This is a genomic window from Paenibacillus dendritiformis, assembly GCF_015845845.1.
Taxonomy (GTDB): Bacteria; Bacillota; Bacilli; order Paenibacillales; family Paenibacillaceae; genus Paenibacillus_B; species Paenibacillus_B dendritiformis_C.
Window position 1 is genome coordinate 1 of the sequence record NZ_LDIG01000130.1, and the last position, 55,140, is coordinate 55,140.

Annotated in this window: 47 protein-coding genes, 1 tRNA gene and 1 other annotated feature; of the genes, 9 read left to right on the forward strand and 39 right to left on the reverse strand. The window is 57.2% G+C overall.

Annotated elements, in window-relative coordinates; translation table 11 throughout:
* The 4 genes from tnpA to ABD76_RS11455 all read right to left on the reverse strand — a co-directional run.
* The coding region (tnpA, locus tag ABD76_RS11440; protein ID WP_197256799.1) for an IS200/IS605 family transposase at nucleotides 1-283 on the reverse strand (283 nt) is incomplete at its 3' end.
* A gap of 191 nt (nucleotides 284-474) precedes the next feature.
* Nucleotides 475-1,851 (reverse strand): UDP-N-acetylmuramate--L-alanine ligase, encoded by a 1,377-nt coding sequence (murC, locus tag ABD76_RS11445; protein ID WP_197256967.1) that lies wholly within the window; start codon nucleotides 1,849-1,851, stop codon nucleotides 475-477.
* Nucleotides 1,852-1,857: 6 nt separating this feature from the next.
* Nucleotides 1,858-3,243: a bifunctional folylpolyglutamate synthase/dihydrofolate synthase gene (locus ABD76_RS11450; RefSeq protein ID WP_197256969.1), complete on the reverse strand. Its 1,386-nt coding sequence runs from the start codon at nucleotides 3,241-3,243 to the stop codon at nucleotides 1,858-1,860.
* A 91-nt stretch (nucleotides 3,244-3,334) separates the two neighbouring features.
* The gene (locus tag ABD76_RS11455; protein ID WP_420901940.1) at nucleotides 3,335-6,004 is read right to left on the reverse strand and encodes a valine--tRNA ligase; all 2,670 of its coding nucleotides are present in this window, start codon (nucleotides 6,002-6,004) and stop codon (nucleotides 3,335-3,337) included.
* Between the two features lie 35 nt (nucleotides 6,005-6,039).
* Nucleotides 6,040-6,321 (reverse strand) — a binding site (T-box leader).
* A gap of 158 nt (nucleotides 6,322-6,479) precedes the next feature.
* On the opposite strand from ABD76_RS11455, the gene ABD76_RS11460 reads away from it, so the two are divergent.
* Complete coding sequence (locus tag ABD76_RS11460) at nucleotides 6,480-6,644, forward strand: hypothetical protein (protein WP_197256973.1); 165 nt, start codon at nucleotides 6,480-6,482, stop codon at nucleotides 6,642-6,644.
* A gap of 84 nt (nucleotides 6,645-6,728) precedes the next feature.
* On the opposite strand, the gene ABD76_RS30415 is transcribed toward ABD76_RS11460, so the two are convergent.
* From ABD76_RS30415 to hemL, 3 genes are all read right to left on the reverse strand, one after another.
* A complete protein-coding gene (locus tag ABD76_RS30415) occupies nucleotides 6,729-8,369 on the reverse strand; it encodes a LysM peptidoglycan-binding domain-containing protein (protein WP_197256975.1) in 1,641 nt (546 codons plus the stop codon).
* Between the two features lie 143 nt (nucleotides 8,370-8,512).
* A complete protein-coding gene (locus tag ABD76_RS11470; protein WP_197257042.1) occupies nucleotides 8,513-9,400 on the reverse strand; it encodes an RluA family pseudouridine synthase in 888 nt (295 codons plus the stop codon).
* Nucleotides 9,401-9,570: 170 nt separating this feature from the next.
* The gene (gene hemL, locus ABD76_RS11475; RefSeq protein ID WP_197256977.1) at nucleotides 9,571-10,872 is read right to left on the reverse strand and encodes a glutamate-1-semialdehyde 2,1-aminomutase; all 1,302 of its coding nucleotides are present in this window, start codon (nucleotides 10,870-10,872) and stop codon (nucleotides 9,571-9,573) included.
* Between the two features lie 81 nt (nucleotides 10,873-10,953).
* Here hemL and ABD76_RS11480 point away from each other — a divergent pair, with 81 nt between their 5' ends.
* Nucleotides 10,954-11,631 carry a Crp/Fnr family transcriptional regulator gene (locus ABD76_RS11480; RefSeq protein WP_197256979.1) on the forward strand — a complete coding sequence of 226 codons (678 nt, stop codon included), beginning with the start codon at nucleotides 10,954-10,956 and terminating at the stop codon, nucleotides 11,629-11,631.
* Between the two features lie 85 nt (nucleotides 11,632-11,716).
* Here the strand turns inward: ABD76_RS11480 and hemB are convergent, their stop codons facing one another.
* The 16 genes from hemB to yihA all read right to left on the reverse strand — a co-directional run bounded on the left by hemB (nucleotide 11,717) and on the right by yihA (nucleotide 32,240).
* Nucleotides 11,717-12,721, reverse strand: a complete 1,005-nt coding sequence (gene hemB / locus ABD76_RS11485) for a porphobilinogen synthase (protein WP_197256981.1) — start codon at nucleotides 12,719-12,721, stop codon at nucleotides 11,717-11,719.
* 105 nt (nucleotides 12,722-12,826) lie between these two features.
* On the reverse strand, nucleotides 12,827-14,392 hold the full coding sequence (cobA, locus tag ABD76_RS11490; protein ID WP_197256983.1) for a uroporphyrinogen-III C-methyltransferase: 1,566 nt from the start codon (nucleotides 14,390-14,392) through the stop codon (nucleotides 12,827-12,829).
* A gap of 15 nt (nucleotides 14,393-14,407) precedes the next feature.
* Entirely contained in the window at nucleotides 14,408-15,328 is a 921-nt protein-coding gene (gene hemC, locus ABD76_RS11495; RefSeq protein WP_197256985.1) for a hydroxymethylbilane synthase, read from the reverse strand.
* A 59-nt stretch (nucleotides 15,329-15,387) separates the two neighbouring features.
* Nucleotides 15,388-16,164: a precorrin-2 dehydrogenase/sirohydrochlorin ferrochelatase family protein gene (locus tag ABD76_RS11500; RefSeq protein ID WP_197256987.1), complete on the reverse strand. Its 777-nt coding sequence runs from the start codon at nucleotides 16,162-16,164 to the stop codon at nucleotides 15,388-15,390.
* A gap of 15 nt (nucleotides 16,165-16,179) precedes the next feature.
* Nucleotides 16,180-16,995, reverse strand: coding sequence for a cytochrome c biogenesis protein CcsA (gene ccsA, locus ABD76_RS11505; RefSeq protein ID WP_197256996.1), 816 nt, complete (start codon nucleotides 16,993-16,995; stop codon nucleotides 16,180-16,182).
* Nucleotides 16,996-17,022: 27 nt separating this feature from the next.
* A complete protein-coding gene (gene hemA, locus ABD76_RS11510) occupies nucleotides 17,023-18,408 on the reverse strand; it encodes a glutamyl-tRNA reductase (RefSeq protein WP_197256998.1) in 1,386 nt (461 codons plus the stop codon).
* 187 nt (nucleotides 18,409-18,595) lie between these two features.
* Nucleotides 18,596-19,135 carry an S-adenosylmethionine decarboxylase gene (locus tag ABD76_RS11515; protein WP_197257000.1) on the reverse strand — a complete coding sequence of 180 codons (540 nt, stop codon included), beginning with the start codon at nucleotides 19,133-19,135 and terminating at the stop codon, nucleotides 18,596-18,598.
* A 133-nt stretch (nucleotides 19,136-19,268) separates the two neighbouring features.
* Nucleotides 19,269-20,630: a hypothetical protein gene (locus tag ABD76_RS11520; protein WP_242069522.1), complete on the reverse strand. Its 1,362-nt coding sequence runs from the start codon at nucleotides 20,628-20,630 to the stop codon at nucleotides 19,269-19,271.
* An 8-nt stretch (nucleotides 20,631-20,638) separates the two neighbouring features.
* Entirely contained in the window at nucleotides 20,639-23,785 is a 3,147-nt protein-coding gene (locus ABD76_RS11525) for a heparinase II/III domain-containing protein (protein WP_197257002.1), read from the reverse strand.
* Between the two features lie 10 nt (nucleotides 23,786-23,795).
* Nucleotides 23,796-24,692 carry a carbohydrate ABC transporter permease gene (locus ABD76_RS11530; protein ID WP_197257004.1) on the reverse strand — a complete coding sequence of 299 codons (897 nt, stop codon included), beginning with the start codon at nucleotides 24,690-24,692 and terminating at the stop codon, nucleotides 23,796-23,798.
* A gap of 11 nt (nucleotides 24,693-24,703) precedes the next feature.
* On the reverse strand, nucleotides 24,704-25,645 hold the full coding sequence (locus ABD76_RS11535) for an ABC transporter permease (protein ID WP_197257006.1): 942 nt from the start codon (nucleotides 25,643-25,645) through the stop codon (nucleotides 24,704-24,706).
* A gap of 92 nt (nucleotides 25,646-25,737) precedes the next feature.
* Nucleotides 25,738-27,339 (reverse strand): type 2 periplasmic-binding domain-containing protein, encoded by a 1,602-nt coding sequence (locus ABD76_RS11540; protein WP_197257008.1) that lies wholly within the window; start codon nucleotides 27,337-27,339, stop codon nucleotides 25,738-25,740.
* A gap of 31 nt (nucleotides 27,340-27,370) precedes the next feature.
* The gene (locus ABD76_RS11545; RefSeq protein WP_197257010.1) at nucleotides 27,371-29,701 is read right to left on the reverse strand and encodes a DUF4855 domain-containing protein; all 2,331 of its coding nucleotides are present in this window, start codon (nucleotides 29,699-29,701) and stop codon (nucleotides 27,371-27,373) included.
* 392 nt (nucleotides 29,702-30,093) lie between these two features.
* Nucleotides 30,094-30,492, reverse strand: a complete 399-nt coding sequence (gene speD / locus ABD76_RS11550; protein WP_168182098.1) for an adenosylmethionine decarboxylase — start codon at nucleotides 30,490-30,492, stop codon at nucleotides 30,094-30,096.
* Between the two features lie 302 nt (nucleotides 30,493-30,794).
* A complete protein-coding gene (locus ABD76_RS11555) occupies nucleotides 30,795-31,376 on the reverse strand; it encodes a non-ribosomal peptide synthetase module (RefSeq protein ID WP_197257012.1) in 582 nt (193 codons plus the stop codon).
* Nucleotides 31,377-31,616: 240 nt separating this feature from the next.
* Nucleotides 31,617-32,240, reverse strand: coding sequence for a ribosome biogenesis GTP-binding protein YihA/YsxC (gene yihA / locus ABD76_RS11560; RefSeq protein WP_197257013.1), 624 nt, complete (start codon nucleotides 32,238-32,240; stop codon nucleotides 31,617-31,619).
* 303 nt (nucleotides 32,241-32,543) lie between these two features.
* Here yihA and ABD76_RS11565 point away from each other — a divergent pair, with 303 nt between their 5' ends.
* A complete protein-coding gene (locus tag ABD76_RS11565) occupies nucleotides 32,544-32,921 on the forward strand; it encodes a hypothetical protein (RefSeq protein ID WP_197257014.1) in 378 nt (125 codons plus the stop codon).
* A gap of 84 nt (nucleotides 32,922-33,005) precedes the next feature.
* Here the strand turns inward: ABD76_RS11565 and lon are convergent, their stop codons facing one another.
* The gene (lon, locus tag ABD76_RS11570) at nucleotides 33,006-35,339 is read right to left on the reverse strand and encodes an endopeptidase La (RefSeq protein WP_197257015.1); all 2,334 of its coding nucleotides are present in this window, start codon (nucleotides 35,337-35,339) and stop codon (nucleotides 33,006-33,008) included.
* Between the two features lie 89 nt (nucleotides 35,340-35,428).
* Complete coding sequence (gene lonB / locus ABD76_RS11575) at nucleotides 35,429-37,159, reverse strand: ATP-dependent protease LonB (RefSeq protein ID WP_197257016.1); 1,731 nt, start codon at nucleotides 37,157-37,159, stop codon at nucleotides 35,429-35,431.
* 275 nt (nucleotides 37,160-37,434) lie between these two features.
* Between lonB and ABD76_RS11580 the strand changes: the two genes are divergently transcribed.
* Nucleotides 37,435-38,451 carry a M23 family metallopeptidase gene (locus ABD76_RS11580; protein ID WP_197257017.1) on the forward strand — a complete coding sequence of 339 codons (1,017 nt, stop codon included), beginning with the start codon at nucleotides 37,435-37,437 and terminating at the stop codon, nucleotides 38,449-38,451.
* Nucleotides 38,452-38,483: 32 nt separating this feature from the next.
* Nucleotides 38,484-38,897 carry a bactofilin family protein gene (locus ABD76_RS11585; protein WP_197257018.1) on the forward strand — a complete coding sequence of 138 codons (414 nt, stop codon included), beginning with the start codon at nucleotides 38,484-38,486 and terminating at the stop codon, nucleotides 38,895-38,897.
* A 58-nt stretch (nucleotides 38,898-38,955) separates the two neighbouring features.
* Here the strand turns inward: ABD76_RS11585 and ispG are convergent, their stop codons facing one another.
* The 5 genes from ispG to ABD76_RS11610 form a co-directional block, all read right to left on the reverse strand.
* Nucleotides 38,956-40,053 carry a flavodoxin-dependent (E)-4-hydroxy-3-methylbut-2-enyl-diphosphate synthase gene (gene ispG, locus ABD76_RS11590; protein ID WP_197257019.1) on the reverse strand — a complete coding sequence of 366 codons (1,098 nt, stop codon included), beginning with the start codon at nucleotides 40,051-40,053 and terminating at the stop codon, nucleotides 38,956-38,958.
* A gap of 43 nt (nucleotides 40,054-40,096) precedes the next feature.
* Nucleotides 40,097-41,344, reverse strand: a complete 1,248-nt coding sequence (gene clpX, locus ABD76_RS11595) for an ATP-dependent protease ATP-binding subunit ClpX (RefSeq protein WP_197257020.1) — start codon at nucleotides 41,342-41,344, stop codon at nucleotides 40,097-40,099.
* Between the two features lie 12 nt (nucleotides 41,345-41,356).
* Nucleotides 41,357-41,953 carry an ATP-dependent Clp endopeptidase proteolytic subunit ClpP gene (clpP, locus tag ABD76_RS11600; protein ID WP_168179674.1) on the reverse strand — a complete coding sequence of 199 codons (597 nt, stop codon included), beginning with the start codon at nucleotides 41,951-41,953 and terminating at the stop codon, nucleotides 41,357-41,359.
* Between the two features lie 334 nt (nucleotides 41,954-42,287).
* The gene (tig, locus tag ABD76_RS11605; protein WP_197257022.1) at nucleotides 42,288-43,571 is read right to left on the reverse strand and encodes a trigger factor; all 1,284 of its coding nucleotides are present in this window, start codon (nucleotides 43,569-43,571) and stop codon (nucleotides 42,288-42,290) included.
* 198 nt (nucleotides 43,572-43,769) lie between these two features.
* On the reverse strand, nucleotides 43,770-44,717 hold the full coding sequence (locus tag ABD76_RS11610) for a hypothetical protein (RefSeq protein ID WP_197257024.1): 948 nt from the start codon (nucleotides 44,715-44,717) through the stop codon (nucleotides 43,770-43,772).
* Nucleotides 44,718-45,301: 584 nt separating this feature from the next.
* Between ABD76_RS11610 and ABD76_RS11615 the strand changes: the two genes are divergently transcribed.
* Nucleotides 45,302-45,378: transfer RNA gene (locus tag ABD76_RS11615), tRNA-Arg, on the forward strand.
* Nucleotides 45,379-45,457: 79 nt separating this feature from the next.
* Here the strand turns inward: ABD76_RS11615 and ABD76_RS11620 are convergent.
* A complete protein-coding gene (locus ABD76_RS11620; protein WP_197257026.1) occupies nucleotides 45,458-45,799 on the reverse strand; it encodes a hypothetical protein in 342 nt (113 codons plus the stop codon).
* Nucleotides 45,787-46,032 (reverse strand): hypothetical protein, encoded by a 246-nt coding sequence (locus ABD76_RS11625; protein WP_197257028.1) that lies wholly within the window; start codon nucleotides 46,030-46,032, stop codon nucleotides 45,787-45,789. The genes ABD76_RS11620 and ABD76_RS11625 overlap by 13 nt, the downstream gene beginning before the upstream one ends.
* Before the next feature lie 229 nt (nucleotides 46,033-46,261).
* Between ABD76_RS11625 and ABD76_RS11630 the strand changes: the two genes are divergently transcribed.
* Nucleotides 46,262-46,564: a magnetosome magnetite crystal formation protein family gene (locus ABD76_RS11630; protein ID WP_197257029.1), complete on the forward strand. Its 303-nt coding sequence runs from the start codon at nucleotides 46,262-46,264 to the stop codon at nucleotides 46,562-46,564.
* A gap of 69 nt (nucleotides 46,565-46,633) precedes the next feature.
* Here the strand turns inward: ABD76_RS11630 and ABD76_RS11635 are convergent, their stop codons facing one another.
* The 3 genes from ABD76_RS11635 to ABD76_RS11645 all read right to left on the reverse strand — a co-directional run bounded on the left by ABD76_RS11635 (nucleotide 46,634) and on the right by ABD76_RS11645 (nucleotide 47,525).
* Nucleotides 46,634-46,774 (reverse strand): hypothetical protein, encoded by a 141-nt coding sequence (locus ABD76_RS11635; protein WP_197257030.1) that lies wholly within the window; start codon nucleotides 46,772-46,774, stop codon nucleotides 46,634-46,636.
* Nucleotides 46,775-46,840: 66 nt separating this feature from the next.
* The gene (locus tag ABD76_RS11640) at nucleotides 46,841-47,188 is read right to left on the reverse strand and encodes a carboxypeptidase (RefSeq protein WP_197257031.1); all 348 of its coding nucleotides are present in this window, start codon (nucleotides 47,186-47,188) and stop codon (nucleotides 46,841-46,843) included.
* 28 nt (nucleotides 47,189-47,216) lie between these two features.
* Complete coding sequence (locus ABD76_RS11645; RefSeq protein WP_206765614.1) at nucleotides 47,217-47,525, reverse strand: hypothetical protein; 309 nt, start codon at nucleotides 47,523-47,525, stop codon at nucleotides 47,217-47,219.
* A gap of 194 nt (nucleotides 47,526-47,719) precedes the next feature.
* On the opposite strand from ABD76_RS11645, the gene asnB reads away from it, so the two are divergent.
* Entirely contained in the window at nucleotides 47,720-49,567 is a 1,848-nt protein-coding gene (gene asnB / locus ABD76_RS11650) for an asparagine synthase (glutamine-hydrolyzing) (RefSeq protein WP_197257033.1), read from the forward strand.
* Nucleotides 49,568-49,704: 137 nt separating this feature from the next.
* On the opposite strand, the gene ABD76_RS11655 is transcribed toward asnB, so the two are convergent.
* From ABD76_RS11655 to ABD76_RS11670, 4 genes are all read right to left on the reverse strand, one after another.
* Complete coding sequence (locus ABD76_RS11655; protein ID WP_197257034.1) at nucleotides 49,705-51,000, reverse strand: homocysteine synthase; 1,296 nt, start codon at nucleotides 50,998-51,000, stop codon at nucleotides 49,705-49,707.
* A 179-nt stretch (nucleotides 51,001-51,179) separates the two neighbouring features.
* The gene (locus ABD76_RS11660) at nucleotides 51,180-51,845 is read right to left on the reverse strand and encodes an XTP/dITP diphosphatase (protein WP_197257036.1); all 666 of its coding nucleotides are present in this window, start codon (nucleotides 51,843-51,845) and stop codon (nucleotides 51,180-51,182) included.
* The gene (rph, locus tag ABD76_RS11665; protein WP_197257038.1) at nucleotides 51,842-52,615 is read right to left on the reverse strand and encodes a ribonuclease PH; all 774 of its coding nucleotides are present in this window, start codon (nucleotides 52,613-52,615) and stop codon (nucleotides 51,842-51,844) included. The genes ABD76_RS11660 and rph overlap by 4 nt, the downstream gene beginning before the upstream one ends.
* Nucleotides 52,616-52,700: 85 nt before the next feature.
* Nucleotides 52,701-53,771 carry a GerMN domain-containing protein gene (locus ABD76_RS11670; protein ID WP_242069523.1) on the reverse strand — a complete coding sequence of 357 codons (1,071 nt, stop codon included), beginning with the start codon at nucleotides 53,769-53,771 and terminating at the stop codon, nucleotides 52,701-52,703.
* A gap of 239 nt (nucleotides 53,772-54,010) precedes the next feature.
* On the opposite strand from ABD76_RS11670, the gene ABD76_RS11675 reads away from it, so the two are divergent.
* Entirely contained in the window at nucleotides 54,011-54,580 is a 570-nt protein-coding gene (locus tag ABD76_RS11675; RefSeq protein ID WP_197257040.1) for a phosphatidylglycerophosphatase A family protein, read from the forward strand.
* Nucleotides 54,581-55,140: the final 560 nt, after the last annotated feature.

A 55,140-nucleotide genomic window follows, 5' to 3' on the forward strand; every position in this document is an offset into this window, starting at 1 on the left:
CATGCTTCTCGAATATCATCAGTGAGCTTTTTCCCTTCAGATATCCCATGAATGATGATACTGAGATTTTTGGAGGAATCGCTACTAGCATATGTACATGATCTGGCATCATGTGACCTTCTAAGATCTCCACTCCCTTGTATTTACATAAACGCTTGAAGATTTCAATCAAGTCTTTTCTCACTTGATTATAAATCTCTTTCCGTCTATACTTCGGGGTGAACACAATGTGGTATTTGCACATCCACTTCGTGTGAGCTAGACTATAGTTCTTGTTTGCCATCTAAGACCATTCCTTTCATTGAGCCTGAACATCTCAATTTTATCGGGATGGTCTTGTTGGTCAAACCCTCGATCCCTCCACCCGCATAGCGGGTGGTTTTTTGTTTCGTGCGTTTCACGCACTCAACGGGCTAAAGCCCAAAGAAAAAAAGGAGGCCATTCCGCCGGAATGGTCTCCTTCTGTCGTTTCAGCTACATCCGCTCTTTTACAGCCGCAGTCAATGCGTATGCGGTCTTCCATATATCGCCCGCGCCCATTGTCAGCACCAGATCCCCTGGCTGCACAAGCGCCTTCAGCCGCTCCAAGGCGTCGTCCTTGCTGGCGATATATTGCGCCTGCCCGTTGCTGTTCTCCCGAATCCGGTTCACGAGCGCGGCGGCCGTAACGCCTTCAATCGGCTTCTCTCCTGCCGGCGAATAAATATCGGTCACAATCAGTTCATCCGCCTCCCTGAAGGCGCGGCTGAACTGCTCGAACAGGAAATAGGTCCGCGAATACCGCTGCGGCTGAAATACGGCCACGAGCCGGCGCCCAGTCGCCTTGGCCGCCGCCAGGGTCGCTTCAATCTCTGTCGGATGATGAGCATAATCATCGACGACCAAAATGCCGCCCTCTTCCCCGACAACTTGAAAGCGGCGCTTCGCGCCGATAAATTCGCTAATCGCGCCGGCGGCTCTCTCGAAGGAGATTCCCGCCTGCATCGCGACGATCAGCGTAGCCATCGCATTCAGCACATTGTGCCGTCCCGGGATGGACAGACGGACGCTGCCCAGCGTCTCGCCGCGATGGCGCATCCGGAACGTCATGCCGCGACCCGCGGAGTAGATCTCGTCTGCCGTATAGTCTGCAGCCTCGTCGATGCCGTAGGTGACCCCCCCTTGCCCAAGCCGCTCCGCCATGCTGCGCAGGATCGGATCATCGGCGCACAGCACGGCGATCCCGTCTGGATTGCGCTGGGACAGGAACTGGACATACGCCGCTTTGAGCCGCTCAAAATCGCCCTCATAGTTCTCCAAATGATCGGCTTCAATATTCGTAATAACCGGAATATAAGGCTGGTAAGCGAGGAACGAGCCATCGCTCTCATCGGCCTCGGCGACGACGAATTCGCCGCTGCCCGCCCGGGCGTTCGTGCCCAGGTTCGTCACCTCTCCTCCGATGATATAAGTCGGATCGGCCCCGCAGCGCTCGAGCACGAACGCAATCATCGACGATGTCGTCGTCTTGCCGTGCGCCCCGGCGACCGCCACGCCCTTCTTCGCGTTCAGCAGCTTCGCCAGCATCTGTGAGCGGTGCAGGACGGGAATGCCCCGCCGCTCCGCCGCGACACGCTCCACATTATCGACCGGGCAAGCCGTAGAGTATACGGCAATGTCGGCATCTCCGACATAATCGGCATCATGCCCGATATGTACCGTCGCTCCTTGGGCCTGCAGCTTCTCCGTCGCCTCGGATGCGGCCACGTCGGACCCGGAGACGGCGTATCCCATTTGCAGCATGACGCGGGCGATGGCGCTCATCCCATAGCCCCCGATGCCGATAAAATGAATATGTTCCGTCGTCTTCACACGAACTCACCAACCTTTTTCCGATTCGGTCCGATGCAAGACGTACGAGCGAACGTCCGCAATCAAATATAATGTGCCGGTGACCACAGCCAGATCGCCTGGTTCGGTCATCGCCTTGAGCCGTTCTAGGGACTCGCGCCAGTTCGGCTCTACTGCAATCTGTGGGCGGCGCGAGGCTGTTGCCAGCAATTCTTCTGCAATATGACTCAAGTTCTCCGCACTCATCTTCTTGCGGAAATCCGGTTCCGTAAAAATGAGAGTATCCGCTAAAGGAAGTATATGACGCAGCACATCATGATGATTCTTGGTGGACAGCATCCCCATCATCACATGCAGCCGCTTGTAACGGTACGTGTCGCGCAGCGCCTGAGCCAGCGTCTCGGCCCCTTCCGGATTATGAGCTCCGTCCAGCAGGATGCGGGGCCGCTCGCTTACCATTTCCAGTCTTCCCGGCCAGGCCGCGCTGCGGAGGCCCGCCCGGAGCTCCTCGTCATCCACCCGGAAGGCCATATACTGTCTCAGCACCTCGAGCGCCATAAGCGCCACGGCGGCATTCTTCATCTGATGCGCGCCGTTCAGCGTAATCGTCAAATTCTCCAGCTCCCGGAACGGCCCATAGAAATGGAAGGTCTGTTCGTTCTCCACGGAATGAAGCGCCTCGAAGCGGAACTGTTCGCCCATCAAGTACAGCGTGGAGCGGCGCTCCGCAGCCGTACGGCGAATGACCTCGATCGCCTCCGGCTGCTCCACCGTGCTGACAATCGGGACGCCGGGCTTGATAATGCCGGCCTTCTCCGCCGCCACCTGCTCGATCGTGTCGCCCAAAATATCCATATGATCATGCCCGATATTCGTAATAACCGAGACGATGGGCGTAACGATATTGGTAACGTCCAGCCGGCCGCCCAATCCGGTCTCCAGCACGACAACGTCAGGGAAAGCCACCTTTGCATAGTAGCAAATGGCCAGCACCGTCGAGACCTCGAACATCGTCGGCGAGCCGAGCGGCGTCGCCGCGATCTCGTCCACCAGCGGCTTCAATTCATTGGCCAGGCGGAGCAGCGTCTCCTCCGGAATATCTTCATTATTGTATTTGAAGCGGTTCGTAAATTTCTCAATATACGGCGAAGTAAAGGTGCCGACATCGTAGCCGTTGGCCATCAGCACGCTGGTCAGCAGCGCGCAGGTGGAGCCTTTCCCATTCGTTCCGGCCACATGGATGAACTTCAGGCGGCGATGCGGATGGCCGAGCTTCTCCATCATGAGCTCGACCCGCTCCAATCCGGGACGGATGCCAAAAGGAATCAAAGAATTAATCCAATCAATGGCAGCTTCCGCCGTCGCGAAGGAGTCCGTGGCAGCAGACAGGTTCGTTCGTTGGTTGTCCGACATAAGCAATTCATCCTTACCTATGAACTCATCGACGGCCGAACCGTCATGGAGACAAATCCCCAGCGGTTCGGCCGTTCAATGGCAGTCTCGATTACACTTCTCTCAATTCCGCAATGCGCGCCATCACCTTGTCGCGCTTGCCGCTGTAATCCTGCAGCTTCGCGCGTTCTTCCGCCACGACCTTTTCCGGCGCCTTCGCCATAAAGCCCTCGTTGGACAGCTTTTTCTCGACGCGTTCCACTTCCTTGTTCAGATGCTCGACCTCTTTCTCCAGCCGCGCGATCTCTTGCTCGATGTCGATGAGGCCCGCCAGCGGCAGGTACAGCTCGGCTCCCGTCACGACGGCCGTCATCGCCTTGCCCGGGGCGGACGCATTCAGGTCGACGGACAGCTTGGACGTGCCGCAGAAGCGTTCCACGTACTCGAGATTGTCGTTAATGTTCCGCTCATATTCCGCATTCGCCGGCTTGACGAGCAGCTCGATTTTTTTGCTCATCGGCACATTCACTTCCGCCCGAATATTCCGCACCGCCCGGATCATATCCATAAGGAGCGACATCTCGCGCACGGCATCCGGCGCTTCGAAAGCGGCGTCGTATTCCGGCCAGGCCGCCAGCGTAATCGTCTCGCCCTCATGCGGCAGATGCTGCCATATCTCCTCGGAGATGAATGGCATGAACGGATGAATCATGCGCAGCGTCCGATCAAGAACGTAGGCCAGCACCGATTGCGTCGTCTTCTTGGCCGCCGCATCGCCGTTATACAGGCTGAGCTTGGCGAATTCGATATACCAGTCGCACAGATCGTCCCAGATGAAGTTGTACAGGACGCGGCCGGTCTCCCCGAATTCATAGGCGTCCATCAGACGCGTAATGTCGCGTGCCGTCTCGTTCAGACGGTGGAGAATCCAGCGATCCGCGGTGCCAAGCTTGCCGGACAGATCAATGTCTTCATAAGTGAAGCCTTCCAGGTTCATCAAAGCGAAGCGGGACGCGTTCCAGATCTTGTTCGCGAAATTGCGCGCCTGCTCCACCCGTTCCCAACGGAAGCGCAGATCCTGTCCCGGCGTGCTGCTCGTCGAGATCATGAAGCGCATCGCATCCGCACCGTATTTCTCGATAACTTCAAGCGGATCGACGCCGTTGCCGAGCGACTTCGACATTTTGCGTCCGTCGGCATCGCGCACCAAGCCGTGCATAAGCACATCCTTGAACGGAATCTCGCCCGTGAATTCAAGAGCGGTGAAAATCATGCGCGCTACCCAGAAATAAATGATGTCATAGCCCGTCACCAGCACGCTCGTCGGATAATAACGCTTCAGGTCGTCCGTCTGCTCCGGCCAGCCGAGCGTAGAGAAAGGCCACAAGGCCGAGCTGAACCAGGTGTCCAGCACATCCTCGTCCTGTCTCAGCTTCGCGCTGCCGCAGGAGGAACAGGAAGCGGCATCTTCGCGCGCGACGGTCATATGTCCGCAGTCCTCGCAGTACCAAGCCGGAATGCGGTGACCCCACCAGAGCTGACGGGAAATGCACCAGTCGCGCACATTTTCGATCCACTGCAGATACGTTTTCTCGAAGCGCTCCGGAACGAAGCGGACACCTTGGCCGTTCTTCTGCGCCTCGATAGCGGCCTCGGCCAGCGGCTTCATCTTGACGAACCACTGCGTCGACAAGTACGGCTCGACGACCGCGCCCGTCCGCTCGCTGTGCCCGACCTGATGGACATGGTCCTCGATCTTGATAAGCACGCCTAGCGCCTGCAGATCCTTGACGATCTGCTTGCGGCACTCCGCGCGATCCAGTCCTTGATAGGAGCCGGCCGCTTCATTCATCGTGCCGCTCTCATCCATGACATTAATCTGCGGCAGGTCGTGGCGCAGCCCCATCTCGAAGTCGTTCGGGTCGTGCGCCGGCGTAATCTTCACCGCGCCGCTGCCGAATTCCATGTCGACGTACTCGTCGGCGATAATCGGGATCTCCCGGCCGACAATCGGCAGCACCAGCATCTTGCCGATCATATGCTTGTAACGCTCGTCCTCCGGATGAACGGCTACCGCGGTGTCGCCCAGCATCGTCTCCGGACGGGTCGTCGCGACCGTAATCGAACCGCTGCCGTCCTTCAGCGGATACTTCAAATGATAGAGGTGGCCCTGCACTTCTTTATATTCAACCTCGATATCGGACAGCGCCGTGCGGGCTGCCGGATCCCAGTTAATAATGTACTTGCCGCGGTAAATGAGCCCTTTTTCGTACAGTTTCACGAATACTTCCCGAACCGCGCGGGACAGCCCTTCATCGAGCGTGAAGCGCTCGCGGGAATAGTCGAGCGAGAAGCCCATCTTCGCCCACTGCTCGCGAATCGTTGCGGCATAGGAGTCTTTCCACTCCCAGACGCGCTCCAGGAACTTCTCGCGGCCCAGATCGTAACGGGTAACCCCCTCTTCCCGCAGCTTCTGCTCCACCTTCGTCTGCGTCGCGATGCCGGCATGGTCGGAACCGGGCAGCCAGAGGGCATCATAGCCCTGCATCCGCTTGGAGCGGATAATGATATCCTGCAGCGTAAAATCGAGCGCATGCCCGATATGCAGCATCCCGGTTACGTTCGGCGGCGGGATCACGATCGTGTAGGGTTCAGCATCCGGCCGGCGGCCGGCTTTGAAATATTCGCCCTCCTGCCAATAAGCGTACCATTTCTGTTCCGCCGCCTTCGGATCATATGTGGTCGGCATGGACAACTGTTCCTGACTTTCTGACATAAGCATTCCCTCCGTTATGACAAATAAAAAAACCTTCCGCCGCAAAGGACGAAAGGTTCAACTTCCGTGGTACCACCTTTAATTCCGCCAAGCGTCTCATGATGGGCATGAACGCGGCGGCACTCCACTGCATGTAACGGTTGCGGCCGTCCCCTTCTAGCGCGGCGGAACATGTCGAGCACCGGGCTCATACACTACCGTGACGCGTTCAAACGGGCAACTCCCAGGTGACTTCAGCGGGACGCTCCTGCAGGCGTTACACCTCATCGCTCTGCTCTCTGTAAGGGGCCTTGACGCTTACTCTTCCTGTTCGACGTCTTTGCTTCGCGGCATCAGCGACACGCGCTGACAACCACATATTTACGATATATTTTACCTTCGCTCTCCACATGAGTCAATAGACGGCTTCAAATCGTTCTTCGTATTAGTCATATCCCGATTTTCCACTTTCATAACATGTACTATAGGAGGTGGTCCTCGTATGGAACGTTGGTGGTGGCGTATTCGTCATTCGGTAAAAGGAGTCCTTTTTCCGCTTATCTGCCTGCAGTTTGTCCGGACTCTGCTTCTCCCAACCGGGCTCGATGTGTTTTTGCTGTTCGCGCTGTTCCTCGTGTTTATCGCATTTGTCATTGATGTATTCTGAGCTCGCGGCCAGCCCTTCCGGATGCGCATACCACATACAAGACCCGTCAGCGAGGTTCGCCGGACGGGTCTATTGTGTCCCGGTTCAGGAGGTCACCGGAATATACAGCACCTGGCCTTCCGTCACGTTCTGGTCGGGCAGGCGGTTATACAGCACGATTTCATTCGTATTCATCTGATAGCGATCCGCGATCGTATCCAGCGTCTCTTCCCGCTGGACGATGCACATGCGGACTTTTTTGAAGCTGTGCTCATCGTTCACCCGCTGCAGGAACAGGGACTGCCACTTCACATCGTCGCCGGTCGTCACCTTGGCCGCTTCCAGCGCCGCTTCTTCCTCGGCCTGCTTCATCTCGGCTTCCCGCTGCTCCCGCTCCTTCGTCTGCCGGCTTGATTGCAGCAGGGAGCTGAAGCCGACTCCGCTCGCGGCCGGCGCGTCTGCCGGCTTGGAGCTGTTGATCGCGATCTTCATCTCCGGCTTGGCGTCCGCAGCGCTGGCGGATGCGGGGGCATCCCCAACCGGCTCGGCCTCCGGCTCCTCGCGCGGAATCGCCTCCGCCGCCGTCTGCTCTTCGGATACGTCCGCCTCTGCAACGGAGGCTTCAGAGACAGAAGTTTGGGAGACAGAGGCGTCGGACACATCGGCAGCGGAGCCGGCCGATACCGACGCTTCGGCCGGCTTCTCTTCCGCCCGGGGCTCCGTCTGCGCCTCGAGTGCAGGCTCCGGCGCTGACGCAGGCTTCGCCTCCGGCTCAGGCGCAGTTGCAGCCGCGGTCTGCGGCTCCGGCAGATTCCACTTCGCCGCCTCCTCACCGGTGCGGCCCGCAGGCGCTTCGGCCGTCTTCTCCTCCGCTTCCGGTTCGGCTTCCTCCTCGTCGAGCCCGCGGTGCTCCGGCTCGCCCTGTTCGCCGCTGTCCGCGCCGGATGTCTCCCCGGATGCCTCCGCTTCAGCCACGGCCTTCGGCGCCGCAGGCGGCAAATCCGTTACGCTTGGAAAGGCCCATGGCGCATGATCCCAGGTAAGCTCGGTTCGGCCCGGGTCCTGCTCCGGTTCGGCCTCTTCCGCTTCCGGTGTCGCCTCAGCCTTCTTCGATTCTCCTATCTGATCGATATAATCGGAATACGTCTTCTCGCGCACAGCCTCGGCTGCCGGTTCGGGGACAGCTTGCCCTTCTTCTTCGCGCTGCTCGGCGCCGTCGGCCAACGAACGGATGCGGGCCATGGCATCAAGCGCCTCCGGACTCGGCGCCGGTTCTTCTCCATAATCCCGAAGCCACTCCGGTTCATCCTCCCCGCGCTCCTCCTCCGTCTGATGGACGACCGTGAACTGCTCCGGCTCCCAGCTTGACGGTTCCGCCGGCTCCATCGCGATGCCCTTGAGCGACAATATGCCCGTAATGTTAAGAGATCGGGCAGACAACAGATCGACATCGAAGTGCTCAATGTCGACGGAAATATCCTCCAAGCTCCGAATCCGGTTGAGCGGCAGCGTAATCTCCACCGGAATCCAATGCTCCAGCGACTGGCTGACCCGGCCTTCGTCGTCTCCCTCATAGACGCCCGCCAGCAGCAGGCTGCCCCGCACCGTCACTTGATCTCCGGCCGGGATCACCTGAATGTGGGGCGTGAGTTCAACCTCTTCCAATTGGACGATACCGACACACTCGTCGGATAAATGAACCCGTTCATAAATATCAAATCTTAAGCCATATGCTTCCTCATACACGGACTGCTCCTCCTCCCGCAGTACTTCTGATCTCCGCCGTGATCGCGAATCTTCCCCTGACCCGGATGCATGTCTTCTTGGCCGGCGCGACATCAGACTCGGTTCACTACTTCATGTATATGGACGGAAAAGGAGGAGCATGACTATATTTTTTGGCGCAGGCGCGCCATGTCTTCGGGCCACGGCGCCTGAATCTCCAGCCATTCGCCCGACAGCGGATGGCGGAAGGTCAGCGCTTCCCCGTGAAGCGCCTGCCGCCCGAACAGCCGGCCATCTCCGCCGTACAGCGTGTCTCCGGCCAGCGGATGGCCGATATGGCTCATATGGACGCGAATCTGATGCGTCCTCCCGGTCTCCAGCCGGAGCCTGACCAGCGTTAGCTCCCGGCCGGCCTGCTCCACGGCGTAATGGGTTATGGCAGGAGATCCGGTCGGGCTCACCCGGCGGCGGGACGGATGATGCCGATCTTTGCCGATCGGCGCATCGATCGTCCCGGCGCGCGTGCGCGGGCACCCGTGAACGATCGCCGCGTAGCTGCGGCGAATCGCCTTGCTGCGCATGTCGGCATCCAATACCGCATGCGGCAGCGCATGCTTCGCGATCAGCACCGGACCTGTCGTATCCGTATCCAGGCGGTGAATATGGCGGACGCGCAGCGATTGGCCCGTCCATGCGTAATGGCATGCGACCGCATGCGCCAGACTGTTCCGCCTTCTCTCCTGCTCTGTTGTCGTGGCATGCACCGCCATCCCGGCAGGCTTGTAAGCGACCAGCACGGCATCGTCTTCATATAGAATCTCGGCGGGCTCATCCGCCGGCTCTGTCGTCATCGCTTCCTCCGGGAACAGATGCAGCCGCAGCCGATCACCGGCTGTGCGGATTTTATCCTCCGCCAGCATCTGCCGCAGCATGTTCGGCGGCATGCGAAGCGTCTCCAGCAGCCATGCGCGCAAGGCATCCTCCGACGCCAGTATGCGCCGCTCCGGCATGAACTCCGCCCATTCGCCCCGCCGCCTCCATCCGATCGCCATCATCAAAGACCTCCTTTTCATTCGAATTCGCGGACTTCCCGCGCTTGCCGACTGTACTGTCCGCTGTACTGTCCCCTATACCGACCAGCCACGGGATCCGCCGTGCTTCCTCTTCATAAAAAACCGGCCGCCGTGTCAACTTCGGCTGACACCCGGGGCCGGATATGCTCCTACAGACGTTTTAACGCTTCATAATGCGCCTCGATCGTCGCATCCAGATCCTGATCGGTATGCGCCGTCGAGACGAACATGCCTTCGAACTGAGATGGCGCGATGTTGACGCCCCGATTAAGCAGCTCGGCAAAATAGCGGCGGAAACGCTCCAGATCGGAGGTGCGCGCGGAATCGAAATTGGTGACCGGTTGATCGGTGAAGAAAGGGCAGACCATCGAACCGACCCGGTTAATCGTGCAGGCGATGCCGGTATCGCGGGCGTTCCGCAGGAAGCCTTCCTCAAGCTTGGCCGCCTTGCGCTCCAGCTCCTCGTACACTTCCGGCGTCAACAGCGACAGCGTCGTATAGCCGGCCGCCATCGCCAACGGGTTGCCGCTCAGCGTGCCCGCCTGATAAATCGGTCCGCTCGGCGCCACCTGCTCCATATATTCCCGCTTGCCGCCGTAAGCGCCGACCGGCAAGCCTCCGCCGATGACCTTGCCGAAGCAGGTCAGATCCGGCGTAACGCCGAAGCGGCCTTGCGCGCAGTGGTAGCCAACGCGGAAGCCGGTCATGACTTCATCGAAGATAAGCAGGCTGCCGTATTGCTCCGTCAATGCGCGAAGCCCTTCCAGGAAGCCCGGCTGCGGCGGCACGACGCCCATATTTCCCGCGACCGGCTCGACAATGACGCACGCCAGCTCCTCGCCGAAGCGTTCGAAGGCGAGCTTGACGCCTTCCAGATCGTTGTACGGCACCGTAATCGTATTGCTGGCCACGCCTTCCGGCACGCCCGGACTGTCGGGGAGGCCCAACGTCGCCACGCCGGAGCCCGCCTTGATGAGCAGGCTGTCCGCATGCCCGTGATAGGAGCCTTCGAATTTCAAGATTTTGCTTCGCTTCGTAATGCCGCGGGCGAGGCGAAGCGCGCTCATCGTCGCTTCCGTGCCGGAATTGACCATGCGCACGATATCGACGGAAGGCACCCGCTCCACCACCGTCTTGGCCATCATCGTCTCCAGCTCGGTCGGAGCGCCGAAGCTCGTCCCCTTGGCCGCCGTCTCCTGAATCGCCTGCACGACCTGCGGATGGGCATGCCCGACGATAAGCGGTCCCCAGGAGCAGACATAATCGATAAATTCGTTGCCGTCGATATCAAAAATGCGGGAGCCGCTGCCGCGCTCCACATAGACCGGGGTCAGGCCGACCGATTTGAAGGCCCGGACCGGACTGTTCACGCCGCCGGGTATGTACTGCTTGGCTTCCTCAAATGCGGCGCGGGAACGGGCATCGCGGCGCGTAGATAATTTTTCCGTCATGGGTATTGCTCCTCCTATATTTATTCCTCAGATGTATGATACACTAGTACAAAATGCTTACGGACAAAAGAGGGAGTAGACATGATAGAGTTACTGAAAAGGGTTCCATTATTCACTGATCTCAGCGATGAACAGCTCGATATCGTCGCTTCCATCACCTCTCGCCGCGAATATCACCCGCATACGACGCTCTTCCAGCAAGGCGAGCCGGGCGATACCTTCTGTATCGTCATGCGGGGGACGGTCAAAATCTACACTTCCAGCCGGCAAGGCCTGCAAAAGACGCTCGCCGTCTTCCAGGCGGGAGACAGCTTCGGCGAGCTGGCCCTCATCGACGGCAAGCCCCGCTCCGCGACGGCCGAGACACTGGAAGACACCGTGCTGCTCACCGTCAATTCCGAGAGCTTCCATCTGATGATGCGTGCGCACTACGACATCGCCAAGCAGATTATGATTCAGCTCTGCAGCCGTCTGCGCTCGACGAACGGCCATGTCTCGGAGCTGACATTCCTTGACGCGCCGAGCCGGGTCGTCAAGAACATTGTCCGCATCGCCCAGCATGAAGGCAAGCGGCAGGGCGACAAAATCCACATTCCCCACGCATTCGATCCGGACGCGATGGCCGGACTGGCCGGCGTGCACCGCACCGTGCTGGAACAGGTGATCCGCGATTTGGAACAGCAGCGCATCTTGTCGCTGGGCCATTCGCAATACACGATCGATGTGTCCAAGCTGTTCCAGAGCCCATATATCAACTGACGCTCTATCCGATAATTCATACCCCCAGATGACCGCCAAGGCGGATCGTCCGGGGGTTATTGTCATGCCGGGAGAACCCGGTGCCTTACTCCGCTTCCTTCAGCCAGCGGGCCGCGTCCTTCGCATGGTAAGTAATGATTGTATCCGCTCCCGATCTTTTGAGGCCGACCAGCAGCTCCATCGTCACGGCTTTCTCATCGATCCAGCCCATGCGGGCAGCCGCCTTGACCATGGAATATTCGCCGCTGACGTTATACGCGACGACCGGCAGATCGAATTGTTCCTTCAGCGTGCGGATAATATCCATATAGGCCATCGCCGGCTTCACCATCAGCATGTCCGCCCCTTCGGCGACATCCGCTTCCGCTTCACGCAGCGCTTCGCGCGCATTGGCCGGATCCATCTGGTACGTCTTGCGGTCGCCGAACTGCGGCGCGGAATGAGCCGCATCCCGGAACGGGCCATAAAAAGCGGAGGCGTATTTGACCGAATAGGACATGATCGGAACCGATTCGAAGCCCGCCTCGTCCAAGCCGGCCCGAATGGCGTGCACAAAGCCGTCCATCATATTGGAAGGCGCGATAATGTCGGCGCCTGCCGCGGCTTGGGAGACCGCCGTGCGGACCAAATAAGCGAGCGACTCGTCATTGTCCACGATTCCGGTCTTCACGCCGTTGGCCTCATGCACATGAATCATCCCGCAATGGCCATGATCCGTATATTGGCACAGGCATGTATCCGCGATAACGAGCAGCTCCGGATGGCGGGCCTTGATCTGGCGCGTCGCCCGCTGCACGATTCCATCCTCTGCAAACGCGGAGCTTCCTGCCGCATCCTTCGTCTCCGGCACGCCGAAGAGCACGATCGCCGGAATGCCCAGCGCCGCGATCTCATCGATTTCGGCATCGAGCAGATCGAGCGAGAAATGATAGATGCCCGGCATCGATGCAATCTCTTCCTTGATTCCGGTGCCGCAGGTTACAAATACAGGCATGATGAGATCATGCGGGGTAATCACCGTCTCTCTCACCATATTGCGAATGGCCGCCGTCCCCCGCAGGCGGCGGAGCCGTGTTGTCGGATATGCCATATTGATTGCCTCCTTGCAAAAATTATCGAGGTTCTTCGGAAAAACCTGCCCGTCGAGCTCAAGCCGCCTTGGCGGTGAGGCCAAGCGGCCTTTTTGAACTCGCCCTTATACTGTCTTCTTCACCTTGCCTAACTCCAACATGGCCTCCATCAGCCCATCGATCGTCGAGGAAGCCGCGGTCGCGTCGACATGCAGTCCGGCTTCCCGGGCCGTCCGCGCCGTAATCTCTCCGATGCAGGCAATCTGCGCGCCGCGCAGCGCCTGGGCCGGATCGTCCATCCCCATCCGGCGCAGCGCCGCCAGCAGATTGGTCACGGTCGAGGAACTGGTGAACGTCACGATATGAATCATTTGCTGCTCCAGCATCTCGACCAGCTCCGGGTCGTCTTCCTCCGGGAGCGCCGTCTCGTACAGATCCACCTCGTCCGCATGCAGCCCATGCGCTTCCATCGTCTCTCTGAGCCAGGGCCGGGACAAGTCTCCGCGCGCGAGCAGCACCCGCTGCCCGGTTGTCGCGTGAGGACGCAACGCTTCCCAGACGCCCTCCTGGCTGAATTGGGCTGCGGCAATATCCGGTTGGATTCCGTATTCCCGCAGCGCCTCCGTCGTCTTCGGCCCGACCGAGACGATGCGCACATGGGCCCACTGGCGAATATCCGCCCCATGCTCCCGGAGATGGCGGAACCAGAAGCGAACGCCGTTGACGCTCGTCAGCACGAGCCAGTCATACGCTTCCGGCCGGGCGAGCGCATGGCTAAGCGCTTCGCGGGCGACCGGCGATTCCGGCATGCGGAGCTCGATAACCGGATACTCATACGCTTCCCCGCCGGCATCCTCAATCCGGCGCGTCAGCTCGCTCGCCTGGTCCCGGGCGCGCGTCACCAGCACGCGCCGGCCGAACAGCGGGCGGCTCTCCGCCCATTGCAGGCGCTCCCGCTCCAGCACGACCTCGCCGACGACGATGACGGCCGGCGAAGCGAAGCCGGCCCGCTCCACCTCATCGGCAATCGTGGCCAGCGTGCCGGTGATCGTCTCCTGCTCCGCCCGCGTTCCCCAGCGGACGAGCGCCACCGGCGTATCCGGTGCCCGCCCGTGGTCCATCAGCCGCTCCGCGATATAGCGAAGCTTCGCTACGCCCATCAGAAAGAGCAGCGTCCCTGTCGCTTGTGTCAGCTTGTCCCATTCGATCATCTCGTCCAGCTTGTCCGGACTCTCATGTCCGGTAACGACGCAGAAGGACGACGCGCGATTCCGGTGGGTCACCGGAATGCCGGCATACGCCGGCGCCGCCACGGCGGAGGTTACGCCAGGGACGATCTCATAGCGAATCCCATGCTCCGCCAGCAAGGCCGCCTCCTCGCCCACGCGTCCGAATACGCATGGGTCACCGCCCTTCAGGCGGGTCACGGCATGCCCCTCCAAGGCCAGATCGACGAGCAGCCGGTTAATGTCTTCCTGCTTCATCGCATGGCGATCCGGCAGCTTCCCTACATAAATTTTCCGGGCTCCGCGCTTGGCGTACTGCATCAGACGCGGACCTGCCAAGCGGTCATAGACGACGACATCCGCTTCCTGCAGACAGCGAAGGCCTTTTACCGTAATCAATCCGGCATCTCCGGGCCCGGCGCCGACCAAATAGACGACGCCCTTCGGGCGGGGGTGCTGCTCCATCCGATATCTCCCCTTTTAAGGCAGCATCCGGTCCGCGCCGCGATCCAGCAGCCGCTGAGCGGCCGCAACACCGAGCGATTCGGGATGTTCCCCTTCCATCGTTTCTCTCAATATCGTTCCATCTTCGGCGGAACCGACCAATCCGGTCAGCCGCACCGTACCTCCGGCTCCGACCAGCACCGCATGCGCGCCGATCGGCACCTGGCAGCCGCCGTTGAGCCGGCCGAGAAAAGCCCGCTCCGCCTGCACCGTGCGGGCGGTATCCGCATCATGATAGCACTCCAGCAGCTTGCGGAGGTCTTCATCTTCCTCGCGGCATTCAATGCCGAGGGCGCCTTGCCCTACCGCGGGCACGCACTCCTCCTCGGACAAATAGGAGGTGATGCGATCCTGCCATCCCATGCGGTGAAGCCCCGCGGCCGCCAGCACGATGGCATCCAGCCCCTCCGTCTCCAGCTTGCGCAGGCGGGTGTCGATATTGCCGCGCAGGGGCACAATCTTCAAGTCAGGCCGCAGCGCCTGGAGCTGACAAGAGCGGCGCAGACTGCTCGTGCCGACCGTTGCCCCCTGCGGCAGATCGTCCAAGGAGCTTCCCGACTTCATGATCAAGCCGTCGCGCGGATCCTCCCGCTTCGGAACGGCTCCGACCATCAGTCCTTCCTGAAGCTGCCACGGCATGTCCTTCATGCTGTGGACCGCCATATCTATCTCGCGATCCGCCAGAGCCTGCTCGATCTCCTTGACGAACAATCCCTTGCCGCCGACCTTCGACAGCGTAACGTCCAGGATGCGGTCCCCTTTGGTCACGATTTTTCGAATCTCGAACCGGTAGGGCAAGCCCTCCCGCGCGCAGATCGCTTCCAGCGCGGAGATGACATGGCCGGTCTGGGTAAGCGCCAAGGCGCTCTGCCGGGTTCCCACGATAATTGTACGCATATGAATCCTCCTTATTGCCTGCCTGATAGCCTGCTAATGCTGTTCCGCCGTGTGCTGCCTCACCCGCGCGGCACCTTGCCGTCCGCCTCCGCTTCCGCGTGAGACGGTCCTTGCCCGCCAGGCGCTCTGCTCGTGCCAGGCGATTCATCCCTCTCAGACACCCCATTCGTGCCAGGCGAGGTCAGCTCACCCGGATACCGGCATTCGAGCCATTCGTGCCAAACGGGTGCTTCCTTGCCCTGCTCGTAGGCCTGCCAGCAATCGCTGGCATACCGGCGCAACAGCTCATGACGGCGTTCCGGCGCCTCGATGCGGGCTCGCGTATCCCGGCGGGCCGAAGAGAGACGGGCCGCCAGATCGGCCAGCCCGTCATCCACCTGCCCGGCCAGCTTCGCCGTAAGCCGGCGGGTCAACGTCGGGCTCGCTCCGCCCGCGTAGACCGCCACCTGAACCATCCCTCTCCGCGCGGAACCGGGATTGGCGAAGTCGCTGCCCTCCGGATCATGCGCCATATTGATTAGCGCCCCGGCCCGGCGGGCATCCTCCGCCACCCGTTCATTCACGGCCGGACGATCCGTGGCCGCGAATACGAGCAGGGCTCCCTCGACGTCGGCCGGCTCGTATTCGCGTTCCCGGCAAGCAATCCGCCCCTCATGCGCCAAGCGCCCAAGCTCCGGCGTCAGCCTCGGGCTGACTACCGTGACTTCGGCGCCGCTGGCCAGCAATGACGTTACTTTGCGTGCGGCAACGGACCCGCCACCAATCACGACGCAACGGCGCCCGGCCAGTCGAAGCATCAGCGGATACAGCGGGCAGGGATCGTCCGTATGCTCCATGTTCTCCACTCCCATTTAGCGATGAAATGCCGATAAGGAATTCAAGCTGAAATTCAATACCATAAACGCATAACATCCTACATTCCACAAAGCGAGCCGAAATCCTGTCAATAAGGCGCGGGTCCGGACCCAAAAATAGGAAAAATAAAGAGCAAGCGCGATCAAAGTGAACCAAATCTTGAAATCGGTCAAAAGCTCAATCCGGTTGCCCAGCAGCACCACGCCGATGGCCACCGCCAAGGAGAGCAGGAAGAACGGAATCCCGACGATGACGGCGAAATAAGCCATTCGCTCGATCCGCTCCAGGCTGGGCAAGCGCCGCACGGCTTCCGACCATTGCCTTCTCTTCAGACGGTGATGCAAAAAGACGTACATCCCCGAAAAGATCGCCCCCACGGTCAAGGCCGCGAAGCCGCAGGCGGCAAGCGTGATGTGAAAGACAAGCAGATTGTGCATCATCTCCCACTCCGCCATGACGGAAGAAGATGTCGGATCATTCAGCATATTGATAATGAGCAGCGCAAACCCGACCAGATTGACAAAAAATACGACATACTCAATCGAAAAAAAACGGTTGATCGCCAAGGACGCCGTGACGAGCAGCCAAGAGAACAGAAACATAAACTCAAAGCTGCTGATGATCGGGACATCCTGGTGACGGATAATGCGCACAACGAGAAAAATCGTCTGCAGCACCCATACAAAAACAAGAAGCCCTGTGCCCATCCGCTTCGCTTTCCGATTCCTCCCAACGGTATCGGAAAAATAAAACAGAAGGCTCAGGGCATATGTGTAAATAATCGCATCGTAAATCCAGCTATTCGTCAACATATGAACCTGCCGCCTCCTGAACGCCGTCTACCAAGTAACCGCGGCCCATGACAGAACCGGCTTGGTCCGTTCCGGCTCTTCATCGCGCCGGGAGGAGACCGCAGCGGCTTCCCGCTTCGTTCCTTTGTCCGGCTCGGAAGCAGCCATCGTCTCTTCCAGAGCGAACAGTTGGGTAAACAGTTGAAGCGCCTCTTCCCCGTTCTTCTCCGCAGCAAGCTCCTTGATCTGCAGGATCGGATCATGCATCATCTGGTTCAGCATGCTCTTCGTGAGGCGGCGAATCAGCTTCACCTCCCGCTCGGACATATCCGGAAGCTTGTTGAACAGGCTCTCCAGCGTATCCTGATGGATACGCTCCGCCTTCGTCTGCAGAGCGCGGATGACCGGCGTAACGCCAAGCATCTTCAGCCATTGGCGGTATTCATCGAGCTCTTTCGCGATCATCGCTTCAATCTTGGCGGCTTCCTTGCGGCGCTGCTCCAGATTGCTCTCTACGATGCCTTCGAGATCGTCGATGTCGTACAGGAACACATTCGATACGCTGCCGATCTCGGGATCGAGATCCCGCGGCACGGCGATGTCAATCAGGAAAAGCGGACGCGATTTGCGCTGCTTCATCACGCGCTCGACATCCTGCGCCGTCATGATGTACTGCCGGGCTCCGGTCGAGCTGATCACAATATCCGCTTCGCGCAGAAATTGCCCGGCATCCTCCAGCGTCCCGGCCCGGCCGTGGAACTGCTCGGCCAGTTCCCGGGCGCGCGAGAACGTGCGGTTCAAGACCATGACCTCGGCCGCGCCGTTCGAGTACAGATGCTTGACCGTCAGCTCGCTCATCTTGCCCGCTCCGAGAATCAGCACCTTCTTGCCCTGGAAAGAGCCGAAGATGCGCTTGCCCAGTTCGACCGCGGCGTAGCTGACCGAGACCGCATTGTCATTGATGTTCGTCTCGGCATGGGCGCGCTTGGCCATCGTAATCGCCTGCTTGAACAGCGTATTGAACCAGGTGCCGGTCGTTCCTTCCTGCTGCGCGAACAAAAAGGCCGAACGAATCTGTCCCAGGATCTGCGTCTCGCCGATAACCATCGAATCGAGACCCGAGGTGACCCGGAACAAATGCTCCACCGCCCGATCATCTTCATATATATATAAGTAAGGCGTGAATTCCTGCCTTGGAATTCCGAACCATTGCTCCATGAAGCTGCGGATGAAATAACCGCACATATGCAGACGATCGACGACAACGTACATTTCCGTGCGGTTGCATGTCGACACAATCACGCATTCCATGACGCTCTTCGTATTCCGCAGTTGCCGGATAGCCTCTTGCCAATCCTTCTCCTGCAGCGCGAACTTCTCCCGTATCTCCACAGGCGCCGTACGATAATTCATGCCGACGACCACGATGTGCATTGCTCATTCACCTGCTTTTGATAAATTTTGAACATTATCAATTGATAATCATTATAACATAGTTGAACATGCCCGTCGGAACGTAATTTGAAGATATTATGAAATGCATGTCAAAATTAGTCTGTACTTGCCGTGCGAACCTTATACTATCATTACTTGCGAAGGTTGTCACGCAAATGATTGATTGCTATTCGGGATGAAAGTAACGCTCCAGCGTCTCGGAAAGGCGCTGATCGGCCGCTTGCACCGCTTCGTTCTTCGAGCCGATAATTTTGCCCGACGAAGAGAACAGCCCGGCATAGCTGTCCGACAGCTGAGGCGCGATGGCCGCGGCCTGCTCGAGCACCTCCCGCTCCAGATCGGTCAATTGCCGATCACCGCTAATCTGCAGGACCGTGATGAATTCAACGAACCGGCTCAGACCGGGAAGCGGAGCGAGACGATCTTCTCCTACCGCCCGGACGAGCCGCTCATGCGTGTAGCCGGCCGAATAGGCGACGAGCTTCACTTTGTTCAGCGGAGCGGTTGACTCATACCGCTTCGCTTCCTGCATCGTTCCCTGCCACAAGCTAATCTGGAACTGGGCAACCTCATACAGCATCGATAGCGGATCGGATGAAGTGTGGGAAGACTTCAACATTCCGTACAGCTGCATGGCAGGCCACAGCACAAGCAAAAACAGTAATACGGCCATGACGGGGCCGGTCCGAAATTGGCGTGGTCTCATCGAATTCTCCTATCCATAGTGGTTTACTATAATCGTATGGGAACGCAGAAGGACAAATAACCATGGATAGGGACATCCATGGTTATTTGTTGGATTCGATGACGGAAGCGAACACGGCCCGGCCCGCCGAATGTCAGCGCACCAGCTCTTCCAGGAACGGAAAGCGGTATATCTGCTTCGGCCGCCCCTTGGACGGAGCCTTGACCTCGCGGGCAATCTCGATCAGGCCGGCATCCAGCCAGAGGGAGAGCAGACGATGCGTGCTCCGCACCGTAATGTTCAAAATGATGGCCAGCTCGAAGGCGCTGTATTCCGTCCTTCCCGTACGGGCGACCTGAGCGACGAGCTTGCTCAGATGCATCGGGGACAAGCCGGCGGCTTCCGCTTCCTTCACCAGTTTGAAATCGATCAGCGACATATCGCACTCGTTCGCTTCGGCCATCTCCAGCGGCCCGATAATGCTCCTGTCTTCGCGCACGATGAAACAAATATTGCCGCCGGCGTCCATGGCGTGGCGCAGCGCAAGCTCGGCATGCACGCCCGCATCGCTCGCGCTCGTTCCGAAGCCCGCGCCGATGCTCATCGTCACGCCGTACGCCGCTCCGATTTCCTTCGCGAGCTGAATCGATTTATAGCCTCCGGTCACCGCCTCGAAGGCTCCTCGTGTTGTCACGAACAAATATTCACCGGCATTGATTTGAGCGGCATGCCCGTTCAGCGATTCGACGAAGCCCAGAACCGTCCGGTGTATTCCCTCCTTCGTCCGGCCAGCGCCCTGCCGCGAGGCTTCGATGGCCGGACCTTCCATATGAATGAGTCCAATGACGAACTGCGCTTCCTTGCTGCGCCGGGTTTCCGTCGAGAGCAGCGCCCGCTCGAGGCTGACCGTGATGTCATGCTCGGTGGGCATAACCCATTCGTTCGGAACGCCGTAAATGCTGAGCATCTCCGACACTTCCCGGCTCCCTGTCAGCGCCGCGCTGCTCTTCCCCTGTTCGTAGTGCTGCACATGAAATTGCAGAACGTCATCCCGCGCGAGCAGCGGGTCGCCTTCACAATAATACATATCGATCCCGCGCATGCCCAGCTCGGTGAACACCCGTTCCACGGCCAGCTTCGAGAGCGAATCAACCGTGCAGGCCTGCATGTCGCATTTATGATCCAGATGGAACAAGGCCCGGTACAACCCGGTCCCGCTCTTCGGCACATAGAGCGCAGGCACGGGCAGGGTGAGCCGCTGCCGAGCCAGCCGGTACGGCTCGGGCCCGGAGAACAGCAGCACCTCCACGTTGTTCATCAGCTCCCGCGTATGTTCAACCGCTTCCGATTCATGCCGGTAGACCCTGACCTCAGGAATAAAGGAAGGAAACGCTTTGAGCGTCTGCAAAATAAGAGGGAGCAGTTCCAGCGGTCCGATGACGCCGATTCGAATCTCGGTAGGCAATTGATGCAGCAGCTTGGTCAAGGCCATCCACGTCCTTTCCTGTATGTTCATGATCGACCTCATCCCATCAAGCGGATGAACATCACATCATCCAGATCTACGATGTCAAAGGCTTCACCGGCTTGGAAAGGATGGATCGGCTCGATGCGGAGCGTCGTCAGATCGGGAACATCCCGTATAACCGCCTGTCCGCCGCAAGCGCCGACGACTCTCATGCCGCAAAATGCGCTCCTGCCCGTTCCGGGCGCGGCGAAGGGGAGCGGTATCTTGGTCGCGATCCGGTCTCCCTCCGCTTCGGCGACGATGCCCGTCGACACGATCATATCGTCCAGCAGATGAACGATGTGCTCATCCGGCCCGCTTTCCTCCAGCCTTGCCGGATACACCATGGCCGCCGCTCGCCGAGCTCCCCGGAGAGCGATGAACCGCGGCTCCCGTCCGGCAGCCAGCCTCAAGCCGCGGACGATCAACTGCCCCTTCGGCCCATCGATTCGCGCGGCCTCATATTCCTCCTCGCCATACCCGTACGCGGTGCATGGTTCGGCCCGTCCGGGAGCTCTGCCGGGAGCCGGGGTGAACCGAAGTTCTTCCGCCCGAATCGGATGCAGCCGCGATTGTTCCTGCTCCGGGCTCCGCAGACGGAAGCATCCGCACCGGCCGGCCACGGCAGCCATGCCATCCTCCGCTTGCCACTCATACACATCGCTGTCCGGGCTGTACAGCCACAGGTCTTGGGTGCCGTCCGACCAGACCAGCGTCAGCACGGACGCCGTGCCGCCTCGGAGACCGGACACCGCCGCCTTCTGCACGGAGACGAGCGCGACATCGTTCCCCGCATAAGAGACCGAGATGAACCGCTTCGCTTCTTTCCCGCTGTGAATGATGAAAAACGGATGGACCGCGCTTCCGTCCAGATTCGGGCCTGTGCCCGTATAGAGCGTTTCCTCCCCGTCCAGCATGATATGCCAATGCGCCTCGGCGTCCGCCGTCTTCCAGCAGGCGTGGACGACCGGGTTTTCGGCTCGATCCCTGCTCTCGTCCGGCCGCAGCTTCCGGATACCGTAAATATAGCCGTAGCCATTGTTGGGCGCGGCCGTCCACAGCCTCTCCTCTTCCCCCGGCTGCAGCGAGTTGAAGGTCTCCCCTGTCGTCAGACGCTCTCCGAAGCTTAGCCCCGGGCGGTCATAATAGAGGTCGCCGCCGGACCGCTCCCGATTCAGCGCCCCAGCCAGCGTCCAGGCGGCGGTCTCTGTCTCCTCCCAGCCGGCTATCTCCAAGCGGCTCGCTTCGTGGAAGGCATGAAGCGCCAAATCTTTGTCCCCCGCCGCCACGACATCGAAGATATCGAGCACATAGGAGCGCCCCCGGCTGAGCGGGACTGCAGCCAGCAGCCGCTGGTACCGCTCCGCCTCATAGAGCTCGGGCGCGGCGCATTCGGCCGCCGCCCAGCCGTCCCGCTCGTAAATAAACGCCGCCTCGCCTCCGGCGAACGGCTTATAGATCTGGCCGCGGTCGATCTGTTCATCCTGGCGGAGAACGACCGTCGGGTGAGCGATCGCCTTGGAGGCCCAGCCGAAATGGCTGTTCGTCCCATAAATGCCGTAGCCCAAATCGGCCGTAATCTCTCTGCCGTCGGCATACCATTGATAGCTCAGCACATCGTCGTGGGCATGCGTCAAGTTCGGGCCATAACGTGTCAGCAGCGTCATGTCATGCTTGTCGCGCAGCACAATATACCCGCCCTGGCCGGCCACCGTCACCCCTCCGGACTTCGGAGCGGCTGCCGGGCCTCCCGGCTCGTCTCCGACCTCATGGGGCAGGAACAGCTCCAGGCCCGACGAGCCGAGCAGCGGTTCCGCCTGCGAGCGCCAGGCGGCCAGCATGGCGCGGGCCTCCGCCCGGATATCCGCATCCGTCGCGAAATAGGCGAAGTGAAGGGCGGCTCGGTAGGCCGCAGACAGCACCTCGGGCCGAATTTCCGTGCTTGCCGTCTCATCTCGGCCCCAATCTCCGTAGCTGGGAAGATGCCCCTGACAGCACATCGCGAGCGGATTCTGGACCGCGAAACGGAAGAAGCGCCGGCTGTTGAACGGCTGGAATGATTCGCCCATTCCCTTCGCCTCAGCCGTCCGCTGCGCGAGCAGGGCCATATCCAGCAGCACCCCGATCGTGAACAGGAAATAGCCGAAAGAGCCTTCGAAATACATGCCGTCGCGTCCGATCGCATTGTAGAAAAATCCCTTCACCGCCTGAATGCCCCATTCGCCATACGACGGAACATCCAGGGCGAGACCGACCGCCAGCATGGCCCGCACGCCGTCCGCCTCATGATTGTTGAGCAGCGTCAGCCGGCCTCCGCGCAGATCATAGACCGGACCGCCGGGCTCATCCAGCAAGTATTCATCCAGCATGCGCTCGATATTGTCCCGCACCGACATCCCCTCCCCGGTACCGGCAAGCCGGCATCCGAGCGAAGGCTCGTCCATCTCCGGCAGACGGGACAGCCAATCATAGTCATGCGCGAGGAACACTTTGATGCGGAAGACGATGCTTGTCAGCAGATGCAGCCTGCCGATCTCGCAAGAGCTTCCGAACGGCGTGAAATCGCGGGGCCCGATTGTGCCCTCCCAGATGGCGCTGAACGCGTCGAGCAGCACAATCGCCCTGCGCGCATACCGTTCCTCGCCGGTCAGCATATACAGATAAGTCAGCTTCGTGACCAGGCCCTCATGATTGCGCACGCCGCCCAGCCATTCCCCGGCAATGGCGAAATTCCACATGCCGATCGGATAGCAGGCCTTGCCTTCCTGCTCGAAGCCGCTGCCGCCGTCCGGATAACGCTCGTTCGGTACCGTGACCCGGCAGGCCGGGCAGGTCACCTTTTTGGCCGGAAACGCTTCCCACCCCGACAGCCATGGCTTCAGCTCTTCCGGACGCGCAGGATAGGCGGAGCCGCATGACGGACAGCCCGTAATGCCGTAGGCGAAGGTCTGCCCTCGCATGCTGAGGACCACGTCGTAGACGAAGGCGTCCTCCAGCTCCAAAAAATCATCGCATTCCCGCTTCATCTCCTCTACCATCCGCTCTGCCCAGGCGAAGCGGCTGATCTGCTCCATCGCGATCTTTACTTGCTCGGTCCCGATATAGAAGCCTTGCGGTTCGCGCCGGCGGCGGGATCGGCCCGGTCGTGTCTGCTCCTTGTTCATACTCCATCACCTATCCTTTCAATGAACCGACGATTACGCCTTTTACGAAATATTTTTGGACAAAGGGATATACGCAAATGATCGGAACGGTCGCAACCATGATTGTCGCGGCCTTAATAATGTCCGGCGTGACGGCGGTCTGCCCGTTCTGATTGAAGCCCTGGTCGAATTGCTGGAATTGGGACGAGCCTTCGATGACGATTTTGCGCAGCACATTGCCGAGCACCGCCTTGTTCGGGTCGGAAATATAGAGCAGCGAATCGAACCAGGCATTCCAATGGGCGACCGCATACCAGAGCGAAATAGTCGCGATAATCGGCATGGACATCGGCAGCACGATCGAGAACAGAATGCGCATGTCGTTGGCGCCGTCGATGCGCGCCGATTCTTCTACCTCTTCCGGAAGAGACATGAAGTAGTTGCGCACGATAATCATCGTAAATGCGGCAATCAGTCCGGGCAGAATCAGCGACCAGCGGCTGTCGAGAAGCCCCAGTTCCTTAATCAGCAAATAATTCGGAATCAGGCCGCCGCTGAAAAACATCGTGAATACGATGAAGGCCGTAAACAGATTGCGGTGAGGCAAATATTTTTTGGAGAGCGGATACGCGCACATCACCGAGAAAATCACGTTCAAAAACGTGCCGAGGACCGTACGGAAAATCGTATTATAATAGCCGGTCCAGATGAGCTTGTTCGCAAAGACGGCCCGGTATCCGTCCAGCGACACCTCCTGCGGCCACAGCTTCAAGCCGTAGGCATTGGCTGCGGATGATGTGCTGAACGATATCGACATCACATTAAGAAACGGATATACCGCCGTGATCGAAAACAGAATGAGAAACGCCACATTGACGGTGTCGAACACTTTCTCGCCGATTGATTTTTTGCCGATCGTTAATGACATGGATGTCCCTCCTACCAAATTCCATAATCGCTGAAGCGCTTGACGACACGATTCGTGACCAAGATGAGCACGAGCGCGATCACGTTAGTGAACAGCCCGGCGGCCGTCGAGAGGCCATATTCCATCTGGCTGATGCCGATCCGGTATGTATACGTGCTCAGCACATCGCCTACCTCGTACACGTTCGCATTGTAGAAATTGAACACCTGATCGAAGTCATCGTTGATAATGCCGCCTACCGCGAAAATGAACATGATGGTAATGACCGGCGCCAAGGCGGGAACGGTTATGTGGACCATCTGCCGCCAGCGGCTCGCGCCGTCGACGATCGCGGCCTCATACAGCGTCGGATCGATCGAGGACAAGGCGGCCAGATAAATGATGGATCCCCAGCCGACGCTCTTCCATACTTCCGTGCTGACCAGCAGCGTACGGAACCATTCCTTGTCGCCAAAGAAAAAGATCGACTCGCCCCCGAACAGATTGATAATGTAGTTGACGACCCCGCGCGTCGGCGAGAATACTTCCATAAAAATGCCGGCCAAAATGACCCAGGACAGAAAATGCGGCAAATAACTCAGCGTCTGCACAAAACGTTTGAAGAAGACGACACGCAGCTCATTCAGCAGCAGCGCCAAAATAATCGGCGCCGGGAAGTTGAAGACGAGCTTATATACGCTGATAAGGAGCGTGTTGCGGAGGGCCCGCGGGAAATCGCGCCCTTCGAACAGCACCCGGAAATTGTCCAGCCCGTTCCACGGACTGCCGAGAATGCCGTCCAGGAACTGATAGTTTTTGAAGGCCAGCACCATGCCGTACATCGGAAAATATTTAAAAACGAGAAAATACAGTACGCAGGGGAGCAGCATCAGCAGCAAATACCGATGCCGGCAGTATGCTTTCCACTGGGTGCGGAAGCGGCTGTCTGCTGTGCCGGAACCCGGTTGTCTCATAGCGTCCACCCTTTCTATCCCATGATGCGGGATGGAAGAAAGGCGGCGCTCCCCGAACAGGAGACGACCGCCAATCCTCATCTTCTTGTCGCTTATTTTAGGCTGTCATACCACTGGTTCGCTTCTTCGGTAAGCTTGTCGCCCCCGTTCTGCTTCCAGGCTTCGACAAAGGCATCGAACTCGTCGATCGGCTTTTCTCCGTTAATGATCGAGGCGAATGTTTCTTTTTGCAGTTGAATCAGGTTGTTCATATACTGGCTCTCGGAAGGAAGAGCTGTCTTGACGGCGTTCTCATAGCCTGCGCCCTCGAATTTGTACAGCTTCGCATTGACTTCCTTCAACTTCGGATTGTTCACCCGGGCTCGGAACTCCGGCTGGTCAAACGGCGCAAACGTAATATTGGCGCCGATTTTGGCCTGCATCTCGTTCTTCCCTGCATATTCTTCCTTCCATACGATCGTGATGCCGTCGTCCGCCTTCTCCGAATGAACGCCCAGCTCTCCATACTTCATCCGCTGCCATACGTCGAAGTTGCCGTAGACCTCGTCCCAAATGCGCATGATGGTATGCTTCAGCTCCGGATCGTCGCCCGCCCTTTTACCGAAAGCCATATAAGTCCCTCCGACGAAGCCCGGCGTAATGTTGCCGAATTTGCCCTCGGGACCGGCCGGGGGCTTGCCGAAGCCGATCTCGGCCTGCGGGTTCACCTTCTTCAGCTCCACCCAGTTCACGCCGCCTTCGGATTTGATCTCGGGGATCGGAGGCGTCCAGTGATAGTTGCTGCCATGGTTGGAGACGCCGATTTTGCCGTTGATGAAATCATTGGACAGCGCCCAGTAGCCGCCGGTGTTTTCCCCCGTCTCCAGCACCCATTCCGGGCTGATGACGTCGTCCTTCTTCCACTTCGCCAGCCGCTCCAGCGCCTGCTTCGTCTCCGGAAGAATGCCTCCCCAGACGATTTTCCCGTCGCGTACGGCCCAGAACTCCGGATAGACGCCGTATGCCCCGTACACGCTCGTCATCGCCGAACGCGACATGCCATACGTGTCCTTTTTCCCGTTGCCGTCAGGGTCGTCATTGCGGAATTTGTATATCGCCTCCTCGAACTCGTCCAGCGTCTCCGGAATCTTCGCGATGCCTACCTTGTCCAGCCAATCCTTCCGCCACGCGGTAGCGAGACTGAATTCCCCGTCGCCGTTGATGCTTGGAATCCCGATATACTCGCCATTGAATTTGGCATAGCTCCAAATGCCCGGATCGATGGAATCGACCAGCTTTTTATAATTCGGCATATACTGCTCCAGCTCTTCCTGGGTGAAGCTGGTCGTGACGCCGCTCTTGTAGAACTTCTGCAGGTCGGCCCCCGAATACACCGTCATGAAGTCCGGGACCTGGCCGCCGGCGAGCTTGGCCCCAAGCAGCTCCTCCCGCTTCGTCACATCCAGATACCAGATATTGAACTTGACGTTGAATTTGTCTTCCAGGAACTTTTTGTTCGGGGCATCCTCGTCAACCGGACCGTACTGGTAAGTCAGCCATTCGATCGTTAGCGGCTGCTGGCCGGCTCCCTCCTGCTTCGCACCTTCGCCGCTCTTCGCCTCTCCCCCCGTCTTGGAGCTGCCGCAGGCGGCAAGACTCCACGTTACCGACAGGATGAGAAGCAGCATCAGACTCTGTCTCCAACGCAATCGCATTGCGAATCCCCCTCGTTTTGGTTTTCTTTGTTTATTCCTCATCGGCTTCGTGCGCCGTGAAGCCCGCCTGGCGCTTGGCCGCGTCGAGCCGGGCCTCCAGCCGTTCCCTTGCCGGGCTCATCGGAAGCTGGTTCAGCCGGCTCTTCGCCTCCTTCCAATCCGCCTTCGCATGCGTGCTCTCGAATCGCTTCACCGCTTCTCCCGCCTGAACCAGCTGATGCTCGGCCGAGCCCGGCACGATATCGCTGGCCCCCCAGTTGCGGTACACGATGCCATCCCGATTCGTCATTGTGCCGTCGGGCTGGAGGACGAAATCCCGCGCTTCGGCATCCGTCCCGTTCGCGGCGAAGTGAAGCGTCGCCAGCTCGGGAGCCCCTGTCATCGGGCTCCGCTTCGCCAGCAGATCCGCTTCCAGGGCATGGTCCGCATCGGTATGGAACCGGACCGTAACCTGCCCGGCGCCATCGTCCTCCGCCTGGACATTCATCCCGGGATCACTTCCCTCCGGAGTCGTGATTCTATCGAACTTCGCGGTCTCCGGGTTGTAGCGGATGAAGATCACTCCTTCGGTGAATCCGTCCGCCAGCGGCACGGACGCCTTGACCCGGATGTCCGCAGGCTGGGAAGCATTCGTCTCCAGCGTTACGGTGAATCGCGGCTCATACCGGTCCTTCACATACTCGTACAGGCGGTCATAGACGCTGCGGCGGATGGAGGACATCGCATCCGGTGTCCGTTCATCCAGGGGCATCAGGGCGTAAGCCCCGTCCACGATCGGCATCGCGCCCAAATAATAGGCGTTCGGCGCTTCCGTCATATAACGTTCAAAGACGCCGTAGTTCAAATATTGAGCCAGCGTCCGGTAATCGTCATACTCGACTTCAACGGATGCGCCGGTCTTGCGGGCCAGCGCAGCTACATGCGGAAAGATGGCCTTCCTCGAGACGCCGAAGGCGAACCCCGGCTGAATCGAAGCGGCATCGAAGCCCAAGTCGCGCCACTGGTATGCCGAGCCCGGACCGATATACGGAATCCATGTGAACCAGCGGTTCCGGTCATGGAGCAGCTTGGCCGTCTCCCGGATGAGCTCCGCCTCGCCCGTCGTCTCCCCTATCCGCTCATGGTACCAGTAGAAGCCGTCGAGCTTCAGATGGACGAATTCCCTCTCCCGGAATCGCCGCTCCACCTCGTCGATGTACCATCGGACGGCGGCGGTCTTGTTGCGGAATGCCAGTTCATTCATTTGCTTGCGGCCTTCATAGGACTGCGGGTCATACACCATGCCGGCAAAATCGGCCGCCCGCAAGCTGAACGGCTCTCCGGTTCCGTTAACGTCGCCGAAGTTCGAACTCTCCTCAATTTGCGGTATGGCCATGGTCACCCGCACCGGCTGCTTCGTTTTCAACTTTTCGTTGATGCTGCCAGCAGCCTCGTCGATAGCGGCGAGTTGAGAGCCGGGGGCAAAAATAAAATCGAGGTACGCCTCCAGATCGTCCCTCGTGACGAATCTGGCGTTGCCGCTCGCATCGACGCCGGATGGCGTCACCATCGCCGTGGCCGGCAGCGCCAAAATGTCGGTGAAAAACCAGTCCTTCACTCTCCCGTAAATATCTTTGTACGCCAGGAACGCTTCCGCCTTCTCCGGCGTCCAATCGGTGAACCTCTCGCTGCCCGGCTTCATCGGTCCGGAATACCAGAGGAACTGATCCGTCACACCCGCGGCTTCCCGGCTCCCAGGTGAAGGATAATGACCGGGCTCCCAATCATCGCTGACCAGAGGCAGCGGCTGGATCGGCCCCGAAGATCCCGGCTGACCCCATATCTCGATCTCATCCATCCAGCCGAAAAAGTTGATAGCAAATTCCAGCTTGATGAAGCGGGCTTGTATCGCCAGCTTCGTTCCGTCAGCCAGCGTATCGAGCACGTACGCCTTCCGATGCATATCCGTCGCCGTGCGCGCATCGGCGAAGTAAAGCGGCTCATCCGGTCCAGTCTTGCCCAGATAACGGTAAACGGACCCATCCTGCGATGCATAGACACGGACATAGAGCGGCGGCGCGATGCCGACATCGTTCCGCTGGCCGAAGCCGGTTGCAATGCGCTCAATGGTGGAGATCTCCTCCAGATCGACGACGACCTCGCGTTTCAGCTTGCGGTAAAATACGAACCAGTCTTCTGTGTTTTGCCAATCCCCGGTGTCACCGTAGCGGCTGTCGGTCAGCATCCCCGCCTGAGCGAGCGGGGTTTCTTTCCCGTATTTGCCGATCCCCTGAATCGTATCGAAGATGGCATTGGGCTCGGATACCGTGACAGGCTTGTCCAGAGCCAGATTCACCATCTTCTTCCCGGGTTCGGAATCCACGGTTGCCGCATGCGCATCAGGCACGGGCAGCCATTGCAGGAGCATGCAGAGGATAAGGCAGCAGGGACCGAGCGATGCCCTTCGTTGGTGCTTATACTGCGACAGAATAAAATCAACCCCTTTTGTACAAATTTTACGCCAAATGAAAGCGTTTACAAAACTGTCCCGGAACCGATTGTTTTCCCCTCCCTGTCCATACGGCTCAGGCTCATTGGATGGAAGGCGAGCAACACAATATGTACCGAGCCGCATAAATGAATAAATCATTTATTTGTTACCATCGTATTCGGATAAGTCTTCCAATTCAATGAGAAAAATAGGACGATAAATCAAAGCAAAATAAAAAACCCGTTCCCTGCATCATCGCAGGCAAACGGGCTGAACGCCATTTTTTATACGAATTGCTTTACATCCATGTCAGGTGTGACAACTTCCATTTCCCCCAAGCCGCGAATCAGCTTCTTGGCATAGGTACGCTCCGGTTTCAATACAGAGACCAGGTAATCAATGGCCAACTGCGGATCGACGGTCTCGCCGCAAGTATAACAATCGATGGCTGCAAATCCACGTTCAGGATATGTGTGGATAGAAAGATGACTTTCAGACAACATGACAAGGACGGTTGCCCCTTGTGGTTCAAACTGCTTGGATTGAACGGACAAGACGGTTGCTCCACATGCCTCGGCGGCTTCAACCAGCTGTGTCTGCAAATATTCCGCATTGTTCAGCAAATCAAAGTCGACTCCCCATGTATCAACAGCAACGTGTCTTCCGAAAGTTGAGTACTCCATCTTTCGGTTCCCCCTTCCTAGGAATAAAATGTTGTAAAAATTTCATCCGCTAGGACCTACGTCATTCACTTCTCGAGGGAAAAATCTCTCGCAACATGCAATGTCCTGAGTGAATCCTGGTTCCTATATTGTTTTCAACGAGATTAAAAATAACATCTTCCGCACATAAATGCAACCCTTTTTTTCGGGAACTTGCCAGCCTGCTGTCTACGGTCATCTGTCCTTCCCGCAAGCACAAAAGAACCCTACCCTCCCGTAAGGAGTGCAGGGTCTTCAGCAGATGATCCCTTGATCGTATGCTTCTATGCTTCAAGTATGAACAATTGATGTGCGAGACGGCTTAATTGCGCGTCGATCTGTTGGATTACTTCCGTGGAATGCGCTTGATTCCGCTCATCCAGCAGCATATTCACCTGCTTCTGCACCGAATCGATGCGAAGCTCCGCGCCGTTCTTCAGGAACATCTTTTGCAGGTCGCGCACGGTATCCTTATGCTCGTAAATGATACGCGACTCTTGCTGCTTCCGTTCTTCAATCTTGCGTACTGCACCGTCTTCATAATAATAAGTCATCGTAAATCCGGCAAAGATGCGATTGACTACCGCTTCGCCACGGAATGTCGCCACAAGCTTATGCATCACTTGCGTCAATTTCGGATGAACCAAGCGGCAAGACGTTACACAGACATACCGATTGCCTTGCTTCTCGAACAGGAAGGTAATCTCATCACCCTGGCCGTCCTCAAGAACCACCTCTTGATTGCCGTTCTCCAATACTTTTACCCCAACGGAATGCAGGGCAAGCGACTGTAAAAATCGGGTCAACTGAGCTTCCGTCAACTGCAAACTGGCTTTCACATACTCTGTGGCTAACCGCCGAGCCATAAAAACTCTCCTTAATTCGATTTTACTGCATGAAAAATCATACTCTTATTATACTACAACGCCAAAGTAAATTCCTGTTTACAAGCCGCCAAATACGAGTGGATTTTTGAAAAAATCGCAATCAGCCGGAATTGAGCCAATGTTTCTCACGTGATCCTCACTAAATAACTGTTCCAGCGCATTCTCCCTCATGCGATCATCGATTTTATGGGCGATAGCCTATCCACCGGGACCGCATAATTATTCATCCGGGTGCAAACCCTCCTGGCCGGCATCCCTGGAAGATTGGTGAGCCACGATAATATCCCACAGCTCCTCCCGGCCCTGCCCGGTCTCGGACGAGAACAGAACGAGCGGCGTATTCGCGTCCAGGCCAAGCGTCGTCCGAACCTGCTTCAGATGCTTGGGCCAGCGGGTTTTCGGCACCTTATCGGCCTTCGTGGCGACGACGGCGACAGGTACCTCGTAATGCGTCAGCCACTGATGCATCATGCAATCGTCCTCGGTAGGCGGATGCCGCAGATCGACGACGAGCAGCACGAGCCGCAGCGCGTCGCGTTCGCGGAAGTAGGCCTCGATCATTTTGCCCCAAGCGGCGCGCTGCGCTTTGGACACCTTGGCATAGCCGTACCCCGGGACATCGACGAAGTACATATTATCATTAATCCGGTAATAGTTAAGCTGTTGTGTCTTGCCCGGCTGCGAGCTGGTGCGAGCCAGATTTTTGCGCATAATCATCTTATTAATGAGGGACGACTTCCCCACATTCGAACGGCCGGCAAGCCCGATCTCCGGAAGCCCATCGTCCGGATACTGGGCCGGACCGACCGCGCTAATAATGAATTCGGCATTCGTAATCTTCATATTTCGTGCTCCCTTAACGATGTGTATATCTGTCCTAATCGTGCCTCTATTGTACACTACTTCAACGACTCTGCACAAAGCGCCTTCCTTGCGCTCAGGGGTACTGCTTCCTTTTGTTCAGTCTCCCCAACGTTCAGGATAAACCTCAACCCGACAAATGACTTCAGTTTTGAGCCGTTCTCGATTAGCTTGCAATCAGGAGAACACTTTTTAATATCTCGTAATACAATCCAATTTGCATTCGATAGGGCTAACCAAAGTTTTTGGCTTTGGAACTCTCTAAATAAAAGGAATCCTCGCTTCTTGAGTGGTTGGGATATTGGTCATAAGGATCAAGCGGACGCTTTCCGTCTCCTGTGCGACGGGGATATTGGCCATAAGGAGCAAGCGAGGGCTTTCCACTTCCTGCGCGACGGGGATATTGACCATAAAGAGCAAACGAGGGCTTTCCACTTCCTGCGCGACGGGGATATTGACCATAAAGAGCAAACGAGGGCTTTCCACTTCCTGCGCGACGGGGATATTAACCATAAGGAGCAGACAGGGGGCAATCGGCTTCCTTCGCGACGAGCCCCGGCAGTTGTTGCAGCCGCATCTTCTTTAGCAAAAAAGTACCGCCCGGTTTGGTCCCGGACGGTACGTGATGGCGCGAGTGCCTATTTTCGTCTATTCATCAGTTAGGATAAATATGCGTTCATCGCTTCCAGGGCCTGCTGCTGGCACGCCTCATTCGAGGCTTCCGCTGCGCTGGCGGCCTGGGCCTAATTAACCTTGCTGCTCCAGCAAGGCATGCTGCAGCACTTCATCCATGTGCGCTGCTGGTATGAATGTCATCTCCTGGCGGACGCTCTCTGGTATATCGTTCAAGTCCCGCATATTTTCCGCCGGATAAATAACGGTCTTGATGCCGGCCCGCAAGGCGGCAAGCGACTTCTCCTTCAAGCCCCCGATCGGCAGAACCCGGCCGCGGAGCGTAATCTCCCCGGTCATCGCGACGTCCTTCGAGACATAGCGGTTCGTCAGGGCCGAGACGAGTGCCGTCGCCATCGTAATCCCTGCCGACGGGCCATCCTTCGGAATCGCTCCTTCCGGGACGTGGATATGAATGTCGATCTTTTCGTGGAAGTCGGATTCCAGATCAAATTCGGCGGCTCGGGAACGGATGTAGCTGAACGCGGCCTGGGCCGATTCCTTCATCACATCTCCGAGCTTCCCGGTCAGCAGCAGCTTGCCGGTGCCCGGCACGACGCTCACTTCGACATTGAGGGTATCGCCGCCAACCTCGGTCCAAGCGAGTCCGGTGACCGTCCCCACCTGATTATGCTGCTCCGCCAGGCCATAACGGAATCTGGCAACGCCTAAATAGTCGGGCAGCTCATCAACCTGGATCGTCACTTCCGTTACGCCGTCCGATACGATCTTCCGCGCTGCTTTGCGGCACAATGCGGCCAACTGCTGCTCCAGCTGCCTTACGCCCGCCTCGCGGGTATATTCCCGGATAACCCGGCGCACGACATCTTCTTCGACATGCAGCTGCTCTTCCCCCAACCCATGCTCCCGCTTCTGCTTCGGCAAGAGGTGGCGGGACGCAATCTCAAGCTTCTCCAGTTCCGTATATCCCGAGAGCGAGATCAGCTCCATCCGGTCCAGGAGCGGACGGGGAATATTATGTACCGCATTGGCCGTCGTGACGAACATGACATGGGACAGATCCACCGGAAGCTCGACAAAGTGGTCGCTGAACGCGTTGTTCTGCTCCGGATCCAGTACTTCCAGCAGGGCGGAAGCCGGATCACCGCGGAAATCGGACGCCATCTTGTCGATCTCGTCCAGCAGCAGGACCGGGTTCATCGTCCCTGCATTCTTCATCGCCTGCACGATGCGTCCCGGCATCGCGCCCACATAGGTGCGGCGATGGCCGCGGATTTCCGCTTCATCGCGCACGCCGCCAAGCGAGATGCGAATGAACTGGCGCCCGAGCGACTTGGCAATAGAGCGGGCAAGGGAGGTCTTCCCGACACCCGGAGGGCCGACCAGACACAGGATCGGGCCCTTCATCCGCTTCACCATCTTCTGCACGGCCAGATACTCCAGCACCCGCTCCTTCGGCTTGTCAAGCCCGTAATGATCTTCATCCAGGATGGATTCCGCCTTATGGAGATCAAGATCGTCTTCCGTGCGTTTGGACCATGGAATAAGGAATAACCAGTCAATATAGTTGCGAATTACCGATCCTTCCGCCGAAGTGGAAGGCATCTTTTCCAGCCGATCGATTTCCTTCTGGATTTTGTCCTTCACCTTATCGGGGGCTTCCAGCTCAGCGAGCTGCGAACGCAGCTCCTCAATCTCTCCCGCGCGCCCTTCCTTGTCGCCGAGCTCCTTCTGAATCGCCTTCATCTGCTCCCGCAAATAATATTCCTTTTGCGTCTTCTCCATCTGCTTCTTGACGCGCTGGTTGATCTTCTTCTCCAGCTCCAGCACTTCGCTCTCATTGTTCAGCATTTGGAGCAGCTTGCTGAGCCGCTCGGCTGCCGAGACCGTCTCAAGCAGTTCCTGCTTATCCTTCATCTTCAACGGGAGATGGCTGGCGATAACATCCGCCAGACGCCCAGGCTCCGCAATGTCTGTCACGGCCGTCAGCGTCTCCGGCGTCACTTTCTTTGACATATGGACATAGTTCTCGAACTGCGTCAATACCATCCGCATCAAAGCTTCGGTCTCGGATGAAGTCCCGTTATCTTCATCATGCAGCGGTGTCGCATCGACCTCGTAATATTCGTCATTCGGCACATATTCCGCGATTTCCGCACGCTCTACGCCTTCGACCAGCACCCGGATGGTGCTGTTCGGCAGACGCAGCATTTGGCGCACCTTAGCAATCGTTCCAATGCGAAAGATGTCTTCCTGAGACGGCTCTTCGATGCTCACCTCGGATTGGGAGCACAGCAGCAGCATCTGATCCTCCATCATGGCCTGCTCCAGCGCCTTGACCGATTTGTCGCGCCCGACATCAAGATGAAGCACCATGCTCGGGTAGACGAGCAATCCTCTCAGCGGCAGAAGAGGCAGGCGCCGACTTTTTATAGGTTTAAGCCCCATCGATCGCACCCCCATGGTTATGCTTGTTGTAAATGCACATGTAACCAATATTTTATCAAATGTTCAAGCAAAACTCCAATTTCCTGCCCTCATCCCTTCGAGTCGGGATGGGTTCCCTTCTCCGATGCTTCTGCATGCAGCAATGGCACCGCCGCTCCCGCAGCCCGTTCATAAGGCTTCGCAGCCGGATGCGCCCCTTCCTCCATCACATGGCCGAAGGTGTGAGCGAACGCTTCGTCCACATGCTCGATCGGAATGACCTGCAGGCCTCCCTCCAAGTCGCCGAATATTTCGAGCCAGTTCTCCTTCGGAATCAGCACGCGCGTCGCTCCCGCCTGGAAAGCGGCTTCCACCTTCGCCAAGACGCCGCCAACCGGCTTCACCCGGCCATGGATGCTGATCTCACCGGTCATCGCCAGCTTGTTGTCGACCGGCCACTGGTTGATCGCGGACGCGATCGCGATAACCATCGCCACCCCGGCGGACGGGCCGTCAACCGGCGAGCCTCCCGGGAAATTGATATGCAGATCGAAATTGGACGGTTCGTAGCCAAGGCTGCGGAGCACCGTAAGCACATTTTCAACCGAGCCTTTAGCCATGCTTTTGCGGCGCAGGGTGCGGCTGCCGCCTCCCAGCTCCTCTTCATCGACAACACCGGTGATGGTGTAGGTTCCGGTGCCGTTTTTGACTCGTACCGCATTCACCTCAATCTCCAGCAGGGCGCCCATACTCGGTCCGTAGACGGCCAACCCGTTCACCAGGCCGATCTGCGGCTCGGACGGCACCTTCCGATCCGGACGCGGCGGAATCTGGCTGCTGTTCGCGACCCATTCCACATCGGCTCCCTCAATGGAAGAGCGTCCCTCCGACATCGCCAATCCGGCGGCGAGTTGGATCATGTTGACCGCTTCCCGGCCGTTCGTGGCATAGCGCTTCACCATATTGACCGCAGCTTCGGACGGCGGGAAGCCGATCTTGCGCACCGCATGCTCGGCAATCGATTCAATTTCCGCAGGCAGCAGCGGGCGGAAGTAGACCTCCATGCACCGCGAACGCAGCGCGGGAGGCAGCTCCTGCGGTGAACGAGTCGTCGCGCCGACAAGGCGGAAATCAGCCGGAAGACCGTTTTGAAAGATGTCATGAATATAAGTCGGTATATTGGAATCCTCCGAATTATAATAGGCGCTCTCCAGGAATACTTTCCGATCCTCGAGCACCTTCAGCAGCTTGTTCATCTGAATCGGGTGCAGCTCGCCGATCTCATCGATGAACAGGATGCCTCCATGCGCCTTCGTGACGGCGCCCGGCTTGGGCTGGGGAATGCCGGCGACGCCCATGGCTCCGGCTCCCTGATAGATCGGATCATGAACGGAACCGATCAGCGGGTCGGCGATCCCCCGTTCGTCGAACCGGGCGGTCGTCGCATCGATCTCGGTGAATTTGGCTTCCTTCGTAAATGGAGAGCTTGGATTCTTTTTCGCCTCCTCCAGCACGACGCGAGCGGCCGCCGTCTTGCCGACGCCGGGCGGGCCGTACACGATCACATGCTGCGGATTCGAGCTGCACAGCGCGGCCTTGAGCGCCTTCAATCCGTCGCGCTGTCCGACGATGTCGTTCAGCGAGCTCGGTCTCGTCTTCTCCGCCAACGGTTTGGTCAGCGAGATGGATCGCAGCTTGTTCAGCTTATCCATTTCCTTTTTCGATTCGCGGTCGACAGCAGTCCGGTTGCCCTTCTGATTCCGCAGCAGATTCCAGAAATATATCCCGATTACAACGGCAAAAAACGCGTTAATCAACATCAATATAATACTTAAATTCATCGTTTCATCCTCCCGTAGCGGCCCCATGGCGCAAGAAATCCGGTAAAGTTCAATACTTGGTAGTATTACCCTTTGCCGGATGCATTATAAGTGGCTCCTGAACAGGGAATGAGAAAGAATAGGCTCCCTGGAAGACAGATTTCCCCATGTACCGTGAACAATCGTCAAAACTTGTCAATAAACTGGTTACATTTAACTGCACCTCATGTACAATAGGAGTGTTGCAGGTGAGCCATTTGTTTTTCCGATTATCCATCTCAGGAGGATATGGCAATATGTCTAGGAAGCGCAGCCAGCGTTGGACGTGGATGCTGATTCGCGGGGCCGACCGCCCGGCGGTTCAGTTCAGCATGCCGGCGCTGCTTATCACGGTTGCCGGGATTGCGACTCTCGTATCGATCACGGCAGCTATAACTCTTGTCATCGTCCAGACGGCGTCATTGAACGCCATGCGCGCGCAGCAGGCGAAGCTGGAATCAGATATAACTGAGAAGCAGGAGCAGCTTGCGGTCGCTCACCGCCAATTATCCGCGCTTATGACCGAGTCGAATCGGATGAAGGAGCGAATGGATCAAGTGGCCGAGTGGGAGCGGCAGTTGAAGCACTACTTGCGCGCCTCGGGTGAGGCGGTACCGTCCGCGGCCGACTCTTCCTCCGGCAAGACCTATTCGCTGGGTGAAGCCGGCCGGCTTCCCGTCGGCGGAGAATATATTCAGGCGCAATCCGATGATGCGGCCCCCGATTTCCGCCTTCGCCCGCTGACGGGACCATCGAATTCCTTGGCAGATACGCATCGGCAGTTACGCCGGATGGAAGCGACATGGCGAAGCTGGATGACGACGATGCCCGCTTTGTTGGTGCAAGCGGAAACATTCAAGCAGCGGCTCGATTCCACCCCTACCTTCTGGCCGACGGACAACACCTATATTACGTCCCGCTTCGGGAGCCGCTCCGACCCGTTCCATGGAAGCAGCGCGTTCCATGCCGGGCTTGATATCGGCGGAGACATGGGGGATCCGGTCTACGCCGCGGCAGACGGCAAAGTCATCGCCTCGAGCTACGACAAAATGAAGGGCAACTACCTAATTATCGATCACGGTTCATCGTTAACTACCCGCTACCTCCATCTCAGCGAGCGCGGCGTTCGTACCGGAGAGCAGGTGAGTAAAGGACAGGTGATCGGCAAGATGGGCTCAACCGGCCGAAGCACCGGCGCTCACTTGCATTTCGAGGTCCGCAAAGGCGAAGAGGCGGTCGATCCGGCCATCTACATCGGTTCCGGAGATACGTAGGGAAAATAAAAAACGAAGAGAGGGGCAGAGATATGTTTTCCAGAAATGAAAAAAGACCGCCTGGCACGGACACGCTAATCGGTCAGGCGACCACATTGGAGGGAACGGTGGATTGCGAAACGGATCTCCGGATAGAGGGACGCATTCGCGGCTCGATCCGCTGCAGCCGCAATGTTACGATCGGAGAGACCGGCGTCGTGTACGCGGACGTGGAAGGAGTGAGCGTCGTGATCGCCGGCTCGCTGACCGGGGATGTGACTGCCTCCGGCTCCCTTGTCATCGAATCGACCGGGCAGTTGAACGGCAATGCGACCTGCACCGCGTTCATTATTAAGGACGGCGGGCAATTCAATGGAACGAGCTCCATGGGCGAAGCGAAGGCGGCCTCCGCTTCGGTCCCGCATGACAGCGGCACGTCCTTGTCGGCCAGCGAAAGCGGCGTCTAGCCCTTACATAGAAAAAAAGCCGGCGCACTCGCGCCGGCTTCTCTGTTTATCGATTCGCTTAATGCTTGCGTCCCGGAATTTGACCGGTCCGCTCGTACTCCGCGACAATTTGATCGATTTCTTTTTTCAATTCCGCGACCATTTCCGATTCAGGCACTTTGCGTATCATCTCCCCGTACCGGAACAGCAATCCCTCGCCCCGGGCGCCGGCAATGCCGATATCCGCCTCGCGCGCCTCGCCCGGTCCGTTGACGGCGCATCCGAGCACCGACACTTTGATGGGCACCTTGATCTTGGATATATATTCTTCGACTTCATTGGCAATCGAGAACAAATCGATATCCAGCCGTCCGCAGGTCGGACAAGAGACCAGTGTCGCCGCATTCGAGATAAGCCCGAATGATTTGAGCAATTCGCGGGCCACCTTCACTTCCTCGACCGGATCGGCGCTCAGACTGACGCGCACGGTGGATCCGATGCCCAGCGAGAGCAGCGCGCCGAGACCGGCAGCGCTCTTGATCGTTCCGGAGAAGAGCGTTCCGGCTTCCGTAATTCCCAGATGAAGGGGATAAGGAATGACTTCCGCAGCCTTCGTGTAAGCGGCAATGGCCATCGGCACATCCGAAGCCTTGAGCGAGACGATAATATCGTGGAAATCCAGCTCTTCCAAAATTCCGATATGGAACAGCGCGCTCTCGACCATCGCTTCAGGCGTTGGATACCCGTATTTCTCCAGCAGATGATGTTCCAATGAACCGGCATTGACGCCGATCCGGATCGGAATGCCCCGTTCTTTGCATGCTTTGACGACGGCTTCGACTTTATGGCGGCGGCCGATATTGCCCGGATTGATGCGGACCTTGTCGATCCCGTTCTCAATCGCCTTCAGCGCCAGGCGATAGTCGAAATGAATGTCGGCGACAAGCGGAATCGAGATTTGCTTCTTAATCTCTTTGATCGCTTCCGCCGCTTCTTCATTGTTCACCGTGACGCGCACGACCTGGCATCCCGCTTCTTCCAGCCGGTGAATCTCGGCTACGGTCGCCTGCACGTCCGCCGTCTTCGTGGTGCACATGCTCTGAATGATGACGTCATTGCTTCCGCCAATCGTAACGTTGCCAACTTGTACAGGTCTTGTCTGATGTCGCAAATACATATCATTCTCTCCCATGCCCGGAAAAAGGACGGAAAAGCGCCGATTAGGCGCTTTCCTCCTGCTTCTTATCCGTCGTCAGTTCCGGAATCATTCGTTCGCGCACGACTTGCTCGGTAATGACGCAGGTCGTAATGTCATCCCGCGACGGCACTTCGTACATTACGTCCAGCATGATGCCTTCGATAATGGCACGGAGTCCGCGTGCTCCCGTATTCCGCTTGATCGCTTCCAGAGCAATGGCTTCCAGCGCGCTCGGCTCGAATTCGAGCTTCACGTTGTCCATCTCCAGCAGCTTCTGATATTGCTTCGTCAGCGCATTCTTCGGCTCGCTCAAGATGCGGACCAGCGTATGCTCATCCAATGGCTCCAAGGTCGAGATGACCGGCAAGCGGCCGACGAATTCCGGAATGAGACCGAATTTGAGGAGGTCTTCCGGAAGCGTCAACGTCAAGTATTCGCCCGCCTTCAGATCCTTCTGCATGCCGTCCGCATTGAAGCCGATAATCTTCTTGCCGACACGGCGCTTAATAATTTGCTCCAGCCCGTCGAACGCGCCGCCGCAAATGAACAGAATATTCGTCGTGTCGATCTGGATGAACTCTTGATGCGGATGCTTGCGCCCGCCTTGAGGCGGCACGGAAGCAACCGTTCCTTCCAAAATCTTGAGCAGCGCCTGCTGAACGCCTTCCCCGGAGACATCTCTCGTAATCGAAGGGTTCTCGGACTTGCGCGCCACCTTGTCAATCTCGTCGATATAAATGATGCCCCGCTCCGCCTTCTCAACATCGTAGTCCGCAGCCTGAATCAGCTTCAGCAAAATGTTCTCGACATCTTCGCCGACATATCCGGCTTCGGTCAACGACGTGGCGTCCGCAATCGCAAACGGCACATTCAAAATTTTGGCCATCGTCTGCGCGAGCAGCGTCTTCCCGGAACCGGTCGGTCCGACAAGCAAAATGTTGCTCTTCTGCAGCTCGACATCCTCGGTTTTGTTCTGGCTGTTGATTCGTTTGTAATGATTATACACCGCAACCGACAGCGATTTTTTCGCCTGTTCCTGGCCGATGACATATTGATCCAGAATCGCGCGGATCTCCTTCGGCTTCGGAATGTCTTTCAGATCGATCTCTTCCTCGTGACCGAGCTCTTCCTCCACGATCTCCGTGCACAGCTCGATGCACTCGTCACATATATATACGCCTGGTCCCGCAACCAGCTTACGCACTTGCTCCTGGGACTTGCCGCAAAAAGAACACTTCAATTGGCCCTTCTCCTCGTTAAATTTGAACATTCCTATCCCCCTTTACTTCAAACCGGGAGTTCCCGGATGCAGAACGCTGTCTACAAGACCATATGCCTTCGCTTCATCCGCACTCATGAAGTAGTCGCGGTCGGTATCCCGTTCGATTTTCTCATACGGTTGCCCGGTTCGATCTACATAGATCTGGTTCAGCTTCTGTCTTGTCTTAATAATCCAGTCGGCATGAATCTTAATATCGGACGCTTGCCCGCGGACGCCGCCCAGAGGCTGGTGAATCATAATCTCGCTATTCGGCAGCGCGATGCGTTTGCCTGGCGCCCCTGCCGTCAGCAGCAGCGACCCCATGCTGGCCGCAAGTCCCACGCAGATGGTGGATACATCCGGCTTGATGTGCTGCATCGTATCATAAATCGCCATCCCCGCCGTAACGGAACCGCCCGGAGAATTGATGTACAGATGAATATCCTTCTCCGGATCGTCTGCCTGGAGGAAAAGCATCTGCGCGATGACGCTGTTGGCCACATCATCGTCAATGGCGCTTCCCAGAAAAATAATGCGATCCTTCAGCAGGCGCGAGTAAATATCGTAAGAGCGTTCGCCGCGATTTGTCTGTTCGATGACCATCGGGATTAAATTCATGGTACCGACCTCTTTTCTTTACAAAGCTATACATTTTCTATTTTATCATTTTCTGAACAAGATGTCATTTCCACAGCAGTTACAACTAGTGTATGTATGGCAGCGGGGCCTATTCCCGGCAGCCGTATATGCATCGGCATAGCCTATGTTCATCATGCGTCAGACTGCTTATAAATATGTACCACTCGATACGGAACGGTGAAACGTTATGTGTATGCCAAGAAGCATGATGGGAGAGACGGAGCGACAGGGGAAAAAATAAGGCACGCTAAAAATGAACGTGCGTGCCTTATCCTGTTAGCAGCATATCGCTGCAAAATCATATGTGATTGGATTATTTGCTGTTTTCCACCAAAAACGCAATCGTCTTGCGGATCAATGCTTCTTCGCGCAGGTTGTCGAGCGTGCCGTTCTTGGTCAGGATGTCGCGAATTTCTTCAGCGGAACGCTTGTAAGTTTCGGCCATCTTGTCCAATTCAGCAGACAGCTCTTCGTCCGAGATGGACAGGTTCTCTTCCTTGGCGATTTGCTCCAGGACGAGATTGTTCTTCACGCGCTTGTCCGCTTCCTTCTGCATTTGCTCGCGCAGATCCGCAATCGTCTGGCCGGACAACGTCAAGAACATGTCGATGTTCATGCCTTGCATCCGCAGGCGGTTGTCCAGATCTTTCACCATATGCTGAATTTCCGTCTCGATCATCGCGCGCGGAATTTCCACTTCGGCGTTCTCGGCCGCTTTTTCTACGACAGCCGCTTCGCGTGCGCCTTCCGCTTCTTTTTCCTTGCGGGATTGAAGCTGCTGCTTCAGGTCTGCCTTATATTCTTCAAGTGTGTCGAACTCGCTTACGTCTTTAGCGAACTCATCGTCAAGTGCAGGCAGCTGCTTGCGCTTGATTTCATGCACTTTTACTTTAAATACGGCTGGCTTGCCGGCCAGGTTCTCTGCATGGTATTGCTCAGGGAATGTCACTTCGACGTCCTTGAAGTCGCCTGTTCCCATGCCGACGAGTTGATCCTCGAAGCCTGGAATGAAGCTGTTGGAGCCCAGCTCAAGCGTATAACGCTCCGCCTTGCCGCCTTCAAATGCTTCCCCGTCTACAAAGCCTTCAAAGTCAATCACGACGCTGTCGCCTTTTGCGGCAACATCCTCATCAACGATGATCAGCTCTGCATGACGTTCCTGCATGCGCTTCAGTTCAGCGTCAAGCTCTTCATCCGTTACTTCTACGGATTGTTTTTCCACTTCAAGGCCTTTGTACTCGCCAAGCTTCACTTCCGGCTTCACGGTTACTTTTGCCTTGAACTTGAATGTTTGGCCTTTGCCAATCTGTTCCACTTCTACTTCCGGTTGATCGACCGGCTTGATGTCGGTTTCTTTTACCGCTTGGGTATACGCCTCTGGAAGCATAATGTCAATGGCGTCTTGGTACAGGCTTTCAACGCCATATTTCGCTTCAAAAATCGGGCGAGGCACTCTTCCTTTACGGAAACCAGGAACGTTCACTCGCTTGGACACTTTTTTAAACGCTTGGTCCAGCGCTTCCGTCACGCGCTCCGCGTCGACCTCCACTTCCAATACCCCAACGTTCTTCTCTATTTTTTCCCAGGTTGCTTTCATTTTATGCCTTCCCCTCCAAAAAAGATCACATGGCTAGAGTGTACCATTATACGTCCGGAATAACCACTATAGTATAGCCGACTACGAAAAGTTTTTCAAGGCAATGCTTACAGGCATTTCCTATGTGCCATTATATGTTTTTCCCGGCTTTCATAGAAACGGGGCCGCCGAATGGAAATCCCCGACTCCATCGCCGCATCAGGTATCCTGCTCCCCGCTCAGCGATCGCGTAATCGCCCGCAGCGCCCGCTCATAGCTTATCCGCATCTCCCCGGTCAATCCGTAGATCGTCTTGACCTCCGCTTCCTCCTCCTCAATATGGAGCAGCCGGGCGACGATCCGGTGCAGCGCGGCCGCCCAAGCGTCCGCTTCCCGTTCATCCCCCTCGCAGAGACGGCGGTACAAAGAAGTGCCGTATATGAGCTTGAGGAACTGCTGCCACATCTCGGATGCGAAATAAGCGAGCGAAGGCTCTCGCACCGCGGCGGATTCATTCACCCGCTCTGCCGGAGCTACCGCATTCGGAGGAAACGACTCCAGATCGAGCGGCGTCGCTTCGATATCGACGACGACACGCTCCTGGCCCCGGGTAAAAAATACCTCCCCTTCGATTCCCCGGCGCTTCAACGTTTGCAGAATGCCGAATTGCAAGAGAGGATGCAGCGGCTCGTTCTCCAATAGCCGAATCAGCGAAGGATCGATAGAGTCGTCCTCGGCCGCCGCCAGCTGCTCCAGCACCAGGAGCTTGCGATCATCCATATCGCCTTCGGTCAGCGAGGCGAGCAGCCTGGCGATATATTGGCTGTCAGCTTGAAGCTTATGATGGATTTGCTGCTTCAATATATCCCGTTCCGTCTCTCCGCTGTCCACGGCTTCCCCGGCCCAAGGCTCCGCCTCCGGAAAGCCTTCTTCAGCGGCCCGCTCTGCTTCCGGGAACGCCGTTATTAACCATTGCATCAGCGCGTTCCATTCCGCTCTAATCTGATCGTCCTCTCCTCCGCATTGCAGCAGGAAGCGGAGCAGCGCGATCGCTTCTCCGTAACGCTCGGACTCCAGCATGCGTGTCAATTCGATTTGGTAATAATCATGCGTTTTCGGAAACAGAACGACATTGTTTTTTTCCGGCAGGATCTGATCGTCCGTCATGCAAGCACCTTCTTTCTATATCAAGCCGACTTACTATAGCCATCCATCGATCTTATGTATGATGCGGTCCGGGATACGGGAGCGGCCTCATCCGTCATTCCGATAAGCCATTATACCATATCGCCGGCATGCACTTCTCCCCCTGCGACTCATCCGGAGATGCCTTCTCGGCCCCCGGACACTCTATTCAGACTTCCCCTTCCCGAGCCCCATTATGAACAGCCTGTTCAAATCGAGCGGATGCAAAACATTCTTAGAATTAAATCGGTGCAAAAACATGGAATGTAAAGACATCTCCGCAGGTTTGTCTCCTACTATACGTATGAAGCAGCCGAATAGTTACGGATTCGGATTCCTGCATCCGACTTCGTCCGCCATAAGAAATTATCCATATCTGCGAGCCGGCGAGGTGCCAATTTCCCCGTTGCGGTTCTTGCGGCGGAAAGAGCGGAACGGGAACTGATCATCTCATGCGCAAGGAGACTTGCTCCTATTTTTTTCTCATTTTTTTCGGAATAATGGTTGCAGAATAACAGAATTTTTGATACAATCATCAATGTTGCAAAAACAGTTTATCTTCTTTTGTCCCAGTAGCTCAGCTGGATAGAGCAACGGCCTTCTAAGCCGTCGGTCGGGGGTTCGAATCCCTCCTGGGACGCCAGTTCCTCGAATATCCATCATACATATTTTAGCGGAACGCTCGCAATCCTCGCAGGATTGCCGAGCGTTTTTTATTTGTGCTATTTCAAATATAAGGCTGCATGCAGGTCGAACAGGTATATTTTACTGACACGTCCGTCATCGCCAACAATAAACTCTGCCCTGATCTGTTCATAGGCGTCTTTTGGGGAGGCAGAAACGGCCGTTTCCCCCACGAACTTTTTGTTTTTGAGATCGTATTGATAGGCATAGGACAAGTCACTTGATGAAATTGGATATTTGTCGCCATATAAGGCGAGAATGTCGCTTTTACGATCTCCGACCTGCACGCCCCTCGTAGTGCGGTACGTATTTTGCGAGTCTTCAGTAAGTCCGATAAGCGCGACGGTTTCTTCCCTGTTATCCGGATTTACCCGGTACACGATGGAGCGCCATGTTCATAAATATCAATGTTGGCCCCGAATTTTTCCCCCGTGCCCAGTACCTTTTCCGCGTCCTTTCTCTTCATTCCGCAGCTGACTTTCGGTGTTTCATCATCCGTCTTGACGATACTCAGATCTTCAATGGACATCATATCCGGTTTCAATTCATTGCCGCCGCATCCGGCCACCAGCGCCAAGACCATGAGGGCGAGCATCATGCGAAATACCTTCATCCGGCACCTCCCCATTCGTCTCGGTTAATTTTACCACAGCGAAGGAATTCATAAAAAATCAAAATGATTTTCCTGGCCTGGATGATAAAATCTTTATTATCCCCCGGCCGCCTCTTCCGCCGCCCATCGCGGCACCGTAGTCGCCTTCCGGGAATGCGGGTAATAGAATGATGAAGGGCCGCGCACACTACGCATACGAACGAACGGATTCCGAGAGGAGGTAGATTCTTTGTCGACACGCTATATATTAGCTTCTCTTAGCTATTTCAGCATCTTTTTTGCCGGGGTGATACTGCCGCTTATCATTATGCTTGTGACTAGTGATCAGTATGTAAGAAGACATGCGGGGCGGGCGCTGATTTCGCATATTTTGCCGTACTTCTTTGTGGTCGTTGGGCTATTCAGCTTATTTGCGGTACATCCGTTTTTCAGCATCGGGATCATTTTGCTGTTGGGGGCAATCGCTTTGATTCTTGTCGTCTGGAATGTGTATATGGGGATACGTGTGCTGAACGAAGGCCGTGTATTCTAAAGGAGAGCAATCGGGGAAATGGACGCCCGGATCCGAACGCCTTGCAGGCCGGATCCGGGCGCGCGCTCCTTATTCGTAGCCGGATTTTCTCCCGCTGTCATCCCACGGGTTTTTCTGAGCCGGATGCTTCGGATTTCCCTTAATCACCGCATCGGCATGATTCGCCTGCTGCTGATACTTATTTCCTTTATTATCCTTGGTGCCTGCCATCAACTGTCACCTCCCCTCCTCGAATACTCGCTCTAACGGCTGGATGATACACCCGCTCCGGGAACGTTAATCCATCTGGAACAGATGGTCGACGGCATCCCTGACCTCCGCCGAGCCGAGTGCCGCATCCAGTAGCATATCCTTGCCGTTCACTTCCGCGCCCAGCGTGTCGGCCCCGAAATCCTCGGCCGCGAATTCTTCAAAAGCGATATGCATCGGATTATCGTACCAATCCGTCTCATAGTCCGCATCGTTGCGCACGGCCCGGACCAGTTCATAGCCCCCGTTGCGTACGGGCGCGATATAAGCGAGGATCGGCGTGGCCTTCTCATCCGCAGGAATCATCCCGATCTCGGCGCACAGCCGACCGTCGATTTCAACCGGACGCCGGAATTTGGTCGCTTTCCATGTCATGCGTGCTTCCTCCTGTCGTGTCTCATCTTTAATCAAGCATTTGCTCGATAAATCGCTTCGTATCTGCCGTGCCCAATTTGTGAATACACATATAGACCGCATTCAGCCGCTGCTGATAAGGAACGTTCATCATATCCTCGGCCTCGATCGGAGTAAGAATCAGAACATTGCTGATGACATCGGTCTCCGCTTTTCCCAACTGATCCATCAGGCCTTGAAGATGCTGTATTTCCTCCTCATTGGCATCCACCTTGAACTCGTAGCTTTCGGCTTCCGGGTCCGAAAATATGGTGCGCCGCTGGACCGACACGTACATTCTGCGCCGTTCCACCGCCATCCCCCTTTCCCAGCTCCAGTTCTCCGTCTGCCGCGATGGCCGCCGGCAAGGTTCTGGAGTTTTTCTTTATCTTCTCCCGATGGACATACATCTTATGCTGTTTTTCGCATAACCATGTTATTATCTCAATCTTCCGATGAACCCGGTTCATCATTCTTCCGGGGAGAGATTGATGCGGAGAGGATGAACGTTACATGTGTGGAATTACTGGATGGATCGATTGGAAAAGGGACTTGACGCAGTACTCCGGCGTCTTGGAGCATATGACTGAAACATTATCCGCACGCGGACCGGATGCCAAAGGAACCTGGCTCTCCGGTCCATGCGCGCTTGGCCACCGCAGATTGTCCGTCATTGATCCGGAAAATGGCGCTCAGCCGATGATTCGCCATACGGAACAAGGGACCTATGCCATTACTTATAACGGGGAATTGTACAACACGAAGGAGCTGAGAGATGAACTGGCCAGCCGCGGCTACCGCTTCCGGACCCAATGCGACACCGAAGTTCTGCTCGTCGCTTATCAGGAATGGAAGGATAGCTGCGTGGAGCGAATGAACGGCATTTTCGCGTTCGCGATATGGGATGATGCGGAACAGCGTCTGTTCATGGCCCGGGATCGGCTCGGAGTGAAGCCGCTCTTCTACGCGCGGGGCAATGGATTCCTCCTGTTCGGCTCGGAGCCGAAGGCCATGCTCGCCCATCCGGATATCGAGCCGGTGCTCAACGCGGAAGGCGTCGCTGAAGTATGGATGATTGGCCCCGCCCGGACACCCGGACACGGGGTATATCGCGATCTGGCGGAACTCCGCCCGGGACATACGCTCCGCTATGACCGCAATGGCGTCCGCATTCAGGCGTACTGGACGCTGCAGAGCATGCCGCATGAAGCAACCGCCGAGGAGACGGCGCAGCGGGTCCGCGAGCTCTTGGAGGATACCGTGGAGCGCCAGCTCGTCTCCGACGTGCCTGTCTGCACCTTCCTCTCCGGAGGCCTGGATTCCAGCGCGTTGACGGCCTTGACCGTCCGTCACTATGAACGCCACGGATTAGGCCAACTTCATACGTATTCTGTGGATTATGTGGATAATGACAAATTTTTCAAGGCCCATGCATTTCAGCCAAATGCGGACGCGCCATGGATTGAACGCATGGTTGAATCGCTTGGTACGGCCCATCATTGGATACAGTTCGATACCCCGGATCTGGTCAGCTCGCTGCAGAAGGCGGTGCGTGTGCGCGATATGCCCGGAATGGCCGATATCGACGGCTCTCTGCTGCTCTTCTGCGAGGAGATCAAAAAAGGCGCCACGGTCGCCCTCTCCGGCGAAGCGGCGGATGAAGTGTTCGGCGGATATCCGTGGTTCCACAGGGAGGAAGCGTTGAACGCCGATACCTTCCCTTGGGCGCTGGCGACTCCGCTCCGCTCCAGCCTGCTTCATCCGGAGGTGGCGAAGCAGATTCGCGCCGAAGAATATGTCGCGGACCGTTATGCCGATGCGGTGCGGGAAGTGGGTCCCCTGCCGGGAGAAGAGGCGCAGGCCGCCAAGATGCGGGTGATGTCCTATCTCAATATTACCCGCTTCATGCCGACCTTACTCGACCGCAAGGACCGGATGAGCATGGGGGTAGGACTGGAGGTGCGCGTTCCGTATACGGATCATCGGCTTGTCGAATACGTCTACAATATCCCATGGAGCATCAAGATGTATGGCGGCCGGGAAAAAGGGGTGCTCCGCAAGGCGCTGGAGGGCGTTCTGCCGGAAGAAGTGCTGTACCGGAAAAAAAGCCCGTACCCGAAAACGCATAATCCGAATTATTTGCAGGCCGTGCGCCGGCAAGCGCTGGCGCGGCTCGACGATCCGGCATCGCCGCTGCATCAGTTCATCCAAGCGGACCGAATCCGCGAAATCGCGGCATCCGAAGAAGCGAGCTCTCATCTTCCTTGGTTCGGGCAGCTCATGTCCGGCCCGCAGTTGTTCGCCTATTTGCTTCAAGTGGACAGCTGGCTGCGCGAATACAACATCAGGGTGGCCTGGTAACGGGAAGTCTCAATAGCAGTCTCCTCCCTCCCCGGGAAGAAGCAAAAAACACACGCCAACGGGTTCCTCGCCCCGCGGCGTGTGTCTTTGTATCGTCCGAATCCCGGCAGACCGCAACGGCTATCCGGGTGTGCGGCTTATTCGGATTGGCTTGCCCGAATCGCCTGATCCAGATCGTTCAAAATATCATCGATGGATTCCGTGCCGATCGACAAGCGGATGAGGCCCGGCGTAACACCGGCAGCGCGCTGCTCTTCCTCGCTCAACTGAAGATGCGTCGTGCTGGCCGGATGGATGATGAGCGATTTGGAATCGCCGACGTTGGCCAGATGCGACAGCAGTTTCACATGATTGATGACCCGGCGGCCCGCTTCAACGCCGCCTTTAATCTCGAAGGTCAGAATCGCGCCCTGGCCCTTCGGCAAATATTTCTTGGCCAGCTCGTAGGAAGGATGGCTAGGCAGACCGCAATAGCTGACCGAAGCGACGGCATCATGGGCCTCCAGGAACTGCGCTACGCGCAGCGCGTTCTCGCTGTGGCGCTCCATGCGCAGATGCAGCGTCTCCAGCCCTTGAAGGAGAAGGAACGCGTTGAACGGCGACAGCGTCGCTCCCATATCGCGGAGCAGTTGAACCCGCGCCTTGGTGATGTATGCGACCGGTCCGACCGCATCCGTGTAGATAATGCCGTTATAGCTCGGATCCGGCTCGGTAAGGCCCGGGAACTTGCCTCCGGTCCAATCGAACTTGCCGCTGTCCACGATAATGCCGGCGATGGAGGTGCCATGTCCGCCGATGAACTTCGTCGCCGAATGGACGACGATATCGGCGCCGTGTTCAATCGGGCGAAGCAGGAACGGGCTCGGGAACGTATTATCCACGATGAGCGGCAAGCCATGCTCGTGAGCCACGGCCGCGACCGCCTCGATATCGAGCAGGTCGCCCTTCGGATTGCCGATGCTTTCGGCGTACAACGCCTTCGTCTTGTCGGTGATCGCCTTGCGGAAATTGTCCGGCTCGCTTGGATCGACGAAGCGGACGGTAATGCCCAGCTTCTTCAACGTCGTCGAGAACAGATTGTACGTTCCGCCATACAGGCTGGAGGCCGATACGATCTCGTCGCCGGCACCGGCAATATTGAGGATCGCGTAGGTGATGGCCGCCTGCCCGGAAGCGGTGGCCAATGCGCCGGCTCCCCCCTCAAGGGCGGCAACCCGCTTCTCGAACACATCTGTCGTCGGATTCATGATACGAGTATAAATATTGCCAAATTCCTTCAGCGCGAACAGATCGGCCGCATGATCCGGATCACGGAACGCGTACGACGTCGTCTGATACAAAGGGACCGCGCGCGACAGGGTTGTCGGGTCAACCTCCTGTCCGGCATGAATTGCCAAGGTCTCTAAACCGTAAGAGCGGGGTGTATCCGTCATCGTCAACCATCCTCCTCGATATGTGTTGACCGTATTTTCTCATATTTTCCGCCCTTTGCCTAGTATTAATCCATAGTATTCTTATCGAAAATATAAAAATAAATAAAAAAACCGCATCGCAGCAAGCGATGCGGTCCAAAAAAAGCGGTCTCCGCCGATTCCTTCCGCACCTGAAACCGTCAGGCTGTCCCGGAGCGGAGCATATCCAGCATCCGGCGGATGGCGGCGCCGCGATGGCTGATGCGCTCCTTCTCCTCGGGCGCCAGTTCGGCCATCGTGCGTCCCAGCTCCGGAAGATAGAAGAGGGGATCATAGCCGAATCCATGAGTGCCCCGGGGCTGGTCGATAATATAGCCGTCAGCGGTGCCGGCGGCCTCGACGCAGGACTGACGCGCCGGATCGTACAAGACGAGGACGCATACGAACCGGGCCGGGCTCAGAATGCGGCATCCGGCAGGAGCTTCCGCGTCCGCTTCCAGCGGAGGAAGCTTCCCGAGCTCCGCCAGCAGCTTCGCATTGTTGGCCTGGTCGTCCCCATGCCCGCCCGCGTATCGGGCGGAGTAGACGCCCGGGGCCCCGTCCAGCCGATCGACGCACAGGCCGGAGTCATCAGCCAGCACTGGCAGCTTCAATGCCTCGGCCATCGTCTTCGCTTTCTTCAGCGCATTGGCCGCGAATGTGTCGCCATCCTCCTCGATGTCGGGCAGATGCGGGTAATCGGCCATGCTGAGCACACGCTTGCCGATCGTTTGGAAGGCAAGCTGAAATTCCTTCAGCTTGCCCTGGTTCTGTGTCGCAATAATAATTGTATCTTGCTGCGGTATCATGGCTTCCCCTGTACTCATGGCTTCACGGTCTCTCCTTCGGCTGCTTGCGCTTGCGCGGTAATTTTGTCGGCGATTGGCCCGAGCGCTTCCTTCTGCAGTGTGACGATATCCAATATGCCCTTCTCCGCCGCGGCCAGCAGATCGTTCAGTTCTTGACGCGAGAACGGGCTGTCCTCGCCCGTGCCCTGCACCTCCACGAACTTGCCGCTGCCGGTCATGACGACGTTCATATCGACCTTGGCCGTCGAATCCTCATCGTAGTTCAGGTCAAGGAGCGTCTTCCCTTGCAGGATGCCTACGCTGACCGAGCCCAAAAAATCGGTAATCGGGAACTTGGACAGATTGTGCTGGGTTGCGATCTTGTCGACCGCCATCGCCATCGCAACGAACGATCCGGTGATCGAAGTCGTACGCGTGCCTCCGTCCGCCTGCAGCACGTCGCAATCGAGCGTGATGGTGCGTTCGCCCAATGCATGCAGATCGACGACCGAGCGGAGCGCGCGCCCGATCAGCCGCTGTATTTCCATCGTGCGTCCCGTCAGCTTGCCGCGGGCCGCTTCGCGCTGATTGCGAACCTGCGTCGCCCGGGGCAGCATCGAGTATTCCGCCGTAATCCAGCCCTTCCCCTGGCCTTTCATGAACGGGGGAACCTTCTCGTCAACCGACGCCGTGCACATGACCCTTGTGTCGCCAACCTCGATGAGGACCGAGCCCTCCGCGTATTTATTCGTATTCGTCCGAATCGTAATCGGGCGGAGCTCATCCGCCTGTCGTCCGTTGCTTCTCATGAATTTTTGCCTCCTGACATTGCTCTGTCGTCCGATAGGGAACATTTTCTTATTCTATCAAAGACCTTGGCGAAAATCACCTGTTCTACCCTTTCCAGGCCGGATTAATGACCGGCCGCGCCACAGGCTCCGAATAGTTTTTCTTATCGGTACCTTGAATATCCGCGTTGCCGTTCATCTTGATTTTCACCTTGGCAATGCCTTCCCGCTCGGTCAGCGAGAGCACGACGGCCTTCAACAGCTCGGCCGGCACCGGCTCGCCCGCTTCGAACATCGTATCGGCCAGATCGACGGTCAGCGTATCCCCCTCCTGGGCAACCGCGCTGACGGTCGTCTCCTCTGAGGCAACCCGCTCCAGCGTCTTCGGATTAAGCGGCCCCGCAATAATTTGCTCCAGCGTCGCTTCGATCGGGTTGTCCGAAGGCTCGACGAGGCGGGTGACCGGCACGAAGTAGGACTTGCCCTCCTCGCTGTAGCTGGAGAAATACAGCGTCACCGGCATCGACCGCAAATAATTGACCGACTCGGATTTCTCCACGTTGATTCCGAACTGGCGGTTCAACGGGATATCGAGCGGCGTGCCATTTTTCGGCATTTCATTCAATTTATGCGAATCCATCCATAACTGAACGTTTTCCACGTCCGGCAGCGAGGTCAGCGTCCACGTTATCGCTTCCAGCATCTGCCTTTCCTCGGCCGGCTCATAGTTGGCGAACTCCTTCGACAGCTCCACAATCGCCAGCTTCTGATCCGGCTTGAGCGTCACATTCGTAATGCCTGTCCCTTGGGGCAGTACCGCCTCGAATCCGGCCGGAAGCTTGGCGCCGTGCAGCCCCTGCTTCACGAGCAGCTCGAGCGAGGCTTGCGCGAGGCCCTTCGCGTCTGCCGCATCCCATTGGTAAGAGATTGGGGCCAGATAGCCGTTCCGATCCCGCAGATAGACCGTCATGTTGGCGTTCGTCTGGGCATCCTCCTGCCCAGTAAGGCTGGCGCCGGGGGAACCCGCCCCGCCTTCCGCTTCCGCCATCATTCTTGCTTCGATATCTGGCGGAGGCGCGTCAATGGCCCCGTCGCCTCCTCCGCAGGCACTCAATACAAAAGGGAGTGTCAGTATTACCGCCAGCCTTCCTTGCCGCCAAGCACTTGTCCGCCTCATGAGCGATACAACCTCCTTCAAGTTCGTTGCAGGAGACGGTGAAGTCTCCCCCCGTTTGTCCTATGTATACGAGCAGGCTGTCCGCTTCATGACAAGTTGTTCGGCCGGATTTCGCTTGCGTGCGTTTGCTCCCGTTTTTCATGGCCGCAAAGGAAGGTTATGGGTGAACAATGTCGAATACATAAGTGTTGTGACGAATTCGCACGCTATGGAAATGAACAAAAAAGAGGTGCTCAACGATGAATCAACCGACAGATATGAACATGCCCGCCGAGGCAAAAAAGCCCTATAGTCTGGACAGTGATAAAATCGAGAACGCCACCCGCGAATGGCTCCAAAAACGGGGGATTACGGTGGACCAGATCGCCGAGCTGGTCATGTTTTTGCAGCGGCAGTACTTCCCGGAGCTGACGATGGAATATTGCAAATATAACGTCGAGCAGGTGCTCCTGAAGCGGGAAGTGCAGAATGCCGTGCTGACCGGCATCCAGCTCGATATTTTGGCGGAGGAGGGCAAGCTTATTCCGGCCCTGCAGGAAATGATCGAGAACGACGAGAGCCTGTACGGCGTCGATGAAGTGCTGGCCTTCTCGATCGTGAACGTGTACGGCAGCATCGGCTTCACCAATTACGGATATGTGGACAAAATGAAGCCGGGCATTCTGAAAAAGCTGAATGACAAAAGCGATGGCCAAATCCACACGTACCTGGATGATATCGTCGGGGCCATCGCCGCGGCCGCCAGCAGCCGCATCGCTCACCGCAAGCAGGCCGAGCGCGAGGAAGAAATGAAGGCGCTGGAGCCGTAACCCGCCGTTCCGGGCGTTCCGGGACGCTGCGCACGCGAACAGAGCCCGGTTCATCGGAACCGGGCTTAAGGGCTTGAACGGCAGGGGCTCTCCCGTAAGTCGTTGTTGGCCGCCACGAGCACGAGACAGCCCTGCCCCTGTTTCCCGCAGCCGCCCCCGCTAAAAATGCTGTGAACCAGCAGCATTCCTAGATGGCGTGTGGCTCGGTAACAGGAGTTGCTGCAAAACTGCATCAATTTCGGACTTTTCTATAGATTAGGGACAAAAATCAATGAAAATACCACTAGCGTTGCATCAATCTTTTTACGAAAATTTTCACCCTATAATTCTCTATATTTGTAACTTATTGAACTATATTCGTGGACAAAAATAAAGAAATCTCCTATTGTTGAGTTACCCTCAGCGTATCCATAAAACGCTCAACAAAGGAGATTTCTATGGATAACGTGTGAATTCCACTAGAGATGAGTCATTGGATTACCGAGCCCAAAAGTTGTTTGTCGGCGCTTCGACACTCTTGTTTGTAGAGGCACAGCTCCAGCAACGAGACTCATACAAAG

What these genes read in the sequence shown, in the direction of transcription:
- ABD76_RS11450 (WP_197256969.1), bottom strand. Translation starts at nt 3,243, where the DNA reads ATGTCGGACAACCAACGAACGAACCTGTCTGCTGCCACGGACTCCTTC.
- ABD76_RS11455 (WP_420901940.1), bottom strand. Translation starts at nt 6,004, where the DNA reads ATGCTTATGTCAGAAAGTCAGGAACAGTTGTCCATGCCGACCACATAT.
- ABD76_RS11460 (WP_197256973.1), top strand. Translation starts at nt 6,480, where the DNA reads ATGGAACGTTGGTGGTGGCGTATTCGTCATTCGGTAAAAGGAGTCCTT.
- ABD76_RS11470 (WP_197257042.1), bottom strand. Translation starts at nt 9,400, where the DNA reads ATGGCGATCGGATGGAGGCGGCGGGGCGAATGGGCGGAGTTCATGCCG.
- hemL (WP_197256977.1), bottom strand. Translation starts at nt 10,872, where the DNA reads ATGACGGAAAAATTATCTACGCGCCGCGATGCCCGTTCCCGCGCCGCA.
- ABD76_RS11480 (WP_197256979.1), top strand. Translation starts at nt 10,954, where the DNA reads ATGATAGAGTTACTGAAAAGGGTTCCATTATTCACTGATCTCAGCGAT.
- hemB (WP_197256981.1), bottom strand. Translation starts at nt 12,721, where the DNA reads ATGGCATATCCGACAACACGGCTCCGCCGCCTGCGGGGGACGGCGGCC.
- cobA (WP_197256983.1), bottom strand. Translation starts at nt 14,392, where the DNA reads ATGGAGCAGCACCCCCGCCCGAAGGGCGTCGTCTATTTGGTCGGCGCC.
- hemC (WP_197256985.1), bottom strand. Translation starts at nt 15,328, where the DNA reads ATGCGTACAATTATCGTGGGAACCCGGCAGAGCGCCTTGGCGCTTACC.
- ABD76_RS11500 (WP_197256987.1), bottom strand. Translation starts at nt 16,164, where the DNA reads ATGGAGCATACGGACGATCCCTGCCCGCTGTATCCGCTGATGCTTCGA.
- ccsA (WP_197256996.1), bottom strand. Translation starts at nt 16,995, where the DNA reads ATGTTGACGAATAGCTGGATTTACGATGCGATTATTTACACATATGCC.
- hemA (WP_197256998.1), bottom strand. Translation starts at nt 18,408, where the DNA reads ATGCACATCGTGGTCGTCGGCATGAATTATCGTACGGCGCCTGTGGAG.
- ABD76_RS11515 (WP_197257000.1), bottom strand. Translation starts at nt 19,135, where the DNA reads ATGAGACCACGCCAATTTCGGACCGGCCCCGTCATGGCCGTATTACTG.
- ABD76_RS11520 (WP_242069522.1), bottom strand. Translation starts at nt 20,630, where the DNA reads ATGAACATACAGGAAAGGACGTGGATGGCCTTGACCAAGCTGCTGCAT.
- ABD76_RS11525 (WP_197257002.1), bottom strand. Translation starts at nt 23,785, where the DNA reads ATGAACAAGGAGCAGACACGACCGGGCCGATCCCGCCGCCGGCGCGAA.
- ABD76_RS11530 (WP_197257004.1), bottom strand. Translation starts at nt 24,692, where the DNA reads ATGTCATTAACGATCGGCAAAAAATCAATCGGCGAGAAAGTGTTCGAC.
- ABD76_RS11535 (WP_197257006.1), bottom strand. Translation starts at nt 25,645, where the DNA reads ATGAGACAACCGGGTTCCGGCACAGCAGACAGCCGCTTCCGCACCCAG.
- ABD76_RS11540 (WP_197257008.1), bottom strand. Translation starts at nt 27,339, where the DNA reads ATGCGATTGCGTTGGAGACAGAGTCTGATGCTGCTTCTCATCCTGTCG.
- speD (WP_168182098.1), bottom strand. Translation starts at nt 30,492, where the DNA reads ATGGAGTACTCAACTTTCGGAAGACACGTTGCTGTTGATACATGGGGA.
- ABD76_RS11555 (WP_197257012.1), bottom strand. Translation starts at nt 31,376, where the DNA reads ATGGCTCGGCGGTTAGCCACAGAGTATGTGAAAGCCAGTTTGCAGTTG.
- yihA (WP_197257013.1), bottom strand. Translation starts at nt 32,240, where the DNA reads ATGAAGATTACGAATGCCGAATTCATTATTAGCGCGGTCGGTCCGGCC.
- lon (WP_197257015.1), bottom strand. Translation starts at nt 35,339, where the DNA reads ATGGGGCTTAAACCTATAAAAAGTCGGCGCCTGCCTCTTCTGCCGCTG.
- lonB (WP_197257016.1), bottom strand. Translation starts at nt 37,159, where the DNA reads ATGAATTTAAGTATTATATTGATGTTGATTAACGCGTTTTTTGCCGTT.
- ABD76_RS11580 (WP_197257017.1), top strand. Translation starts at nt 37,435, where the DNA reads ATGTCTAGGAAGCGCAGCCAGCGTTGGACGTGGATGCTGATTCGCGGG.
- ABD76_RS11585 (WP_197257018.1), top strand. Translation starts at nt 38,484, where the DNA reads ATGTTTTCCAGAAATGAAAAAAGACCGCCTGGCACGGACACGCTAATC.
- ispG (WP_197257019.1), bottom strand. Translation starts at nt 40,053, where the DNA reads ATGTATTTGCGACATCAGACAAGACCTGTACAAGTTGGCAACGTTACG.
- clpX (WP_197257020.1), bottom strand. Translation starts at nt 41,344, where the DNA reads ATGTTCAAATTTAACGAGGAGAAGGGCCAATTGAAGTGTTCTTTTTGC.
- clpP (WP_168179674.1), bottom strand. Translation starts at nt 41,953, where the DNA reads ATGAATTTAATCCCGATGGTCATCGAACAGACAAATCGCGGCGAACGC.
- tig (WP_197257022.1), bottom strand. Translation starts at nt 43,571, where the DNA reads ATGAAAGCAACCTGGGAAAAAATAGAGAAGAACGTTGGGGTATTGGAA.
- ABD76_RS11610 (WP_197257024.1), bottom strand. Translation starts at nt 44,717, where the DNA reads ATGACGGACGATCAGATCCTGCCGGAAAAAAACAATGTCGTTCTGTTT.
- ABD76_RS11625 (WP_197257028.1), bottom strand. Translation starts at nt 46,032, where the DNA reads ATGAAGGTATTTCGCATGATGCTCGCCCTCATGGTCTTGGCGCTGGTG.
- ABD76_RS11635 (WP_197257030.1), bottom strand. Translation starts at nt 46,774, where the DNA reads ATGGCAGGCACCAAGGATAATAAAGGAAATAAGTATCAGCAGCAGGCG.
- ABD76_RS11640 (WP_197257031.1), bottom strand. Translation starts at nt 47,188, where the DNA reads ATGACATGGAAAGCGACCAAATTCCGGCGTCCGGTTGAAATCGACGGT.
- ABD76_RS11645 (WP_206765614.1), bottom strand. Translation starts at nt 47,525, where the DNA reads ATGGCGGTGGAACGGCGCAGAATGTACGTGTCGGTCCAGCGGCGCACC.
- asnB (WP_197257033.1), top strand. Translation starts at nt 47,720, where the DNA reads ATGTGTGGAATTACTGGATGGATCGATTGGAAAAGGGACTTGACGCAG.
- ABD76_RS11655 (WP_197257034.1), bottom strand. Translation starts at nt 51,000, where the DNA reads ATGACGGATACACCCCGCTCTTACGGTTTAGAGACCTTGGCAATTCAT.
- ABD76_RS11660 (WP_197257036.1), bottom strand. Translation starts at nt 51,845, where the DNA reads ATGAGTACAGGGGAAGCCATGATACCGCAGCAAGATACAATTATTATT.
- rph (WP_197257038.1), bottom strand. Translation starts at nt 52,615, where the DNA reads ATGAGAAGCAACGGACGACAGGCGGATGAGCTCCGCCCGATTACGATT.
- ABD76_RS11670 (WP_242069523.1), bottom strand. Translation starts at nt 53,771, where the DNA reads ATGAGGCGGACAAGTGCTTGGCGGCAAGGAAGGCTGGCGGTAATACTG.
- ABD76_RS11675 (WP_197257040.1), top strand. Translation starts at nt 54,011, where the DNA reads ATGAATCAACCGACAGATATGAACATGCCCGCCGAGGCAAAAAAGCCC.